The following is a 55,443-nucleotide window of genomic DNA, read 5'->3' as shown; positions in this document are numbered from 1 at the left end:
CGGCTCTACAGCTCGGGCGATGTCGAGTTCGTCTCGATGGACGATTATCTCCGCGCGCTGATCGCCGAGCTCGAGCAGACCTTGTCGACGCCGGGCTCGCCGCGCACGCTCAAGCTGAATGCCGAGCCGATCAAGCTCAAGACCGACCGTGCGGTGTCGCTCGGGGTAATCGTCAACGAGCTCGTCACCAACGCGTGCAAATACGCCTATGCCCCGACGACCCCGGGCGAAGTGCGGATCGAGCTGACGCGCGTGTCGGACGGGAAGTTCCACTTGTGCGTCGAGGATGACGGCGTCGGGATGCCCGCGGACGGGCGGATCCAGGGCACCGGGCTCGGCACCAAGCTGGTCCGCGCGATGGCGAGCAGCCTCCAGGCGAAGATCGAGTTCGATCCCGCCCATGCCGGGGTCAAGACGACGCTGAGCGTGCCGTATTGAACTCGGTCAGAGCGTAAGCGCCGCCCACATTCCCGCGGCACTCGCCGCCGCGGCGCCGATCGCCACTGCCGCATAGCGCCAGCCGCCGCCGACGCGGACGACCTGGATCTCGCGCAGCGGCGGGGCAGGGGGGGCGCCGCCCGGGGCGGGATAGCGAAGCTCGATGTTGCGGATCAGCTCGGGGAGCCGCGCGAGCGTGCGCAGGTCTGTGATGATCCGGTCGGCGACCGCAGCCTCGGGCCCGAGCTCGGTGCGGATCCATTCGCCGACGAAGGGCCCCGAGGTCTCCCACAGGTTGATCTCGGGATCGAGCCCGCGCGCGACGCCCTCGACCATCACCATCGTCTTCTGCAGCAGCAGCAGATGCGGTTGCGTCTGCATGTCGAAGTCGCGCGTGATGTTGAACAGGCCGTCGAGCATCGCGCCGACGCTCATGTCCTTGACCGGCTGGCCGCGCATCGGCTCGCCGACCGCACGCAGCGCCGTGGCGAACTCGGCGACATTGTGGTGCGAGGGGACATAGCCTGCCTCGAAATGGATCTCGGCGACGCGCTTGTAGTTGCCGGTGATCAATCCGTAGAGGATTTCCGCCAGCCAGACGCGCGCGCGGCGGTCGATCCGGCCCATGATGCCGAAGTCGATCGCGGCGATGCGGCCATCGGGGAGCGCGAAGAGATTCCCCTGGTGCATGTCGGCATGGAAGAAGCCCTCGGCGATCGCCTGGCGCAGGAACGCGCGGATCAGCTTGCCGGCGAGCGCGGTGGTGTCGTGCCCCGCGGCGAGCAGCGCGGTGCGATCGGAGAGCTTGATCCCGTCGAGCCATTCGAGCGTCAGCACCTTGCCGGTGGTGCGCTGCCAGTCGATCGCGGGCACGTAGAAGTCGGGCTCGGCGGTCATGCCCTCGGCAAGCTCGGAGGCCGAGGCGGCTTCGCGGCGGAAATCGAGCTCGCGCGCGGTCCAGCGCTTGAAATGCTCGATGATCAGGCGGGGGCGCAGGCGCGCAGCCTCGCCGCCCATGCCCTCGACCTGGGCGGCGGCCCATTCATAGGTCTCGATCGCGCGGGCGAACTCGGCCTCGATGCCGGGGCGCAGCACCTTGACCGCGACTTGGCGGCCATCGGTGGTGACGGCGCGGTGGACCTGGGCGATCGATGCGGCGCCGACCGGGGCTTCTTCGATGCTGGCGAAGAAGGTCTCGAGCGGGCGGCCGTAGCTGGATTCGATGCGCTGGCGGATCACCGCGAAGGGCAAAGCCGGCAGCGCGTCCTGGAGGCGGAGCAGGTCGTTCGCGGCTTCCTCGCCGACCAGGTCGGGGCGGGTGGCGAGCGTCTGGCCGAGCTTGATCGCGGCCGGGCCGATCGCCTGGAAGGCGTCGGCATAGCGGGGGGTGGCCGGAATGCTCGCTCCCAAGCGTAGGATGCGAGCAAAACGGCGTACCGGCCGGGGCGTGTTGGCGTCGCGCTCGATCCCGCGCAGCGCGCCGTGACGCGCGAGGATGCGGCCCCATTTGAACAGGCGCCAGAGGTGGACGGCAGGGGCGGTCACTATGGTTAGATCTTCCAACCGCTATGGATCGCGACCAGACCACCGAGTAGCGGCTCGACCTTGGTCTGGGTGAAGCCGGCGTCGCGGATCATCGCCTCGAATTCGGGCATCGGCGGGAAGCGGCGGATCGATTCGATCAGGTAGCGATACGAATCCGCGTCGCCCGCGAGCAGCTTGCCGAGCCTGGGCACCATATGATGCGAATAGGCGTCATAGACCTGGCCGAAGCCCGGCCATTGCGTCGTCGAGAATTCGAGCACGTAGAAGCGCCCGCCGCGCTTCAATACGCGGTGCGCCTCGCGGAGCGCCTTGGGAATGTCGGTGACGTTGCGGATGCCGAACGCGATCGTATAGGCGTCGAAGAACCTGTCGGGCCATTGCAGCGTCTCGGCATTGGCCTCGCTCCACACCAGGCCGTCGATCCCGCGCTCCGCCGCGCGCTCGACGCCGACCGCCAGCATCTCGGGATTGATGTCGGCGACGGTGATCTGCGCGCCCGAGGGCGCCATGCGGAAGGCGATGTCGCCGGTGCCGCCGGCCATGTCGAGGATGTGCTCGCCGGCGCGGGGCTTCACGCGGCGGACGAACAGGTCCTTCCAAAGCCGGTGCAGCCCGCCCGACATCGCGTCGTTCATCAGGTCGTATTTGGAGGCGACGTTGGAGAAGACCGCGCGGACGCGCTGGGTCTTTTCCTCGGGGGCGACGTCTTCGTAGCCGAAGGAGACGGTGTCGGGCATGGGTGCGCTCTAGCGGGGGCAAAGGAGCGCGGCTAGGGGGCAAGCATGCCAGAGCTTCCCGAAGTCGAGACGACGGTCCGTGGCCTTGCCCCCGTGCTGCAAGGCGCGCGGATCGAGCGGGTGACGCTGCGCCGCGGCGACCTGCGCCGGCCCTTCCCGCAGGACCTGGGCCAGCGCCTCACCGGCGCGACGGTCACCGGGCTGGCACGGCGCGCCAAATACGGACTGATCGACACCGATCGCGGCGACACGATGGTCTTCCATCTCGGCATGTCGGGGCGCTGGCGGATCGATCCCGACGAACTGGGCAAGCACGACCATGTCGTGCTCGAGACCGCCAAGCACCGGCTGGCGCTCAACGATGCGCGGCGATTCGGCTCGATCGACCTGATGCCGACTGCCGAACTCGACGACTGGCCCGCGTTCAAGGCGCTGGGGCCCGAGCCGCTGGGCCCCGATTTCACCGCGGCGCACCTGGCCGCGGCGTTCAAGGATCGCATCGCCCCGATCAAGGCGCTGCTGCTCGACCAGCGCGTGGTGGCGGGGCTGGGCAATATCTATGTGTGCGAGTCGCTGTACCTCGCGCGAATCGCCCCTACGCGGGCGGCGGGGACGATCACCAGGGCAAGGCTCGCCAAGCTGGTCGATGCGGTGCGCGAGGTGCTCGAAGCGGCGATTCGCGCGGGCGGCTCGACTCTCCGGGACTATGCCCGGCCCGACGGCGAGCTCGGCTATTTCGCCAAGGAGTGGCGCGTCTATGGCCGCGAAGGCGAGCCGTGCGGCTGTGGCGGGCTGGTCGAGCGGCGCGTCGATTCGGGGCGTTCGACCTTCTGGTGTCCGCGATGTCAGAAATGATTGACCCGAATCGCCTCAGACGGTAAGGGGCTCGCCTTTCCCGGCGTGGGCCTTGTCCGCGCCTTTCCAATTTGAGCAGGAACGATACGGCATGGCGAATACGCCGCAAGCGAAGAAGCGTATCCGGCGGAACGACCGCCGCGCGGAGATCAACGGTACGCGCGTCAGCCGTATCCGCACCTTCATCAAGAAGGTCGAGTCGGCGCTCGATTCGGGCGACAAGGCCGCGGCGACCGCCGCGCTCGCCGCTGCGCAGCCCGAGCTCGCGCGCGGCGTCGCCAAGGGCGTGCTCCACAAGAATACTGCCGGCCGCAAGTTCTCGCGCCTCAACAAGCGCGTCCAAGCGCTCGCATAACCGTAACATTTCGGTAACGATGACCCCGCCGGAGCTGCTCCGGCGGGGTTTTTCGCGTGTGCGGCAAAGGCTTGGCAGCTGCTTTCTGATGAAACGGGCTAAGTCGCGGAAATCCTGCGATTCGCATGCTTCAATTTTATGAAGATTGAGACAAGTATCTGATTCTACATGATTAAATGCGCAATGTGACGCAAATCCGTGGGTTCGGACGAGTCAACAAAACTATTTCATTTTCTTTGCACGGCAGGGCCTTGCTCGACTCAGTTTTCGGTTCCTAAAACAGACTTCCCCGGCGCGTTTCGATGCCGGGGCATGTGAAGTCCGCCGCGCCTGCCTGGGGGCAATGACCGGCCGTGGCGGGCCTTGTGATCGAAACGAGTTTTACCGCGGGAAACCATGTTTTCCGTCGAGGAGGGGTGCGTCGTTGTGACTCAAGTGCAGGCACTGGAGCGAGCTGATATGGCGGCAGTGAACAAGGCGTGGAGCCATGTCCGCGGCAACCTGCGGCGCTCGGCGGGCCAGCGCCTGTTCGATCAATGGCTCAAGCCCGTGGTGCTGGTCGACGGTTCGACCAGCGAAGCCGTCCGCCTGGGCCTGCCCTCTGCCTTCATGACCCAGTGGGTCAAGAATCACTATTCGGAGCGGCTGCTGCTCGAATTCCGCGCCGTGCTGCCCGAGGTGCTCAGCGTCACGATCGAGACGATGGCCGACGAGCCCGCGCGCGTGCTCAAGGCCGAGCCCGAAGCCGCCCCCGCGCCGCTGCCGCAGGGCGAGCGCCCGGCGTTCGACCCGCGCTTCACCTTCGAGCGATTCGTCGTCGATTCGGCGAACCGCGTCGCCTTCAACGCCGCCAAGGCGGTCGCGCAGCCGGGGGTGCCGCAGTTCAGTCCGCTCTATCTCCATGCCGGCACCGGCCAGGGCAAGACGCACCTGATGCACGCGCTCGGCCAGGCCTTCCTCGAAGCCAATCCCGAGGCGACGGCGATCTACGTGACTGCCGAGCGCTTCATGTTCGAGTTCGTCCAGGCGCTGCGCAACCGCGATACGCACGCGTTCAAGACCCGGCTGCGCTCGGTCGACCTGCTGATGATCGACGATCTCCAGTTCATCGGCGGCAAGGACGCGACCCAGGAAGAATTCTTCCACACGGTCAACGAGTTCATGTCGTCGGGCAAGCGACTGGTGATCGCCGCCGATCGCGCGCCGCAGGCGCTCGAAGGCTTCGAGCCGCGGCTTGCCGGCCGGCTCGGCTCGGGGCTGGTCGCCGACATCAAGCCGGCCGAGCTCGAGCTGCGCCGCGCGATCGTCGCCCGCAAGCTCGAGGACATGCCCGCAGTCGATATGCCCGCCGAGGTGATCGACCTGCTCGCGGCGCGAATCACGTCGAACGTTCGCGAACTCGAAGGCGCGCTCAACCGGCTGGTCGCCTATGCCAATCTCTCGAACGAGACGATCACGATCGACTTCGCGGTCGCCACGCTCGGCGAAGTGCTGCGCAGCGCGCAGCGGCGGATCACGATCGACGAGATCCAGCGCGCAGTATCGAGCCATTTCGAAGTCAAGCAGATCGACCTGATCTCCGAGCGCCGCGCCGTGGCGATCGCCCGCCCGCGCCAGATCGCGATGTACCTCGCCAAGCGGCTCACTACGCGCTCGCTGCCCGAGATCGGGCGCAAGTTCGGCAATCGCGACCATTCGACCGTGATCCACGCGGTGCGGCGGATCGAGGATCTGCGCGGCAAGGATGTCGAGATCGACGGCGCAGTCCGTACGCTGATGCGCGCGCTCGAAGGCTGAGCGACCGGTTACCCACCCCAGGGTGGGAAGGGGTGGAGGAGACGAGAGCGGGGCAACGCTATTTGGTCACGCCTCCACCCCGCTTGTCCGTCAAAATTTCCCTCTCCCCTCAAGGGGAGAGGGGATAAGGGTCACGGCACGATCCGGAAGAAATAGCTGTAGCTTCGTTGCGTGCCGCCGACGTTCACGCGCTCGATCGTGACGTCGTAGATGGTGTTGGCCTGGAGCCCGCTCACTGCGAACTGGACATTGTTGGGCAGGCCGTAGCCCTGGTTGTCGCAGGTGACCCGCGACACCGTCAGCGTCGCGCCGCCGCGGGCGCGCACCGTGATCGCGGCGTTCGAGAAGTCGACATTGGTGTTGCCCCATTTGTTGGTCTTGTTCGAAATCACCCCGAAGGAGAGCAGCGCGCTCGCGTCGAACAGCCGCGCGGGATAGTCCTCGAACGGATAGGCTACGAAATCGGGGAGCGGGCCGGCCGGGCCGGCGGGGCCGGCAGTGTCGAACACCTTGATCGCGGCGGCGTCGGCGCGGCTGCTGGTCTGGTAGCGCCCGGCGACGCGGCCATAGGCGACCGAGCCGAGAAACGGATCGAGCAGCCAGCGGCGATGCCCGACATTTTCGGCGACGATGTTCTGCACCTCGGTGAGCCAGCCCGCGATGATCTGCTCGTCGGTGTAGAAGCCCAGGCCCGCGCCGGTGCCGCCATAGAGGTTGCTCGATGCCGAGGCATCGGCGCCGGCCTGGGTGAAGCAGCGCCAGCTTGCCGGTGGGGTGTGGCTCAATTGGGCGTTGGCGGCCTGCATCAGCGCCGATTGCTGCGCGGCGGGCTCGTCGGCGGCCGAATAGGCGACCGCGGGCAAGCGATGGAGCGCGCGCACCGCGTTGAGGATCTGCAGCACCTGGCTGGTCACCGCGGGCTTGAGCAGGCCGGGCTGGCACGCGGTGATGTCGGGCGGGGTGGTGTAGAGCGAGGCGGCCGCGGTGAAGAAGTCGCCCGGGACCGGCGCGGGCGTCGGGAAGGGCACCGGCGTCGTGATGGGCGAGGGCGTTGGCCCCGAGTCGATCGGCGGTGGTACGACCGTGCCGCCTCCGTCGCTGCCGCTACCGCCGCACGCGGCAAGCGCGAGGAGGGGAATCATCAGCAGCGTCAGCTGTGTACGCATCGCGGTGCCCTCACGCAGGCGCGCGGGATCGCGCTTCCTGGGCGCTAGGGTAACGCGGCGCGGGCGGTTGCGTTTCCGCCAAGCGTGGTTAGCAGCCGGTACCGGCCTTGCGCGCGGCCCAGCCGATCGCACCGTCGACGAGCTTGAGATGTGCCGGGTCGGACCAAGCCGCGTCCTGATGGCCGAGCGCCGAATAGAAGATTCGCGCCTTGCCCTCGCAGCGCCACCAGACCAGCGCGTGCCGGTCGCCCATCCGATGCTTGGGCTCGAGCCGCATGCCGGTCTCGTCGAGCCGGGCGAGGACATGCGCGTCGGCCGCGGGGGGCGTGCTGTATGCGTAATATTCCTCGGTCCAGCGCCAGCGGACGGGCAAGTGGCGCGTCGCGGGATGGCTGCGGTCGAGCACTATGATGTCCGCGGTCTGGAAATGGTCGGCGCCGCCCGGATGGCCGGCATAGCGGCTATAGCCGAGCATGTGCTGGTACCAATCCGGATGGCTGTTGTCGCCGGCGCCGTGGAGGCCGACAAAGCCGTGGCCCGCGGCGATCCAGGCCTGGAAGGCGGCGCGCTGCTCCGGGGTGAACAGGTCGCCGGTCGCGCTGGCGAAGACCACCAGATCGAATTTGGCGAGCAAAGCGGGGTTGAACACCGCCGCATTCTCGGTGGCATAGGCGCTCCAGCCGCGCGCGCGGACCAGCTTCTCGATCGCAGTGGCGGCGGCGGGAATCGAATCGTGGCGGAAGCTGTTGGTCTTGCTGAAGATCAGCACCGCGGGGCGCCTGAGCACAGGGAAGCTGGGCGCAACGGTGTCGAAAGTCGGGGTGGGAAGGTTGGGGTTCGGCGTGGTTTGCGAGGCCGAAAGCAATGCGGCCAACGCGACGATCGATTTGAACATAGTCCTCTCCCATTCCGTCATCCCGGCTTTCGCAGGGATGACGATTGGGGAAAGATGACCGCGTTCAGGTCAGACTTGCAACCCCACGGCCTGCTGCGCTGCCTTGAGCGTCGGCGCGGCGAGCGCGGCGGCGCGCTCCGCTCCCTTGGCGAGCTGCGCGCCGACTGCGGCGCGATCGTCGAGCAGCTGGGTCAGCCGGTCGCGGACGGGTGCCAGCACTGACACCGCCAGGTCCGCGAGCGCCGGCTTGAACGCGCCGAAGCCCTTGCCGGCATATTCCTCGACCACCGATTGTGGCTCGCGCTCGGCAAGCGCGGCGTAGATCGTCACGAGGTTCTTCGCCTCGGGCCGTTCGGCAAGGCCGTCGACGCTGTCGGGGAGGAGGTCGGCATCCGACTTGGACTTCTTGATCTTGGCGGCGATCGTGTCGTCATCGTCGATCAGGTTGATCCGGCTCATGTCCGAGGGATCCGACTTGGACATCTTGGCGCTGCCGTCGCGCAGCGACATGATCCGCGGGGCGGCCTTGGAGATCAGCGGCTCGGGCAGCGGGAAGAGATCGACTTCGAAATCGGTGTTGAACTTGGCCGCGATGTCGCGCGCCAGCTCGAGATGCTGCTTCTGGTCCTCGCCGACGGGGACGTGCGTCGCCTTGTAGACGAGCACGTCGGCCGCCTGGAGCACGGGGTAGGTGAACAGCCCGACGCTGGCGCCTTCGCGGTTCTTGCCGGCCTTGTCCTTCCACTGGGTCATGCGGTTGAGCCAGCCCATCCGCGCGGTGCCCTGGAGGATCCAGCACAATTCGGCATGCGCGGGCACGCGCGACTGGTTGAACAGGATCGCGCGGTCGTCGATCCCGGCCGCCATCAAGGTCGCGGCCATTTCGATCGTCGAATTGGCGAGTTCCTGGGGGCTGACATTGCCGGTCAGCGCGTGGAGGTCCGCTAGGAAGAACAGGCATTCACCCTGTTCCTGCATCGCGACCCACTGCCGGATCGCGCCCAGATAATTGCCGAGGTGCAGATTGCCGGTGGTCTGGATGCCGGAAACGACGCGCATGTTCACTCCTTGGGTGCCGCCTGGGATTTGCGGCGGATCAGGGCCTTCAAGTCGCTCACGCGGTAGGCGCCGGTGACGAAGCAGGCGACGACATAGAGCGCGCCGCCCGCGCCGACCAGCGCCGACAGCGCCGCGAAGCGCATCCAGAGGTTGCCGGTGAGATAGGGATCGAGCAGCCGCTCGCCCGCGAACAGCGCGCCGCCCATCAATAGTGCCGCGAGCGCCAAGCGGGGCAGGCGGCGCTTTAGCTGGCTGTCGGCGGCGAAATGGCCGCGCTTGCGAAGCGTGTGGTAGAGCATCACGACATTGACGGTCGAGGCGATCGCGGTGGCGAGCGGCGGGCCGACATGCTTGAGCGTGGGGATCAGCGCGAGGTTGAGGATCAGGTTCACCCCGACCGAGATCGTCGCGAAGCGCACCGGCGTCCGCGTGTCCTCGCGGGCGTAGAAGCCGGGGGTGAGCACCTTGATCAGCACATAGGAAGGCAGACCGATCGAAAAGGCCGACAGGGCCCAGGCGCAGCGCACCGTGTCCTCGGCGCTGAACTGGCCGTGCTGGAAGAGGCCGCGGACGATCGGCTCGGCGGCGATCAGGAAGGCGACCGTCGCGGGAAGGGTGAGGAACAGCGCGAGTTCGATCCCTCGGTTCTGCGTTTCCATCGCCTCGGCATCGCGCCCGGCGCCGAGCAGCCGCGAGACGGTGGGGAGCAGGATCGTGCCCAGCCCGATGCCGATCAGCCCGAGCGGCAGCTGGTTCAGCCGGTCCGCGTAATAGATGTACGAGATCGAGCCCTCGGCGAGCAGCGCGCCGGCCAGTGCGGTCGAGACGATCAGGTTGATCTGGACCGCGCCGGCGCCGAGCGCGGCGGGGAGGATCAGCTTCATCAGTCGCTTGATCTCGGGATCGAGCCGCGGGCGGCGCAGCTTGAGCGAGACGCCGGCGCTACGGCAGGCGAGCCACAGCCAGCCGAGCTGGAGTAGCCCGCCGACGGGAATCGCGATCGCCTGGGCGCGGGCGGTGTCGTACGGATCGCCGTGGAAGAACAGCAGCGCCGACACCATTGCGATGTTGAGCAGGATCGGCGCGGCGGCGTTGACCCAGAATTTGTCGAGCGAATTGAGGATCCCGCCGAGCAGCGAGGCGAGGCTGATCAGCAGCAGATAGGGGATGGTGATCCGGCTCAATTCGACTGCGAAGGCGAACTGGTCGGCGGTTGGGTGCTGCTTGGAGAAGCCACCGGCGAGGCCCCAGGTCAGCGGCCAGGCGGCGGCGAGCATGACGACCGTCATCGCCGCGAGGAAGACGAACAGCACCGCCAGTGCACGCTCGGCGAACGCTAGCGCGGGGCTGAGGTCGCCGTCGTTCTCGCCGACTTTGCGGTTGAACATCGGAATGAACGCGGCGCTGAACGCACCCTCGGCGAAGAAGGCGCGGAACATGTTGGGGAGGCGGAACGCGACGAGGAAGGCGTCCGAGGCGAAGCTCGCGCCGACGAAGGTCGCCTGGAGCGAATCGCGGACCAGCGCGAGGACACGGCTGGCGAGGGTCAGCCCGCCGATCGAGCCGAGGCTGCGCGCGAGTTTCATGACCGGGCGACAGACATAGAACCCGTTCGCACTGAGCTTGTCGAAGTGCCGTTCTTCCTCACCGTCGAGCGAAAGAAAGACGGGGTTTCGACAAGCTCAGCCCGAACGGGGAGGGGAAGCAACATTATCCCGTGCTCCCCCACCCGGGTCTCAGGCGTTGCCTGCGATCTCGCCCTGCGCGATGTCGCCGGCCTGGGCGCGCTGCTGCAAATAGATGCCGGTGAAGTCGATCGGCTCGAGCATCAGCGGCGGGAAGCCGCCGTCGCGGACGCAATCGGCGATCACGCGGCGCGCGAAGGGGAACAGGATGCGCGGCGCTTCGCCGAGCAGGAACGGCTCCATCTGGTCCTGCGGCACGTTGCGGATCGCGAACAGCCCCGCATAAGAAAGATCGACGACGAACGCGGTCTGGTCCTCGGCCTGCGCCTTGACGTCGATCTTGAGCACGACTTCGTAGACGTCCTCGCCGACCTGGCCCGAGCCGATGTTGAACTGGACGTCGATCGCCGGCGCGGTCTGCGACTGATAGACCTGCGGTGCATTCGGATTCTCGAACGACAGGTCCTTCACATATTGCGACAGCACCCCCGCGACCGGCGCGGTATCAGCGCCATTGGCAGCGGGCTCGCCGAATTCGGCGACGGTGTCGTTCTCGGCCATCGAAGATTCCTCTTTTCTCGGAAAGTTTCGCGTGTGTGACGCGTTTGTTCAGCCAGCGCGCCTAGCAGGGGCGCGAAAGGACTTCAATCGGGCGGCGTTTTCGCGGGGCGTTTGTATCCCGCGGCGCGAAGGCCTATGTAACTCGGTGACGAGGCTCGGAGGCTCAGTGTTTTACGTTATCCTGTTCGCGATGATCGCCGGTTTTCTGGCACTCAGGCTCTACTCGGTGCTCGGCAAGCGCACCGGGCATGAGCAGGCGCTGCCCAAGCCCGCCGAGGAGCGCGTGGGCGCGCAGGCGATGCCGCGCACGATCGACATGACGCCGGAAGTGCGCGAGAGCGCCAACCGCCCGATCGAAGCCGGTGCCGAGAGCGGGCTGCGCGCCGTTATCTCTGCCGATTCGAGCTTCGACGTCGCGCAGTTCGTCGAAGGGTCCAAGTCCGCCTACCGCATGATCCTCGAGGCCTTCTGGAAGGGCGACGAGGAAACGCTGGCGTGGCTGGTCGAGGACGAGGTTCGCGGCGGGTTCGCCGAGGCGATCGCCGAGCGCAAGGCCGCGGGGCACGTCCTTGATAATCGGCTGGTCGCGATCGAGCGTGCGATGATCATCGACGCCTCGGTGGAGGGCAAGGTCGCCCGGATCACCGTCCGGTTCGACGCCGATATCGCCGCGGTCACGCGCGACCAGGACGGCAATGTCGTCGCCGGCTCGCTCAGCGACGCGGTCGAGACGCACGACATCTGGACCTTCGCGCGCAATCTGCGCAGCGACGATCCGAACTGGAAGCTGGTCGAAACCGACGAAGCATAAGGGACTGCATATGCGTCTGTGGGGGACAGTCGCGCTTGCGGCTCTGTTGAGCGCCTGTTCGGGCGGAATCGTGCCGCCCGAAGCGGGCGTGAGCCGCGCACCGGCACCTTCGCCTGCACCGGCGCCGCGCGACACGCCGCGCTCAAGCCTTCCCGAAACCCCGGTCCATCTGCCCGCACGCCAGCCGACCGCGGCCACGCCGCTCGCGGCGATGCCCGCCTTGCCGGTGCCCGCGAGCGCAACCACCGCGCGTACGACCGGCGTCGTCGCCGGGCCTGCGCTCAATACGCTTCCGATCGGCCAGGAGGGCGCCGAGCGCGCGCTGGCCGCGTACAAGCTGAGCTGCACGTCGCTCCAGCGCCGCACCGACAGCACCGGCCTGACTCAGGGCGCCGATTGGGCCGAGTCGTGCCGGGCCGCCTCGAGCTGGCCGACCCGGGATGCGCGCGGCTTCTTCGTCCGCCATTTCGACACGGTGCAGATCGGCGACGGCAAGGCGTTCGCCACCGGCTATTACGAGCCCGAGATCCACGGCTGCCGCGAGCGCCGCTCGGGGTGCGAAGTTCCGATCTACGGTGTGCCGACCGACCTGATCGACGTCGATCTCGGGCTGTTCTCGGACGACCTCAAGGGCAAGAAGATCCGAGGCCGCGTCGAGGGCAAGAATTTCGTTCCCTATTTCGACCGCACCGCGATCGAGCAGGGCCGGCTGGATGGCCGCGCGCCGGTGATCGCCTATGCGAACGATCCGGTGGAGATATTCTTTCTTCAGGTGCAGGGGTCGGGCCGGCTGCGGTTGCCCGACGGCGGGGTGATGCGGATCGGCTATGCCGGGCAGAACGGCCGCGACTATACCGGCATCGGCAAGCTGATGAAGGATCGCGGGCTGCTCGGCCCGGGCCAGACCTCGATGCAGGGCATCATGGCCTATCTGCGCCAGAACCCCGAAGAAGGCCGCGCGATCATGCGCGAGAACAAGAGCTTCGTGTTCTTCAAGGAACTGACCGGTGCGGGGCCGCTCGGCGCGATGGGGTTGCCGGTGGCGGGCTGGACCAGCGCCGCGGTCGATCCCAAGTTCGTGCCGCTCGGCGCACCGGCGTTCCTGTCGATGGACCGCACCGATGCCACCGGGCTGTGGGTCGCGCAGGATACCGGCGGCGCGATCAAGGGCGCCAACCGCTTCGACACCTTCTGGGGCGCAGGGGACGACGCACGGGCGATCGCGGGCGGCATGTCGGCGCGTGGGGTCGCGTGGCTGCTGCTCCCCAAGGCCGTGGTGATGCGGCTGACGGCGGCACCGGTCACGCCGTGAAGCGAACGCTGGCGACCGAGGAAGCGGCGCTTTGGAAACGCGTGATCGAGACGGTTACCCCGCTCAAGAAGGCAAAGGCGGCACCCGTACAAACTCCCCTCCCTGCAAGGGAGGGGCCGGGGGTGGGTGCGAGCGGCAAAGCCGCGAGCCCTCCGCCCGCGGCGCGCGCCTCGCTCGAAGCTAAAGCTTCTCGCACCCACCCCCGACCCCTCCCTGCAAGCACGGAGGGGAGTGCCAATACCCTCGACGGCTCTTGGGACCGCAAGCTCTCGCGCGGCCTCGTCTCGCCCGAATCCAGTATAGACCTGCACGGCCACAGCCTGAGCGCCGCCTATGACCGGCTCGACCACGGGCTCGACCAGGCGATCCGCCGCGGCGATCGCGTGCTGCTGCTGATCACCGGCAAGCCGCCGCGCCCCGAATCGGAGCGTCCGCATGCGCGCGGAGCGATCCGGGCGGCGGTGGGCGACTGGCTGGCGTCGTCGCGCCATGCCGATCGCATCGCCGCGGTCCGCACCGCGCACCCGCGCCACGGGGGCAGCGGCGCTCTTTATATTATACTCCGCCGCCCTCGCGAAACGCCGCCACGAAAATCTTAACCTCTGTCTGGCAGATTTCCGTCCGAGAGCGATTGACGGGGGTTGGACGGCCAAAGTGGAAGGATTTTCGCTAAAGAGCCGAGCCATCGCCTTCGCGATGTGCGCCGGGGCGGTGGCGTTCATCCTCGCTTGTGCCGCCGCGTCCGAAAGCTCGCTCACCGTCGAATCCGCCGGCCGCGCGCTGATCGCCGCGATCATCTGCGGCGTGATGTGCTGGGCCTCGGCCGAGCGCAGCATCGCCTCGACCGCCGGCGCGATCGATTCGGCGATCGAGCGACTCGCCCGCGCCGCCAATGGCGACCTCCAGAGCGAGATCCCCCAGGAAGTGCGCGAGTGCGTGCCCCCGCTGGCGCGCGCGATGGACGGGCTGTTCCACCAGCTCCATGACAATCTCGAGAGCGTCCAGCGGCTTGCGATGTTCGATCCGGTCACGGGTCTCGCCAACCGCACCAATTTCCGCCGCACCGCCGAGCGGATGCTCTCCGATCTGCCGCCCGGCGCCGATGCGGTGCTCTATTTCATCGATCTCGACCGCTTCAAGGCAGTCAACGACACGATGGGCCATGCCACGGGCGACGTGCTGCTCGGGATGGTCGCCAATCGGCTGCGCGCGGTCGCCGACCGATTCGCAGCCGAGGGCGAGGTCCGCGCGCCGCTGATAGGCCGCCTGGCGGGCGACGAATTCACGATGTTCTTCCCCGAGCTGCGCAGCCTGCGTGACGCCGACCGGATCGGCCGCGGGGTGCTGTACGCGCTGTCCGAGCCGTTCGACCTCGCCGATCAGGAGATATCGATCGGTGCCTCGATCGGCGTGGCGATGCGCCCCGAGCACGGGACGACGCTGCACGACCTGATGCGCGCCGCCGATGCCGCGATGTACCACGCCAAGGCGCTGGGCCGCGGCCGCGCCGAGCATTTCAGCGAATTCCTTGCCGCGCAGATCGCCGAGCGTGCGCAACTCGAAAGCGACCTGCGCACCGCCGTCGACAAGGACCAGTTCGCCCTGGTCTTCCAGCCGCAGGTGAGCGCCGCTGACGGCCGCATCGTTGGCGCCGAGGCGCTGCTGCGCTGGCGGCATCCCGATGGGCTCAAGCTGCCCGGCGCGTTCATCCAACGCGCCGAGGAGACCGGGCTGATCGTCGAGATCGGCGATTGGGTGGTGAGCAGCGTCGCCGAGACGATCTCGCGCTGGGGCCGGATGGGGATCCAGCAGCGGCTCGCGGTCAACATCAGCCAGCGCCAGATCGACCATGCCGAGTTCTTCCGGCGCCTCCGCGCCGCGATGCACGCGGCGCGCGCGCCGGCGAGCCTGCTCGAACTCGAGATCACCGAGACGCTGGCAATGCATTGCTCGAGCGAAGTGCTCGATGCGATCTCGGCGCTGCGCGCCGACGGCGCGAGCGTGGCGATCGACGATTTCGGCACCGGCTATTCGAACCTCGCGCGGCTGCGCCAATTGCCGATCGACCGCGTCAAGCTCGACCGCAGCCTGATCGAGCATGTCGTCGAGCAGCCAGAGGCGCGGACGATCGCCCAGGCGGTGATCGGGCTGGTCCACGGCCTTGGCTGCGAAGCCGTGGCCGAGGGGATCGAAAGCGACGCGCAGGCCGCGGTGCTCCGCGTGATCGGCTGCGACGTGCTCCAGGGCTATGCCGTGGCGACGCCGATGGCCGAGGACGAGTTCCTCGCCTGGGCCCGCGACGTGGAGCCGCGGCGGATCGCGGGGTAGGACCTAGCCCTCTTACTTCCCGTTCGTTTCGAGCGAAGTCGAGAAACCGCATCAGGCGTTGAACAAGCGTTTCTCGACTTCGCTCGAAACGAACGGAGGAGGGGGGACCTTATCGCCACACCCGCCGCAGCACTTCCTCGTACACATCGGTCAGTCCCGCCAGGTCCGCCAGCGCCACCGCCTCGTCGAGCTTGTGCATCGTCGCATTGATCAGTCCGAACTCGACTGTCGGACACAGCTTGACCAGATAGCGCGCGTCCGAGGTGCCGCCGCTGGTCGAAAGCTCGGGCGTCACGCCCAGCTTCCCCTCGATCGCGCCCGCGACCAACGAGGATAGCGCGCCCGGTTCGGTGAGGAACGCCTCGCCATAGACCGTGCCCCTGACCACCGCGCCCGGCGCGTGGCGTTGCACGATTGCATCGATCCGCGCGATCAGCGCCGCGCCCTGCTGCTCGTCGTTGAAGCGGATCGACAGGCGCGCGCGGGCGCTCCCGGGGATGACGTTGGTCGCCGGATTGCCGGTGAAGAGGTCGGTGACTTCGATATTCGAGGCCTGGAACCAGGCGTTGCCGCTATCGAGCGCGATGGCGTCGATCTCGGCGAGCGCGGCGACCAGCCTGGGGATGGGATTGTCGGCGAGGTGGGGGTAGGCGACATGGCCCTGCTTGCCCGGCACATCGATCCAGATCACCGTCGATCCGCGCCGGCCGATCTTGATCGTGTCGCCTAGCCGGTGTGCCGACGTGGGCTCGCCGACCAGGCACAGGTCGGGCTTTACCCCGCGTTCGGCCATCCGCTCGATCAGCCGGGGCGTGCCATAGGTCGCCGGGCCTTCCTCGTCGCCGGTGATGATCAGGCTGAGCCGACCATCGCCAGGCACCCGCGCCGCCGCCGCGACGAAGGCGGCGATCGCGCCCTTCATGTCGACTGCGCCGCGTCCATAGAGCAGGTCGCCGCGAACCTCGGGGGCGAAGGCGCCGCTCATCCAGCCTTCGCCGGGCGGCACGACATCGAGATGCCCGGCAAAGGCGAAGTGCTGGCCACCGGTGCCGCGCGTGGCGAGGAGGTTCTCGACCGGTCCGTCGGGCTCCTCGCCTTCGACGAAGCGCTCGACCGCGAAGCCGAGCGGGACCAGCGCGGCCTCGAGCACGTCGAACACGGCGCCGCGCGCGGGGGTTACGCTTTCGGCGGCGATCAGCGCCTTGGTGAGTTCGACGACGTCGGGCAAAAGGCTCTCCACAGGTTACGGAGGCGGCATTGCCCAAGCTCGATCTAGATACAATCCCGCAGACCAATGCCACCGGCTATCCCGCGCCGCATTCGAACGCGGTGCAGGGCCGCTGGTATCGCCGGCTGGGCCCCGCGAGCGGGATCACCGATTTCGGATTCAGCCATGTCACGCTGGTGCCCGGCGCCTGGTCGTCGCAGCGGCATTGGCACGAGGGCGAGGACGAGTTCGTGGTGATGCTCGCCGGCGAGGCGGTGCTGGTCGATGACAGCGGCGAGACGGTGATGCGCGCGGGCGACGTTGCGGCCTTCCCCAAGAACGACGGCAACGGCCATGTCCTGCAGAACCGCAGCGACGCCGATTGCGTGTTCATCGCGGTCGGGCGGCCGAGCGACACCGACTGCCATTATCCCGATATCGACATGCATCTGTTCGCCGGGCAGGGCTTTCGGCGCAGGGACGGCGGCGACCTGTAATTTCCCCTACCGTGCGGTTCAGCGAAGCTTCACGAACATGCGCGTATGGAGCGACCATGCGTTGGGCGCTCCTCTTGTCCGTGGCCGTTTTTGGCGTCGCCGATATGGTGGCGTTCTCTGGCGCGCACCTGACCGGGCTGGGCACTTTCGCGCTCGAGCAGGTCGATGCGCTGCGGACCAAGGCCGACGAGATGTCGCGCGAGCCGGTCTGACCGCTCAGTCGCCCGCGGGCATCTCGAACTGCTCGATCACCCAATCCTCTTCCTGCGCCCCAGCGATCCAGTCCTGCATGAACGGATGCTGGAGCACGGCGAGCATATAGCTCTGCGCGAAGCGCGGCACCGGCAGCGAATAGGTCACGATCCGCGTCACCACCGGCGCGAACATGATATCCACCGCGCCGAATTCGCCGAACAGGAATTCGCCCTCGCCGCCGAAGCGCGCGCGCGCCTGCGCCCATAGTTCCATGATCCGGCCGAGCTCCTGCATCACGTCGGCGTCGGGTGTCTTGGGCGGATAGACTTGGCGGATGTTCATCCCGTGCTTGCGGCGCAGCGCGGCGAACCCCGAATGCATCTCGGCTGCCATCGATCGCGCCATCGCGCGTGCCGCCGGGTCCGACGGCCAGAACTTCGTGCCGCCGGTCTTGTCGTTGAGATATTCGACGATCGCCAGGCTGTCCCACACCACCGCGTCGCCGTCCCACAGGATCGGCACCTTGCCCGAGGAGGGCGCGAACTCGTCGCCCTGGCGGCGCTTGTCCCACTCGGCGTCGTAGAGCGGCACCACGACTTCCTCGAAGGGCAATCCCGATTGCTTGCACGCGAGCCAGCCGCGCAGCGACCAGGAGCTATAGGCCTTGTTGCCGATGATGAGCTTGAGCATGGCGCGCGGGATAGCGGGCGCGCCGGCTCGGGGCAATGCGCGTCTCAGGCGGCTTCGAGCGTCGCGACGAAGCTGCGCATCTCGCGCATCAGCGCCTGGGTTTTGTCGACCAGGTCGCTGGTGACGGCGCCCAGCTCCTCGGTGACGCCCGCGGCAGTGTTGGCGGCATGTTCGGCGACTGCGGCGCTGCCGTGCAGGCTCGACGTGAGCGAGGCGGCGGAGCCCGCATATTGCTGGATCGAGTGGATGACGTCGCCCTGGCGCTCCATCGCCTGCTCGACTGCGCCGGCGACTTCGCCGATCCGCCCGAAGCTCTCGCGCATGTCGCCGACGATGCTCGCGGTCGAATCGACGGCCTCGGTGATCTGCTCGAGCCGGCGGCGGATGTCCTTGGTCGCCGCGGCGGTCTGGGCGGCGAGCGCCTTCACTTCCTGCGCGACGATCGCGAAGCCGCGTCCCGCCTCGCCGGCGCGCACGGCCTCGATCGAGGCGTTGAGCGCGAGCAGGTTGGTCCGCGCCGCGACTTCACTGATCAGGTCGGCGATCCCGCCCGCGCTGCTGGCATAACCCACCAGCGTCGCGAAGCGGTCGTCGGCGGCGCGCGACAGCGCGTGGAGGCGCACCGTGGTGGCTTCCTGCGCGGCGATGCTGGTCTCGACCGCGTCGCGCGAGCGCCCCAGATTCTCCGATTCCTCGAGCAGCACCGCGGCGCCGATATCGGCCTCGCCGACATGGCTCACCACGCCGCGGACCTGATCCTGCGACACCCGCGTACTCTGGACCAGCGATTGCGCTGACTGGCGCGTCTGGTCCGCCGCGGCGGCGAGATCGGTGATGTTGCGCATGAACACGTTCTCGAATTGCCCGGCGATGCGAAGCACTTCCTCGTCGCGCGCACGGCGGCTCTCGGCCTCGAAGCGCGTGCGCGCCTCGGCAGCGGCTGCCTGGCGCTTGTATTCCTCGCGCTGCGCCTCGGCGCGGAGCAGGTCGCGCTCGTGCTCGGCGGCGGCGCGCGCCTGGCCGAGCTCATACTGGCTGGTAACGAGTTCGGACTGTTCGAGCACGAAGCGGCCGAGCATCAGCACGAACACCGCAAGGAAGATCGCCATCCCGAGCGGCAGGCCCCAGGAGATCGCGAAGGAGACGTTGACGAGGTTCGCGGTGAACAGGAACGCAACGCTGGCCGGGGGCAGCGCGGCATAGCGCAGCGCACCGATCGCAGTTACGCCCGCGATCACCGCGACGATGATGATCAGCTCATGATCGCTTGCGCCGAGCCCCATTGCGCCGAGGAACGTCATCCAGCCGAGCGCCGCGAGCCCGCCTTGAACCAGCGACATGTGAATCGCCCGTCGCGAACTTTCGACTTGCCAGCCGCGCTTCTGCTGGCGGAAATAGCGGATCAGGAACCCGCCCAGGATGCAGAGGTGCAGCGCGAATGCAGCGACGCGCACGGGCAGATATTCGGGGCGGTGGAACAACACCATCAGTCCGACCGTGGTAATCACTGACATCACGAAGGTGAAGGCGAAGCCGTTCGATACCGACATGATCTGGGTGCGTACCAGTTCCTCGGGCAGCGCGACCCAGCGGCCATAGATAGCCGTAGTCAGGCGCGAGAGGAGGGGGCGCGGCGCATGCGTCATTCGATCCATTTTAGCGCGCATCTGCACGCCTATACGGATTTTCACGCAGGTTTAGGTACTTGCCCTGAGGACAGGGCAGGGAGCGTCAGCCGATCGCTTCTAGGACTGCGGCGCGCAGCTCGGGCAATCCCATGCCCTTTTCGCTCGACGTCGCGATGATGTCGGGATGCGCCGCCGGGCGTTTGCGCGCCTCGGTCTCGGTGCGCGTGCGGACCTCGGCAAGGTCGGTCGCCTTGATCTTGTCGGTCTTGGTAAGGACGATGCGATAGCTCACCGCCGCCGCGTCGAGCATATCGAGGATCTCGTTGTCGACGTCCTTGATGCCGTGGCGCGAATCGATCAGCACCAGCGCGCGCTTGAGCACGTCGCGCCCGCGCAGGAAGTCGTTGACCAGGTAGCGCCATTGGCGCTGCATGTCCTTGGGCGCCTTGGCGAAGCCATAGCCCGGCATGTCGACGAGGCGGAACTTGAGCGGCTCGCCGATGTCGAAGAAGTTGAGTTCCTGGGTGCGCCCCGGCGTGTTCGACGTGCGCGCCAGCCCGTTGCGGTTGGCCAGCGCATTGAGCAGCGACGACTTGCCGACGTTCGATCGCCCGGCGAACGCCACTTCGGGCACCACCGGATTGGGCAGATGCTCGAGCTTCGGCGCCGATTTGAGGAACGCAATCGGGCCGGCAAAAATCTTCCGCGCGGATTCGATCTGATCGTCGGTGAAAGCGGGGTCGGTCATTTGACCTTCACGTCCTTCTTCACCGGCTCCTTGAGCGCCGGGTGCTGGCGATAGAGCAGCCATTGCTGCGCCATCGTCAGCACGTTCGACGTGATCCAGTAGACCTGCAGGCCGACGGCGAACGGCGCCATCAGGAACATCAGCATCCACGGCATGATGCTGAAGATCTGCTTCTGCATGTCGTCCATCGGCGCCGGGTTGAGCTTGAACTGGAAATACATCGATACGCCCAGCAGGATCGGGAACACGCCGATTGCCAGGAACGAGGGCGGGGTGAAGTTCAGCAGCCCGAACAGGTTGAGCACCAGCAGCGGATCGGGCGCCGACAGATCGTGGATCCAGCCGACGAACGGCTGGTGGCGCATTTCGATCGTCAGCAGCAGCACCTTGTAGAGCGCGAACATGATCGGGATCTGCAGCAGGATCGGCAGGCAGCCCGCGAGCGGGTTCACCTTCTCCTCCTTGTACAGCTTCATGATCTCCTGCTGCTGGCGTTGCTTGTCGTCCTTGTAGCGCTCCTGCAGCGCCTTCATCTTGGGCTGCACCGCGCGCATCGCCGCCATCGAGGCGAACTGGCGCTGGGCGATCGGGAACAGCAGGCCGCGGATCGTCAGCGTCAGCAGGATGATCGCGACGCCGAAATTGCCGACCATGCGGAACAGCCAGTCGAGATAGTAGAAGATCGGCTGTTCGATCAGGCCGAACCAGCCCCAGTCGATCGCGCGGTCGAACTGCACGATGCCGAGCTTGTCCTGATACTCCTCGAGCAGCTTCACTTCCTTCGCGCCGGCGAAGAAATGGCTCGAATAGGTGATCTTCTTGCCCGGATCGACATTGAGTGCAGCGGCGACCTGATAGTCGGCCTGATAGCCCTTGGCGGGGGTCGGGCGCTGCTGGACCTGCACGGGGACGCGCTGGTCGGGGATCACGGCGGTCAGCCAATAATGGTCGGTATAGCCCGCCCAGCCGCCGGTGGTGGAGAAGCTCTGCTGCGCCTCGTCGACCTTCTTGTAATCGATATAGTCGGCCTTGCCGCCATAGATCGCGATCGGGCCGACATGCGCGGCCCATTGGTCGACATCGGTCGACTTCTGCGCGCGCGTGACCAGCGCATAGGGCGTGACCGAAACCGGCGCGGTGCCGAGATTGGCGACCGTCTGGCGGACGCTGAACATATAGTCCTCGTCCACCGCGAGTTCGATGCGGAACACCTGGCCGGTCGGGCTCTGCGCGCTCAGCGTCACCGGGGTTGACGGCGTCAGCTTGTTGCCGCTCGCCTGCCATACCGTGTCGGCACCCGGCGCCTGGACGCCCGCGCCTTGCCAGCCGAACTGCGCGAAATAGGCGCCCTTAGCGCCGCTCGGCGACAGCAGCCGGATCGGCGGCGAATTCTTGGCGACGGTTTCGTCATACTTCACGAGCACGAGATCGTCGATCCGCGCGCCCTTGAGGTTGATCGATCCGCGCAGCTTGGGGGTCTCGATAACCACGCGCGGCGTCTCGGAAAGCACCACCGTGCGGTCGCGCATCGCCTGGGGCGAGTCGGAGGCGGGGTCGGCGCCCGGGTTGGCCACCGGCTTGGTCTTGCCGCCCTCGATCTTGACCGGGGCGGGGGGCTGCTGCGGGAAGATCCAGTGCGCGATCTGCGGCCAGCCGAACAGGATCAGCGCGGCCAGCACTGCGAAGATCACGAAATTCTTTTGGTCGTCTTTTTTCACCGGTGGTTCCCTGAGAGATCCGTCATGGCACGGGATCGTATCCGTGCCCGCCCCATGGATGGCAGCGCAGGATGCGCCGCAAGGCAAGCCAGCTGCCCTTGAGCGCTCCATAGCGGCCAAGCGCCTCGATTGCATAGGCCGAACAGCTCGGCGCATAGCGGCAACTGGGCGGCAGGATGCGCGACGGCCCGAGCTGCCAGAAGCGCGCGATCAGGATGAGGATGCGGGCGATCATCGCGCGAGCTTCGCGCACGCCTTGGCCAGCTCGGCCTTGAGATCGGCATAGTCGCGCTCGATCCCGCCATTGCGGCCGATCAGCACATGGTCGGCGCCGGGCACGCCCGATTCGGGCAGCACTTCGCGGGCAAGCGTCCGGAAGCGGCGCTTCATGCGATTGCGCACAACTGCGTTGCCGACTTTCTTGGATACGGTAATGCCGACCCGAATCGTCGGATCGGCATCGTCACGTGCGCGCACCAGCAGGACGAAGCCGGGCATAGGCGCCCGCTTCCCCGCATTGGCGGCGAGATAGTGCTTGCGCTCGGTGAGCCGCGCGAGCGGTACGGCGGTTAGGCCGACAGCTTCTTGCGGCCGCGCGCGCGGCGGGCACGGATCACGTTGCGGCCGCCGACGGTCGCCATCCGGCTGCGGAAGCCGTGCCGGCGCGCACGCACCAGGTTGCTCGGCTGAAAGGTCCGCTTCATCGCTCATCCTCGAGTATCTAGAACGTAAAAGGGCCGCCACTGGGGCGGCCGTGTGTCGGGTGCCCATACTGAGACGAGTCGTCCAAGTCAATGTTGCTCTGCCGGAAAACCGAGCAGTTCGGCCTCGGCCTTGGCGACTTCGGCCTCCTTGGCACGTTGCTGGCGGCGGCGATAGCTCATCCGGCGCAGCGCGATGTCGCTATAGCGCCCGAAGCGCGGCCAGCGCCGCTTGAGCCGGACGAAGCGCTTCCGCGCCCAGTTCGAATTCTGGAGGATCAGTGTCAGCCCCGCGGCGAAGGTGACGATCCCGCCGGGGCCTGGGATCGGCCCGACCAGCGGCGTCACTATCAGCAGCAGCACCAGTCCCGTGACGAGCAGGCTGATGCGGACCACCGGACTCTTGCGCGAACGCGACATGCCCCGCGATGTGGGTTGTGTGTGTTGTTCATGCAAGACAGGCACGCTTCACTCCGTTTTGGCAGGGACATGTTCCACAACGGAGAAAAGCGGCTATGGTCTCCCTCGGGTCGGGATGGGGGTCGCATGATTGCGAGCGTTTCGACCGTTGCGTATCTCGGGCTGGAGGCGCGTGGCGTCGAGGTGCAGTGCAACCTCGTCGCGGGGCTGCCGAGCTTCGTCGTGGTCGGCCTGCCCGACAAGGCGGTCGCCGAGAGCCGCGAGCGCGTCCGTGCCGCCATCTCGGCGATCGGGCTCGCGCTCCCGCCCAAGCGGATCATCCTCAATCTCTCGCCCGCCGACCTGCCCAAGGAAGGCTCGCATTTCGACTTGCCCATCGCGCTGGCGCTGCTCGCCGCGATGGGGGTGGCCGACGCCGAGACGCTGTCGGGCTATGTCGTGGTCGGCGAGCTCGGGCTCGACGGGCGTATCGCCGCCTCGCCCGGCGTGCTGCTCGCCGCGCTCCACGCCTCGGCGGAAGGGAAGGGGCTGGTCTGCCCCGTCGCGCAGGGCCCCGAGGCGGCTTGGGCCGGATCGATCGAAGTCGTCGCCGCGCCCGACCTGATCGGGCTGCTCAACCATTTCAAGGGCAACCAGCTCCTTCCTGCCGCGCCTGCGGGCGAGATGGACACGCCGGGCTATGGTCCCGACCTCGCCCAGGTGAAGGGGCAGGAGACCGCCAAGCGCGCGCTCGAGATCGCCGCAGCGGGCGGCCACAATCTGCTGATGGTCGGTCCGCCCGGTGCCGGCAAGTCGCTGCTCGCTTCGTGCCTGCCCGGCATATTGCCACCGCTCGACGCCGCCGAGGCGCTCGAAGTCTCGATGGTCGCCTCGGTGGCGGGCACGCTCAACGGCGGCAAGCTCACCCGCACCCGCCCGTTCCGCAGCCCGCACCACAGCGCGTCGATGGCGGCGCTCACCGGCGGCGGGCTCAAGGTCAAGCCAGGCGAAGTCAGCCTCGCGCACTTGGGCGTGCTGTTCCTCGACGAGCTTCCCGAATTCCAGCGCGCGGTGCTCGATTCGCTGCGCCAGCCGCTCGAGGCGGGCATGGTCAGCGTCGCCCGAGCCAACGCCCACGTCACCTTCCCGGCGCGCGTCCAGCTGATCGCGGCGATGAACCCGTGCCGCTGCGGCCATCTCGGCGACCCCGCGCTCGCCTGCGCCCGTGCGCCCCGATGCGCCGCCGATTACCAGGCCAAGGTCTCGGGGCCTTTGCTGGACCGCATCGACCTGCATGTCGAAGTCCAGCCGGTCAGCGCCGCCGATCTGATCCTGCCGCCCCCCGCCGAGGGCTCAAGCGAAGTCGGCGCCCGCGTCGCCGCCGCCCGCGCGATCCAGGCGGCCCGCTACCGCGACGTCCCCGCACGCACCAATGCCGAGGCGGAAGGCGAAATCCTCGCTGCCTTCGCCACTCCCGACGAGCCCGGTCGCAAGCTCCTTGCCCAGGCCGCCGAAGCGATGCGCCTCTCCGCCCGCGGCTATACCCGCGTCCTCAAGGTAGCGCGCTCGGTGGGGGATCTCGACGGTTCGGAGCAGGTCAAGCGGATCCATATAGCCGAGGCTTTGAGCTACAGGCGGCGGCCCCCCATAAATTAGAGCGAGCGCAGCGGACCGGCAGCTGTTGCGACCATATGCGATCTTGCAAGGGGCGAGGAAGATGCGCTGACCGCCGGCACGCGCATACGATATGCTGGCTTGCATGCCAGGCGCGCGCGCACCAATCAGGCCCGATGCGTATCGCCCTTTACGAACCCGAAATCGCCGGGAATGTCGGCGCAGTTCTGCGGCTCGGCGCCTGCCTCGGGGCGGCGGTGGACCTGATCGAGCCTATGGGGTTCGCCTGGGACGATCGCCGGGTTCGCCGCACGGCGATGGACTATATCGATCATGTCGAGATCGCCCGGCATGCCGGCTTCGACGCGTTCAAGGCCAGTATCGGCTCGCGGCGGCTGGTGCTGTTCACTACCAAGGGCAGCGGGTCCGCCTATGATTTCGTCTTCCAGCCCGGCGACGTGCTGTTCTTCGGAAAGGAAAGCGCGGGCGTTCCGGCGACGATCGCCCAGGCCTGCGACGCCCGCGTGCGCATTCCGATGCGGCCGCAGGTGCGATCGATGAACCTTGCGACATCAGCGGCGCTCGCGCTCGGCGAAGCGCTGCGCCAGACCGCGACGTTGCCGGGTTGAGGGGGATCGCGTTCGGCCTCCCCTCCCTGAAAGGGAGGGGCAGGGGGTGGGTTTAGCTTCGGGCGAGGCTCGATGCCTCGCACGGGGCTGTTTTGCCCAGCTGTTCGATGAGTGTCTTTTGAGCGCGCAGACGCGCGCACCCATCCCCAGCCCCTCCCTGCAAGCAGGGAGGGGCGTTGAAGCGGAAGCCTGCGGCACCCGGGCGACGGTCGGTAGAATCCGAATGCGCATTTTCGCCCGTCCGAAGCCTGCCCCCCGAAATCCTTCCTAAAATACCCCTGTAGCTCGCGCGATCGATCCGTGGGCGTCGTCAGGAGTAATGACTTGAGCCTCTATTCCGCTCTCTATGCCGGCGTGTCCGGCCTCAGCGCCCAAGCGAGCGCAATGGCGACCGTCGCCGACAACATCACCAACATCAACACCGTCGGCTACAAGGGCGTCGAAGCCCAGTTCCGCACCATGGTCACCGACGGCCGTGCCAAGAGCAACTATTCGGCGGGCGGCGTTTCCGCAGCGCCGGTCTCGACGATTTCCAAGCAGGGCCTGCTTCAGGCTTCGGGCAGCAGCACCGATCTCGCGATCGACGGCGGCGGCTTCTTCGTGACGCGCGCCACGTCGGATTCGTCCGGCGACGTCGCCTATACCCGCGCCGGCGCATTCCGCCCGGACGAAGAAGGCTTCCTGCGCAATCCGGCTGGCCTCTATCTCTATGGCTGGCGCCTGGGCGCCACCGGCGAATACACCAACACCGGCAGCGTCGAAGCGCTCGAGCCGGTGCGCGTCAGCGACCTGATCGGCACCGCATCGCCGACCACGCGCATCCAGGCACGCATGAACCTGCAGTCGTCGACCGCCAACTATGCCGGCGCGTACACCGCCGGTGACATGGCGGCCGGCACCGTGACGCCGCAGTTCACCCGCTCTTTCGACGTGTCGGACTCGCAGGGCGGCACGCACCGCGTGACGATGGGCTTCATCAAGACCGGTGCGAATACTTGGCAGAGCGAAGTCTATTCGAACCCGGCCAGCGACGTGACCGCCACCGGCGGTGTGCTCGCCAGCGGCACGATCAAGTTCAACCCGGATGGCAGCCTCGACCGCGCCGGCTCGAGCGCCGCGCTGTTCACCCCGCTCAACGTCACCTGGACCAACAATGCCGGCTCGGTTCCGATCACGCTGGCAATCGGCAGCGACGACGGCATCGACGGCATCACCCAGTTCGGCACCGAGAGCTCGCTGATCTCGTCGAACGTCGATGGCGGCATGCTCGGCAACCTCTCGTCGGTCGAAATCGACAAGCAGGGCGTCGTCAACGCAATCTTCTCGGACGGTTCGACCCGCGCGGTGTTCCAGCTGCCAATTGCGACCTTCCAGAACCCGGACGGCCTCACCCGCCTGTCGGGCAATGCCTATACGATCAGCCGCGCCTCGGGCGGCATGACGCTCAACGCGCCGGGCCAGCTCGGCGCGGGGTCGATCTCGGCCAACTCGCTCGAAGCCTCGACCGTCGACCTGGCGGGCGAGTTCACCAACATGATCCGCTTCCAGCGGGCATACAGCGCCTCGTCGAAGATCATCACCACGGTCGACGACATGCTGCGCGAAGTGAGCGACCTGAAGCGTTAATCCTCCAAATCCCGAGACCTTAGGCGATGTCGCTCAACAACATCCTCGGATCGGCGGTTTCCGGCCTGGCAGCAGCCCAGGCCGGACTCAAGTCGGTGTCGAACAACATCGCCAATGTCGGCGTGTCGGGGTATGCGCGCGAGCGCGTCAACCTCAGCACCGGCGTGGTCTCGGGCCAGGTCAGCGGCGTCAAGGTGGGCGAGCCCAGCCGCGTCGCCGACCGCTTCCTCGAAGCCAATGTCTACCGCCGCGCGGGCGACTATGGCCGCGCGGACGTCACGGCGGGCTATCTCGACCGGCTCCAGTCGCTGCTCGGCCAGCCCGGCGCGGCCTCTGGCCTGCCGGCGCGGCTCGACGCGATCACCTCGTCGGCGGTCGCGATGACCGGCTCGCAGAGCTCGGCGCAGACTGTCGCGGTGTTCACGGCCGACGTGCAGGACGCGATCGATTCGATGCAGCAGCTGACGAGCGACGTCGACGGGCTGCGCGGCGACGTCGAATCCGAGGTCGGCTATTCGGTCGACAAGATCAACAGCCTGCTCAAGCGCATCCACGATCTCAACACCACCGTCGCCTCGGCGACCGGGCAGGGCCGCAATGTCGGCGGCGCCGCCGACCAGCGGATGACCGCGATCGAGGAACTGAGCAGCCTCATCTCGGTCAACGTGCGCGACCAGCCCGACGGTCGCGTCTCGATCGAGACTGCCAATGGCGCGACGCTGCTCGACAAGAAGCTGCGTCAACTCAATTATCCCAATGCGGGGCTGGGCACGTCGCAGCCCGTCTATCCTACGATCGAGATCCGCTTCGCCGAAGACAGCGGCGCGATGGGTGCGGCGACCGGCGAGAAGCTCGATTCGGCTGCGGTCGGCGGCAAGCTCGGCGGGTTGCTCGACCTGCGCGACCGCGCGCTGCCCGCATTCAGCGAGCAGATGGGCGTGCTGTTCTCGGGCCTGTCCGAGGCGCTGAACGCGGTCTCCAACGCGGGCAGCACCGTGCCGCCGCCCGCGAGCCTCGACGGGCGCCAGACCGGCCTGGTCGGCGGCGATCGGCTGGGCTTCACCGGTGCCGCGACCTTCGCAGTGACCAAGGCCGACGGCACGTTGGTCGCCAAGACGAGCGTGAACTTCGACACGATGCCTGCTGGCGCGACGGTCAACGACATGGTCGCCGCGATCAATGCGGGGCTGGGCGGTGCGGGCACCGCGACCTTCACCGACGGCAAGCTCAGCATCAAGGCCAATGGCGCCGGCAACGGCGTGGTGGTCGCGCAGAACGAAACCAATCCGAGCGCGCGCGGCGGCGTCGGCGTCTCGCAATATTTCGGGCTCAACGATTTCGTCCGCAGCGATTCGAGCACGCTGGTCCCCTCGGGTCTCGCCGCCGGCGACCCCCACGGATTCGCTGCGGGCGAAACCACCCAGATCGTGCTGCGCGACGCCACCGGGCGCGCGCTGACCAACTATACGCTGACGCCAGCGGCGGGCGGGACGGTCGGCGATCTCGTCACCCAGCTCAATGCGAGCCCGCTCGGCGATTTCGGCGCGTTCAGCCTCGACGATCGCGGCCGGATGCGTTTCGAGCCGACCGCCTCGCTTTCGGGTGCGACGCTCTCGATCCCGTCGGATTCGACCGACCGCTTCGGCACCGGCCGCGGCTTTTCGGCACTGCTTGGCCTCACCGGCACGTCGAGCGGGCTCGGCAATGCGCAGGTCCGCCCTGACGTGCTCGCCAGCCCGGCCAAGCTGCCGCTCGCGCGCTTCCAGGACAATGCGGCCGTCGGCGCCAAGGCGCTTGGTGCCGGCGACACCCGCGGCGCGACCGACTTCGTCAACAAGCTCGCCGGGTCGCTCGATCTCGGCAAGGACGGCACGACGACGATCGAGCGCTTCTCGAGCCTGCTGCTCGGCCGTACCGGGCTCGAGGCGAGCCAGGCGAAGGGCAACCTGCTCGACGCTTCGGCGCGCCGCGACGACGCGGTCAACCGCCGCGACAGCTTCTCGGGCGTCAATATCGACGAGGAACTCGCGCAGATGGTGGTGCTGCAGAACAGCTATTCCGCCGCCGCGCGCGTGATCTCCACCGCGTCGGAAATGTACGACACCCTGCTCAACATGGTCTGATCGGAACCAGAATGACTCGCGTAGCCACCATCCCGCTCCAGCGCACCATGTCCAGCGCGATCCAGCGCTCGCAGGAAGCGCTGGCGATCACCCAGCAGCGCCTCGCCACCGGCAAGAAGGCGTCGGACTTCGCGTCGCTCGGCACCGAGACGGTGCGCAACCTCTCGGCGCACAGCCTGCTTGCGCGCCAGGACGCGCAATCGACCGTCGCCAAGCGCGTCGGCACCACGCTGTCGCTCTATCAGGGCCATCTCGAGGGCGTCGACAAGGCTGTCGGCGATCTCAAGACCGACATCCTCAATGCGATCGGCACCGGCGATGCCGCCGGTCTTCAGGAAGCGATCGAGACCGCGTTCAGCCAGTATCGCACGTCGCTCAATGCCAGCGAGGGCGGCGGGCCGCTGTTCGCCGGATCGCAGACGGGCAGCAATCCGTTCACGCCAGACACGCTCGCGCAGGTCGCCTCGACCACCGCGGCCGACGCGTTCAAGGACGACGGCATCCGCTCGAGCGCCCGCGTCGCCGACGGTGTCGACGTGACCTATGGCATCACCGCCAGCGCCGTGGGCAAGGATCTGTACGCGGCGTTCCAGACGCTGGCCCAGGCCGGGACGATCGGCGCCAAGCCGACCGACGCGCAGATGGACGCGCTCAAGAAGGCCGTGGGGGAACTCGGCGTCGGGATCGACAGCCTGCGGGCCGTCAATGCCGACAATGGCCGCAAGCAGAACCAGGTCGAGACGCTGACCACCCGCGGTGAGCAGCGCTCGCTGCTGCTCGAGGCCGTGATCGAGACCAACGAGGATGCCGATCTCGGCCAGGTCGCGCTCGACCTCGCCCAGCAGAAGACGATGCTCCAGGCGAGCTACTCGGTGTTCTCGCAGCTGAGCGACCTCAGCCTGGTCAACTATATCCGCTGACGCTGCCGCGTCCGGACAGAAAGAAGGGGCCCGTCGCGATGTGCGACGGGCCCCTTTTTCGTTGGTAGGCCGCCTCAGGAGGCCGCGTCGAGCAGGTCGCCGGTGGCGCCTGCGGGGCTCGCCTGCGGGATTGAGGTCATCGCGGCGCCGATCGCGGCGGGATCGATGCTGCCGACTTTCCGCGTCAGCACGTCGAACGCCGAGGCGCTGGCCAGGCCCTTGAACGCGGGCGTGTAGCGCGCGCGCAGCGCCGCGAGCTGGTCCTCGCGACCGAGCATCGCATAGGCGACTGCCTGGCGGAGCACGGCGGTCTGGGCGGGTTCACTGAAGCCGGCCTTGGGCGCGGGCAGGGCGTTGGCGGTGACGAAGTTGCCCCAGTCCTTGCTCTGCCAGCGCATCTCGGCGCGGATCGCCGGCGCATCGGACAGCCCGTCGAGCGCGGCGGCGGCGGCATCGGTCTTGCCGAGCCGATAGAGCGCGACGGCCTCGACGCGCTTGCGGTCCTGTCGCATCGCATCCGAATAGCTCGGCTGCTCGGTGGTGCGGATCGCGTCGAGCGCACGGTCGGGCCGGCCGGCAAGGATGTGGAGCATCGCCACCTTGACCGAGAGCGGGCCCTGCGCGACGTCCTGCGCGCGCTTGGTGAGCTGGTACTGGAGCAGCTCGGCGGCGCGGGCATAGAGCGACGCGTCCTGGAGCCGGCCGGCGAGGCGCAACACCAGCGCGTCCCCCTCGGCGCCGGCCGGGGCGAGCTCGCGATAGTCCCAATAGAGGCCCGCGGCCTCGGGCAGCGGCACGCCGCTGTCGGGCGCGAGCGCCGCGGCGAGCTGCGCCTGGAGCTCGGCGAGCATCGGCGGGACCTTGCTGCCGAGCTTGAAGTAGCGGATCAGCGCGGCGCCGGCACGGAGCTGGCCGCGCAGGTCGTGCGCCTCGTTGGCGAGGCGGAGCTGGATCTCGAGCACGCGCTGCTCGATCGCGCCACCGCGCCAGCCGAAGCGCAGCGCGTCGAGCTGCTTGGCGGCTTCGGTTGGGGAAAGGCTGTGCGTGGCGAGCCCGGCCTCGATCGTGCCGAGCCGCGCCTGTGCCTTGATCTCGTCGCCGCCGCTCAATGCGGCGCGATCGAGGCGGAGCTTGCCGCCCTGCGGATCGCCGGTGGCGACCATCGCGCGGCCGCGCAGCACATTGGCCTGCGGATCCTGATCGTTGAACAGCTTGAGCCAGGCGAGCGCGGGCTGGGGCTGGCCCGCGTCGATCGCGGCGCCGGCTGCGGCGAGCACGAACGGTGCACGATCGTGCGGGGAGCGGCCGTTGATCGCCGGGAGCGCGCAATTGACCTGGCGGATCGCCGACTGCGCGTCGCCGGCATGCGCGAGCGCGCGCATCCGCCACGCGCAGGCCTCGGGATTGGCGGCGAGTTCCTGGAACGAGAGCGCCTCGACGGCTTCCGCATCGCGCTGGACCAAGGTGAGCGCGACGCCGCGGGCGAGAAGGAAGGGCGCGACGAGGCCGAGATCGCGGTCGCTCGACTGCATCACGTCGAGCACGCCGAGCGCATCGGCGCCGCGCCCTTCGCCGATCAGCCCGAGCGCATAGGTCCAGCGGTTGCGCTGGCGGGTCTCGGGGCGCGAGCCGGCGAGCAATGCCCAGCCGGCCTCGCCGGTGGCGCCGTGCCATCCGGTGGCGTTGGTGATCATCGGCATCTGCGCGAGCTCGGCCGCGAAAGGGGCGAGCGACGCGCCGGCGATGCTGGCGGCGCCGGTCTCGGGCCTTTCGGGCGTGACGGCCGGCGCGCCGGCGGCAGGCGCGGGGCCGTGCTCGGCAGCATAAGGCGCGGCGTGCGGGGTGACCGTGGCGGCACCGGCGAGCAGGGCGATGAGCGCGCTGCGCATCAGCCTAGCCCCAGCGGGCGGATCACCGCGACCAGCGCGCCGCCCGCGGCGCAGGCGAGCAGGAACAAGGCGACGGGAAGCAGCGGCAGGCCCTTGCCGGCCGCCGATGCCGCGCCGCCGGCGGTCGCGAGCGCGGTGCCCGTGGCGACCGTCTCGGCGCTGCCGTCGATCGTGGTCGCGTTGCCGCTACGGCGGTCGGCTGCGGTGGGATCCGCGACGACGCGCATCCGGCCCGGGCGTTGATCGTGACTCACTGACAGCACCTTTAACTGATTTCATCCTATTATAGAGGCATGGACGGTGACATGACCGCCCGGCCGAGGAGTTTTGACGTGCGTAATTTGCTTGCTGCGCTGGCGCTGGCCACAGCGCTCGTGCCCGTTCCGGGCAGCGGCGGCGCGCATGCGTCCGGCGGCGGCGGTGGCGCCGGCGCGGGCGGGCTCAACCTCGTGCCGATGGACGAAGTCATCGTCCCGATCATCGAGGCCGACCGCGTTGCGGGCAACATGCGCTTCAAGCTGGTGCTCGAGGCGCACGATGCCGAGACCGCCGCCAAGGCCACCGCCGAAATGCCCGAGCTGCGCGAGACCACGGTCGCCGCGGCGCTGGAGTTCGCGCGGCTCAACGCCTCGGGACTGCGCGCGATCGACGCCGAGCGGCTCGATCACGACATGAATGCCGCGATCAAGGCCGCCGATCCCGGCATCTCGCGCGTGCTGATCGTCGAGGTCGCCGCCGCGCACAATTGACGCGCGCGGTTGACGAAGTTGACTCGGTGGCGGGTTTCCTGCCCGTGCCAACCATTGGGTTGGCTGCTGGAAATCCGCATATTCCACCTTTGCTGGCGATAATGCAGGCGGCTGCTTGACGCTTGACTCGAAACGCCTGCCGCTACGCGGCCGCGTGGCCCCACAGGCAAGGCGTTGCTTGGGATCGAGGTGAAACCGCATGGCGGAACACCAGCAGAACAAATCCCACATTGCCAGCGATTTGCCGAGACTCATGCGCGGGTGCGCTGGCCCGCACCGCGCATCAGGGGTCCGGATCAGCGGATGTCGAGTCTTGGGTGGTTAGCGGATCGTCGGCTTTCTGGAGCCTGAGGCGGGATAGCTGCCTGGCTCCAGATGACGGCAACGGTCGTTAGTGCTCCTCGAGCAGTTTGCTTAAACGATCAAGCTGCCGCTCTAGCGTCGAACGCCGCTGTCGCGCCCACGCTTCCAGCGGGACAAGCCCGTCCGGCACGAGCCTTGCCACACGCACGCGACCGAGCTTTTCGGTCGCGACCACTCCGCACTGTTCCAACACCCGCAGATGTTGCGAAACGGCGGTGAGGGTTATCCCGAGCGGTTCCGACAAGCTCGACACGGACAGCGGGCCCGTAGTCAGGTGATCGACTATTGCGCGCCGTGTTGGATCGCCGAGTGCGTGGAATAGCCCATCAACTCCTGCGCTCATGCCTGGCTTTCGATCGCCTTGCGAAGATTGTCGAACTGAATGCGCCAACCCTCCTCGCGTATCACGGGACCGTCAGATCCCGCAAAAAATGCTACCTGATTCGTACAGATAAGGTCGGTCCCCAATTCTGTCGGTACAAGTTCGAACGTCGTCAACGAGACCGAGATCGCTCGACCGCCGAGTGTCATCGTACTGGTCGAAACAATACGTTCATCGGGCACAACATCTTGATACGCACCATTATTAGCGAGGATCGCGCCGGGGAAGGGCGTACCCTCGCCAAAACGGTAGTGCAAATTGTCGGCGCCACCAGGGCGACAGTCGCTGTCGAACTGGATCACCTCATGCGTGTCGCTCTCGGCGTACCAGCCCCGCTTGATGGCGGGATCAGACAGTGCAGCGAACACCGTTGATGGTTTGGCTTTGAAGCTACGCTCAAGGACGAACGTGGCGTGCGTTACAGCAGGATCGTTCAAAATCTCTCTCCCAAAACACTGAAGTTACCACTTCTGTATGCGATAAGAAGCTGGATTAGTCAAGTCTATGCTTCAGTATCGCCGGCCGCGTTGAGTTGGATTTTGGGCCAGGAGGCGGCGGATCGTTTTAATAGGAGGGGACGGTGCCCGGATCGATTGCACCTCGCAGACGGCGGGCGCTCTCGACTGCCCAACTAAGTCAGTATTAGCGGGAACGGGTTCGCTAGCTGCAGGCCTCTCAGGCGCTGCTTCGACAAGTGGCTTGAACACCTTCGCGCAACCGCGTTATGGTAGCGCTAACTTGACCGGGGCGCGATGGCAGCCCCGGCGTAATCTGGGAGAGCAGCTGTGCAAAGGACGATCCTTCTGGCAGGCGTGTTGTCGTTTCGGGCGACGGCCGGCACGGCACTCGCGGCGGCGATGTGCATTGCCATTCCCGGCGCCTATGCGCAAAACGACAAGATGACGCCGATCGCGGTGCCGGCGCAGCCCGATGCGATCCCGTTGGACACCGGGCCCTTGCCGGGCGCGACGGCGCAGGAGGCGTGGCATCGTCAATATGGCAGCGTCTTCGCGCGCAACGTTACCGTCGCCACGCTTACGCCTTTCCTGCCGGACCCCAAGCGCGCGACCGGCGCCGCCGTGGTGGTCGCGCCAGGCGGCGGTTTCAGGACCCTGTCGATGGAGAACGAGGGCTGGGATGTCGCGCGGGCGTTGGCGGCGAAGGGCGTAGCCGCCTTCGTGCTCAAATACCGGCTCAATCCGACCCCTGCCGACATGCCCGGGTTCGAGCGTTCGATGCAGGAGATGTTCTCGGGTGCGGCGCGTCCACCGCGCATGGAGCCGCAGGAAGCCATGAAGAACCTCGCGCCGCAGATCGCGGACGCGCGTGCCGCCTTTGCGCTGATCCGCCGCCGGGCCGCGGAATGGCATGTCGATCGCGATCGCATCGGCATGGTCGGCTTTTCGGCGGGGGGCATGCTCACGCTTGCCACTGCGCTGGCGGGCGAAGACGCCAAGCCCGCGTTTATCGGCGACATCTATGGCCCGCTCGGCGCAGTGACCGTACCGGCCGACGCGCCGCCCCTGTTCGCCGCGCTCGCCGCGGACGACCCCTTCTTCGCGAAGGGTGGGATCGGGCTGATCGACAATTGGCGCGCGGCGGGGCGGCCGGCCGAATTCCACTTGTTCGAGCAAGGCGGGCACGGCTTCGGCATGTACCAGAAGGAAACGACCAGCACCGGCTGGTTCGACGCCTTCGTCCGCTGGATCGGCATGCACGGCATGCTGAAGCCCGCAAAGTAGGATGGGCCGCGTCCTCCGTGCAGGCATCGTGAAAAGAGGGGATCGAAGTGGGCGTTAGGCGAGCAATGCTGGCGGCGGTGGCGCTGGCCGTACTGGCCTCGACGAGCTCGGCCAGCGGGCAGACCGCACCGGGAGCCGGCTCGGGTGCGCCGGGGGCCAATCCGATCGTGCGGGACAAGTTCACTGCCGACCCGGCACCCCTCGTGGTGGGCGATCGGCTGTATCTCTATGTCGGGCACGACGAAGCGCAGCGCGACGAGATGTTCAACATGCGCGAGTGGCTGGTCTATTCGACGACCGACATGAAGCGCTGGACCGATCACGGCGCGATCATGAAGGTCGCCGACTTCAAATGGGCCGCGAAAGACGCGTGGGCGTCGCAGGTCATCGAGAAGAACGGCAAGTTCTGGTTCTACGCAGCGGTCGAGCACGACAAGACGCACCCCGGCAAGGCGATCGCCGTCGCGGTCTCCGACACGCCTACCGGCCCGTTCGTCGATGCGAAGGGCTCGGCGCTGATCACCAACGAAATGACGCCCAAGGGCACGCACAGCTGGGAGGATATCGACCCCACGGTGTTCACCGACCGGGACGGAACGACCTGGATCGCCTGGGGCAACCGCCAATGCTACATCGCCAAGCTCAAGCCCAACATGATCGAGATCGATGGCCCGATCACCGAGATCACGCCGCCGCATTTCGAGGAAGGTCCCTGGCTGCACCGGCGCGGCGCGCTATATTACCTGACCTATGCGTCGCTGGACCGGTCGACCCATCGCGACGAGAAAATATCGTACGCCACGGCGCCTTCGATCCGCGGCCCGTGGACCTATCGCGGCGAGCTGACGGGATCGGGCAAGTACAGCTTCACGATCCATCCCGGCATCGCCGAGTTCAAGGGAAACTGGTATCTCTTCCTGCACAATGCGGCGCTCGCGATCGGCGACCTGAGCGGGGCGATCGGCCGCCGCGCGGTCACGGTCGAGCACCTTACGTACAACAAGGACGGGACGATGAAGCCGGTCGTCCAGACCGAGGCCGGGGTGTCCGCCGCGCGACCGCGATCGAACGACGCGAACTGAGCAGCGGAAGGCTGTGAAAAAGGAAGGCCGCGGATCGCTCCGCGGCCTTTCGACTTTCGAGGCGGTCCAGGCTCAGCGCCCCTGGCGCTTCGCCGCTGCCGGCTGTGGCGGCGCCACCGCCGCCATCCGCGCCGATTTCCGCGCCAGCGCCATGCTCAGGTTCGCGGCGCCCTTGGGAGTCATCGCGGCCATGATCATCGCGGTCGAGCGTTCGCGCATGCGCTGGGCGACCTTCATCTGCACTTCCATGTCGAGCTGCTCGAAGACCACCGCGGCGGCCTTGGGCTTCATCGCCTGGTAGATGCGGGCGAGCTCGTCGAACTGCGCGCCGGCTTCCTCGGCCGGGCCGGCGCCGGCGGCACCCGGCGCGGCGGCGGCCTCGGCCTGCTTCTGGCGTGCGGCGAGGTCGGCTTCGAGCCGGGTCTGGGCGGCCTTGGTCGCCTGCTCGCGCAGGTCGAGGCCGCGCTTGCGGCGCGCGGCGGCAGCGTCGCGCTCGGCGAGGTCCTGCTCGATCGAGCTGCCGAGCCGGGTCTTGGACGCGCTGCTCTGCGCCGCGTCGGTCGCGATCGTCGCGGCGTTGGCGACGACGGCGAGCGCCGAGATCGCGGCAGTCAGCAGGAGGAGGGAAGGGCGGGCCATCAGGCGAGCTCGCGCTCGGCTTCGGATTCCTCGTGCGAGGCATCGGACGAGCGCACGGCATTGGCAAGGCTGACGACGTTGACGACGCGCTCGCAGGCGGCGTCGGCGATGCCGATCATGTCCGACAGCTCGTCGCGAAGGCCACGGGCCTGCTCGACGACACGGGCGTTCTGGGCGCAATCGGTGACCAAAGTGGCCTTCATTTCCGAAAGCACGGCGCGCGCGCCGGTGGTCGCCTTTTCGAGCGCGGCGACGGTTTCGGTGAGGGCGCCGTCCTTGACGGTACGCAGGCTGCGCATCATCCGGACGCTCTGCACGAGCACGGCCATGCAGAAGATCATCGTCAGCACATTGGCGAGAATCGCGAAGCTCATGCGTTCATCTTTCCCTTGGAGGAGACATCGTTGACCAGGCGCACGGCGACCTTGCCGCGGCGCTGGCCGATCTGGGCCTGGGCGAGCGTGACGCCGCCCGAGGCGAGGTCGAGCGGATCGTCCGGGCTCTTGTGGAGCGCGATGGTCTGGCCGACCTGGAGCGCCTTCAGCTCGGCGATCGCCATCGGCTTCTCGCCGAGGACGACGTTCACATCGACATTGGTCTTGCGGATCTCGGACGCCATGTGCGCCTCCCAGACGCCGTCGCGGCCGCTCTTCTCGCCCATGAAGCGCTGGAGCAGCTTGTGGCGGACGGGCTCGAGCGTCGCATAGGGGAAGACCAACGTGAACTTGCCGCCGCGGCCGTCCATGTCGACGCGGAAGGTGGCGATCGCGCAGATGTTCGACGTGCCCGCGATCGCGGCGAAGCGCGGATTGCTCTCGATGCGCTCGAGATCGATGTTGATCGGCTCGATCGGCTCGAACGCAGTGGCGAAGTCGGTGAGCGCGAGCTCGAGCATCCGCGAGACCAGGTTGGTCTCGATCGTGGTGAAGGCGCGGCCGTCGATCATCACCGGGGCGCCGCCGCCGCGGCCGCCGAGCAGCGCGTCGACCACCGAATAGATCAGGCTCGATTCGACGGTGACGAGGCCGAAGCTCTCCCACTCCTGGACCTTGAACACCCCGACCATCGCCGGGAGCATCACGCGGTTCATGAACTCGCCGAAGCGGATCGAGGTCACTTCCTCGAGGCTGACGTCGACGCCGTCCGAGGTGAGGTTGCGCATCGAGCTGGCAAAGGTGCGGACCACGCGGTCGCAGACCACTTCGAGCATCGGCAGACGCTCGTGGCTGATGACCTTGGATTCGATGACCGCGCGCAGGCCCTTCTTCTTCTCGACCGGGCCGCCGAGATCGCCGAACAGCGCGTCGATGTCCGACTGGTCGAAGCGCACGTCGCCATCGGCGCCCATCGCGGCGACCGGCGGCTCGGGGAGGTCGAAATCGTCGAGATCGATCATTGCTGCACGAGATCCTGGATGAGGATGTCCTTGACGCTGCCCGCGCCGGTCACTTCGGTGGCGCGCACCAGCATCTCTTCCTTGATGCGGAACACCGCGGCCGAGCCGGCGAGATCCTCGGGGCGCAGCTCGCGCAGGAAGGGCTGGTAGGCGTCGAGGATCAGCGGGAGCTTTTCCTTGAGGCTCTCGGTGGTCGCCTTGGCGCCGGGGACGATCATGAAGTGAATCTTGAGGTAGCGTGCGGCGCCGTCGGGCGAGCGCAGGTTCACTACCATCGGAGGCACGTCGACGAATGCTTCCTTGGATGCGCCTTCGCCGCCGCCGTCACCGCCTTCGGCTTCAGCCTCGGCCGCAGGCGCTTCGCCATGGCCGCCTTCGGCCGCGGTCTCGGCCTTGGCCGACCCGCCCGAGAGCATCACCGCAGCGCCGCCGCCGCCACCGAGCAGCAGCACGCCGGCAGCCGCTCCTATAATAATGAGCTTCTTCTTCGACTTGGGCGCGGCGGGCTTTGCGCCCTCTGCACCTTCCTCGACGATCTCGGGTGACGACATTTCCCTGGCACCTTTCGAAATCAACGCTCCGGCAACCGCGCCGGCTGATTTGCCTCTATTATAGGATGGTCACCCGGCAATTTCTGCCTAGCGACAAATTTCTGAAGGATGGTCCCTTGGACGTCTCGTCTTATGTATTGCTGAGCCAGGAACAGGCGCTGCGGCGCCGGCTCGATGTTGCGGCGAACAACCTCGCCAACATGAATACGGTAGGCTTCAAGCGCGAGGCGCCGGTGTTCCGCGAGTTCGTAAAGCAGGGCGAGACGACGGTCACGCCCGACGCGAAGAAGACGTCGTTCGTGCTCGATTACGGCGCGGTGCACGACGCTTCGTCGGGCGGCTTCCAGGTCACCGAGAACCCGCTCGACGTGATGATCGAGGGGCCGGGCTATCTGAGCGTCGAGGCGCCGGGCGGCGGCACCGCGTATACGCGCGCCGGTTATATCAAGATCGCGCAAAGCGGCGAGCTCGTCACGGCGGGCGGCCAGAAGATCCTGGGCGAGGGCGGCCAGCCGATCACGGTGCCGCCCGAGAGCGCCGGGCGCCTAAGCATTTCTCCGGATGGCAGCGTGATGGGCGTCGATGGCCCGCTCGGCCGGATCGCCGTTACCGTGTTCGACGAAAAGAACATGGATCCGCGCGGCGACGGGATGTTCAACGGCACCGGCGGGCGCGAGCTCACCGCCGCCGAGACCAGCCTCAAGACCGGCGGGGTCGAGGGATCGAACGTCAACGCGATCACCGAGACCACCGACATGGTCGAGATCCTGCGGGCCTACCAGACCAGCATGAACCTCAACGAAAGCATGTCCGACCTTCGCAAGAAGGCGATCGACCGGCTCGGCCGCGTCGGCTGATTTAGAAAGGATAGACTAAATGCGTTCGCTCTCCATCGCCTCGACCGGCATGCTCGCGCAGCAGACCAATGTCGATGTCATCTCGAACAACATCGCCAACATGAACACGACCGGGTTCAAGCGCCAGCGCGCCGCGTTCCAGGACCTGCTCTACGAGAATATCGAGCGTCCCGGCGGCGCGACCGGCCCCGACACCAAGGCGCCCTCGGGCATCCAGATCGGCTCGGGCGTCAAGACCGGCGGCGTCTATCGCATCCAGCAGCAGGGCGCGCTCCAGCAGACCGACAATCGCTACGACGTGGCGATCACCGGGCGCGGATACTTCCAGATCACGCTGCCCTCGGGCGACACTGCCTATACCCGCGACGGCAATTTCGGCATCTCGGACCAGGGAGAGCTGGTGACGCAGGACGGATTCCCGGTGCAGCCGGGGATCACCATTCCTGCGAACACTACCGACGTGACGATCTCCAAGACCGGCGAGGTCCAGGTGATCACCGCGGGGGATCCGCAGCCGCAGACCGTCGGCCAGCTTGAGCTCGCGACCTTCATGAACGATGCCGGCCTCGAAGCGAAGGGCGACAACCTCTTCCTCGAGACCGCAGCGTCGGGCCAGGCGACCGTCGCCGCGCCGGGCGAGCCGGGCTTCGGCACGCTGAGCCAGGGGTTCGTCGAAGCGTCGAATGTCAACGCCGTCGCCGAAATCACCGCGCTGATCACGGCGCAGCGGGCATATGAAATGAACAGCCGGGTGGTGAAGACCGCCGATGAGATGCTGTCCACCACGAGCCAGATGCGCTGATGGGCGTGCTGCTCGCATTGGCGCTGCTCGGCGCCGGCCCGACGACGGTCGAGGACGTGCAGGTGGCCGTCCTCGCCCGCGCGGTCGAGAAGGGCACGCGGCTCGAAGCCGGCGACTTCGACAGCGAGGCGCGGTCCCCCGCTGCGGCGCGTGGTGCGCTCTCGGCCCAGGACGCCTCCGGCATGGAAGCCGCACGCAACTTGACCGCAGGCAATATCGTCCGCCGTTCGGACGTGATGAAGCCCCAGCTCGTGAAGCGCGGCGAGCCGGTGACGATCCGCATCGTCTCGGGCGCGCTTTCGATCACCGCGGCGGGCCGCGCGCTCAATGGCGGCGGGCAGGGCGAGATGGTGCGGGTGGTGACGAACAGCACCAACCGCACGCTCGACGCAATCATCGACGGCTCGGGCAGCGTCCGCGTCTCGGCACCGTAACCATCGTCTTACTCGCGCCCGGGCGGCTTGCCCCGCCGGCGCATCAGGGGAGTATTAACATGCGCAAGATCATTATTCTCGCGGCGCTTGGCGCCACCTTGTCGGGCTGCGGCGCGGCTGGCCGGCTGTCGCAGATCGGCAAGGCGCCCAAGCTCTCGGGCATCGATCCGATCGAATCGCCCGAAGTCGAATCGTCGCTGGCGATGCCTTCGGACCGCAGCGGAGCACGGCCGACGCACGCCGTGGCGCAGGCCCCGGCCCCCGCGCAGACCGCGTCGCTGTTCCGCACCGGCGCCGGCGCTTTCTTCCGCGACCAGCGCGCAGGCAAGACCGGCGACATCCTGACGATCAAGATCAACATCCAGGACAAGGCCGATATCGGCAACAACACGTCGCGTACCCGCGGCGGCAGCGAGAATGGCGGCGTCGGCGGGCTGCTCGGCATTGCGCCGGTCGCCAAGCTGCTCGGCGGCAACGCCAATGCCGCACTCGAGACCAATTCGGGCTCGAAATATGCCGGCGGCGGCACCACTGCGCGTTCCGAGACGATCAACATGACGATGGCCGCCATCGTCACCCAGGTGCTGCCCAACGGCAATCTGATGATCCGCGGCAAGCAGGAAGTGCGGGTGAACTTCGAGATGCGCGAGCTGATCGTCACCGGCATCATCCGCCCCGAGGACATCTCGCGCGACAATTCGATCAGCCACTCGCAGATCGCCGAGGCACGCGTGATCTATGGCGGCAAGGGCCAGCTCACCGACGCGCAGCAGGCGCGCTGGGGCCAGCAGATCTACGACGCGCTGTTCCCGTTCTGATGGGAGCGGCTTGGGGGTAGGGGGAGGGGGCCCGTCCGAGATATCGGGCGGGCCCTTTGCTGTGGATTCCTCTCCCTGAAAGGGAGGGGCAAGGGGTGGGTTTAGAAAAGGTCGGGCGCGATGCCCGGCCTTTTCTTCATTCCTTGCAGCTCGTTGGGCTCGCTTCGCTCGCACCCACCCCCAACCCCTCCCTTTCAGGGAGGGGAGTCTGTGCTGGACGCCTAATCTCGCCGCGGCCAGCGGCTGGAGACGTGGACGGGGTGCCAGCCGAGCAGGTCGCGCTGCGCGGCGAGATCGTGGAGCTCGAGATGGCCGCGCGACCAGCCGATCTCGCCGAGCTTGCGCATCTGCTGGATCACGCGGTTGATGTGCACCGAGGTCAGTCCGAGAAGGTCGGCGAGCACTTCCTGGGTGGCTGGCATCGCGAAGCTGCCGTCGGTGGCGAGGCCGGCGAGCGCGAGGCGGTCGTAGAGCTCGAGGAACAGGTCGAGCGTGCGTTCGTGCGCGTTCATCCGCCCGAGCCGGGTGATCTGGCGCAGGTAATGCGCCTCGTCGAGCGCGAGGCTCATGCGATAGGCGTGGTCGAGCGTCGGCGAGACCATCGGGTCCGGCGCCGGGCAGATGCGCGCGCGGGTGAGGGTGATGACGGTCGACGAGGCGACCGGAGCCTCCTGATGGCAATGGCCGATCAGGTCGCCGGGCAGGAGGAAGTCGAGGATCTGGCGCCTGCCGTCGGCGAGCACGCGTACCTGCATGGCCCAGCCTTCGAGCAGCAGCGTGGCGCCGGAGATACGTTCGCGCTCGGAAAGGATCTCCTCGTGCGGTGCCAGGCAGCGCGACCGGGTGCTCGCGGCCTCGATCGCGGCGATCGCCGCGGCGTCGAGATCGCCGAGCGCGCGCAGGCGGCGCAGCGCGGCGTCTGCCGGGCCCAGGCGAGTCGATATGCCGGCGATCATTGCGGCGTCTCGCTCGACGCGCGGCGCTGTCCGCCGGCAAGTGGCAATACCCGTCGTGCGCCGGAGGGATCGTATCCGACAATGGAGATGTGCCGATTCCTGGAAGGGATGGCGTTGGATCGCGCAGGGATTGCAGTATTCATCAAGCGCATTCTGCCGGAATTGGGAAGTCGAGATCGGAAGGGCGCGCGATACTGGCGCCAAAACCCGTGTTGATCCCGGCATTTGCCAATACTGCAATCGCGGTTTCGAGAGATTTACGTAAGACTACGTATCATGCCGGGAGGTGGCGGGGGTTTCCGGGGGTGTCGATAACCCTCGATAGGGGAGAGGATAGCGAAGCTTGCGAGCTTGCTCGCTAGCGTAGCTTGAAGCGGGGTAGAGCGGCGCGAAGCGCCGCGCGGATGCTGCGCAGCCGCACCCCCTCACCCAGCTTCGACTAAGCCTCTGCTTCGCAGAGACTAAGTCTGCGCAACCCTCTCCCCCTTGCAGGGGCGAGGGAAGACAAGATGCCGCTCGCACCGCCGCCACACCTGGCTCCCGGTTAACCGATTGCGAACCATTTAAATTTGCGGATCAATTTTGGTCCTCCCCGAAATCTTCCCAAAATGATCCTGCAGGGCGCGAAGGCGCCAGGTCGCGGATCGGCGCTTCCGATCCGGGCTGCAGAAGCGGCTCTAGTCCAAGAAGGAAAGTATCATGGGTTTCTCTGTCAACACCAACACCGGCGCGATGGCGGCTCTTCAGAGCCTCTCCGAGACCAACAAGGGTATGGCGCAGGTTCAGAGCCGCATCAACACCGGCCTGAACGTGTCGTCGACCAAGGATGACTCGGCTTCGTTCACGATCGCTCAGGGCCTTCGCGGCGACATGGGCGGCCTCAAGGCCGTTTCCTCGTCGCTGAGCCGCGCCAAGAGCGTGACCGACGTCGCAGTTGCGGGTGCGGAGCAGATCTCGGACGTCGTCAACCAGATGAAGGCGAAGGCCTATCAGTCTGCTGACGCCGGCATCGACTCGGCTACGCGCACCGCGCTGAACAACGACTTCGTGGCTCTGCGCGATCAGATCACCACGATCGTCAACTCGTCGGACTTCAACGGCACCAACCTGCTGAAGGCTTCGGGCGGCAACGTCACGGCGCTTCAGTCGCTGAAGGATTCGGACACCTCGTCGGCAACGACCTGGAACCCGGACTCGCTCAGCGTTGCTAACCAGGGTCTCGACCTTGGTGGTTCGGTTGTGACTGTTTCGGCCAGCGGCAACATCAGCAGCCAGGCTTCGGCCCAGGCGATGATCGACACGCTGAGCACGACCCAGGACAACCTGAAGACCAGCCTGAGCACGCTCGGCGCTGCCTCGCGCAAGATCGACGCACAGTCGACCTTCACGGGCAAGCTGTCGGACGTGATCGAGGGCGGCATCGGCAACCTCGTCGACGCCGATCTCGCCAAGGAGTCTGCGCGTCTGCAGGCCCTGCAGGTCAAGCAGCAGCTCGGTGTGCAGGCTCTCTCGATCGCCAACCAGGCGCCGCAGAGCATCACGTCGCTGTTCCGTTAAGGTCAAGCTTTTCCCTGGAAGCTTACCTGACGACAGAGGGAGGCCGGGACGGAAACGTCCCGGCCTCTTTTTTTGTGCGTTTCGCGCGCGCGACGATTGCGCCTGGCGCAATGAATCCACGCATTTCCGCCGTCGCGATGGTTGACCCATCTATAATGATGGCAAGGAGATGCTGCGTTGTTCCCACGTATCCGAGAGATCACCGACGCCTTTGGCGGCAAGCTGCGCGTGAGCGTCGAGGAGCATCCCTCGGGCGCGCTCGTCGTGCTCGAGCGGCCGGACGTGAGCGGACGACCGCGCATCCTGCTCGACGGCTACGGGACCGACGTGCTGGCCGGATACATCATGTCGGCGCGCCTCGCGGTGTCGCACGGGCTGCCCGACGAGCATGTCGACGGCATGTTCCGTACGCGCTTCGTGCTGGCGATCGAGCCGTGCGCCGCGATCGAGCTCAGCCAGGGCGGCGACGCCAGGCTCGAGATTCCCGCGCCGTTCTGGGACCGGCTCTATGCCGAATTGTGCCTGGTCACCGCGCATGCCCGCGAACTGGCGCGCCGCGCCGAGGCGCGCGTCCATTGAGCGCGTCACGCCGGCGTAATTGACACCGGTAGATGTACGTATCGGGGCATCCCCGGACTAACCGCCCCGACAGTTGCGGGGCATTGGGCGGCCACAGGGTCGATAGTAAGAGGGTCTTTCGAATGGCGTATCGCGATCTCGGCAGCAGCACCCCCGGCAACGCGTTCACCGTGACGCTGACGCTCAATGTCGAGGATGCCCGTGCGCTGTGGAACGCGGCGGCCGAGAAGGCGCTCCAGGCGCCCGGCATGACGCTGGCCGACGTGCTCGACACGATCGGGCCGCGCGAGGATCCCTCGATCGCCGACTGCATCGCGATGCTCACCGCGCCCGCCGCGATCCCGGGCTGCGGGCTCGACGATTTCCAGGTTTCGCCGCTGCATTCGGCGGAGCTGATCCAGCTTCCCTTTCCCGCGATGATGCCGGCTGCCAACGGCTGAGCGGCACACGCTTTCCTTTTCTCGAGCTTTGCGCGGGGGCGCAACAAACAAGGGCCAGACTGGTGGAAGCCAGCCTGGCCCTTGTCGTTTGCGATCGCGAGGGAAGCGGTCGAAAAAGGGGAAGAGACGAATGGGTCGTAGAGGGGATCGGAACGCCCACCCGTCTCTCTGATTACATTATAGCAAGCGCGGGTGCCGGGGGCGGCTCCGAGGGCGGAAAAATTGCCGCTAAGGGTTTGTACTTATAAGATTTTATAGAGATCGACACCGTTCGGCCTGAGCGTGTCGAAGGCCGGCTCTCCGCGAGCCATACGCGGTGTATGGCCGTCCTCCGACGAGCTCCAGGCGAGCGGGCAAGCCATCGGCCAGCCAAAAAGAAAGGCGCCGGAGCGGCGTGCTCCGGCGCCTTTTCAGGCAGGAATGGGGGTGGGCTCAGCCGATGCGGAGCAGCTCGCTCGATGCGACCTTGAGGCCGTTGATCGTCATCTGGACCGAGCCGTTGTTGAGCTCGACATCGGTGACCTTGCCGAAGGCGTGCGCAGTCGCGGCGACCTTGGTGCCCGAGGCATCCTTGCCCTCGAGCTTGAGCGTGTAGAGGCCCGGATCGACCTTCTTGCCCGCGCTGGTCGTGCCGTCCCAGGTGAACGCGCCGGCGGCACCGGTGGCGTCGATCGGCAGCGTGTCGATCACCTTGCCCTTGGCGTCGGTGATGGTTGCAGTCATCGACGCGACGTTGCGATCCGCCGACCAGGTCCACTGCGCCGGGGTCGTGGCGCTTAGGCCCGACACTTCCGAGCTGGTCTCGACCTGCGCGCCGATCATCGCCGAGGCCTGCATCAGGTTCTGCGTGCCGAACGCCGAGAGCATTTCCTTGAGCGTCTTGGTCTGCTCGATCGACTGCTCGACCTGCGAATATTGGACGAGCTGCTGGGTGTATTGCGCGGTGTCCATCGGATCGAGCGGATCCTGGTTCTGCATCTGCGTGGTGAGCAGCTTCAGGAACATGTCGAAATCGGCGTTGATCTTGGTCGATGCCGCGGCGCTCTTGGCGTCGGAAATCGCAGTGGCGGAATTGACGGTGGTCATGGGTTTTCCTCAGGCGAGAAGGTCGACCTGCCCGTCGCTGCGGACCGGGCGGTAGATGGGTTCGGCGACGAGGGCGTCGTCATCGGAAGCGGCGAACGGGCCGCGGTTCTGCGAATGTTGGTGCTGGGCCTGCTGGCCGTTGCCGTCGCTGCCGCCGCGATTTTCGAAGCGGAAGCTCTGCGCGTCGGTGCGGACGCCGGCCTGGTCGAGCGTGCGGGCGAGATCGCCGGCATCCTGGCGCAGCAGGTCCATCGCCTGCGCGCTGTCGGTGCGGACGGTGGCCTGGAGCGCGCCCTTGTCGTCGAAGGCGAGCGTCACTTCGATCCGGCCGAGCTCGATCGGATTGAGGCGGATGCGCAGCGTTTCCTCGCCGAGCTCGACCTTCTTGGCGATCTCGACGCCGAGCGACTGGCCGAGATGGCGATGCGCGTCGATGACATGCTCGGCATGCGGCGCGGGTGCGGGTGCCGCCGGGGCGGCGGCGCGCGTGGCGTCGACCGACGCGCTGTGGTGCGCGGCAGGTGCGGCTACCGGTGCGGGGGCGTCGGCTTTGCCGAGCGTGCCGGGGACGAATTCGGGCTGGGGCTGGCCGTCGGCATTGGCGTCGGCTCCCGGTTTGCCGCCTTGCGCGGCGACCGCATCGGCGAAGTCGGTGGTGCCGGCGCCGGTAGCGGCCTGCGGCGCGCCTTCGAACGCAGCAGGTGCGGCGCCGGTCTTCTTGACCGTGGTACCGGGCGTCTGCGGTGCGGCGGCGTCGCGCGCGACGGGCTGCGGCTGGGCGGCGACGGCCTGCGGCACGACTGCGGCGGCAGGCACCGGCGCGGGGGCAGGGGCAGGCTTGGCCTCGGGCTGGGCGGGTTCGGCCTCGGCGGTCGCGGCGCGGACGCGCTTCTGCGGCTTGGCCGCGCCGGCTTCCAAGGCGGGCGTCTCGGGCTGAGCCTCGACCTCGGCGACGGCGGTCTCGACCGGGGTCTTGGCGGGCGCCTGGACGGGCGGGGCGACCACGGGCTGAGTTGCCACGGGCTCGGGCGCGACTGCGGCCGGCGCGCGCGGCGCCATTTCTGGCTTTGCCGCTTCGGGCTGCGCGTCCTCGGGCTGGGTAATTTCGGGCTGCGCAACCATCGGCTGGGCGAGCGGCGCGGCAAGGTCGGCACCTGGCGCCTGGCCGGCAACCGGCGGCGGCTCGGCCGCCGGCAGCTTGGCGGCAGTGGCCATCAGCTGCGACAGAGAGGTCGGCTGCTGGAGCCCGGGCAACGGCGGCGTGGCCGGCATGGGCTGGGAGTCGAGCTGCGCATTGGCGAGCAGGGTCTGCGACAGCTTGGCGTCGAAATGCGCGGGCATCGTGGTCGATCCGGTCAGGCCGGTGATCGCCGGCGCGCTGCCGTCGATCGCGACGCCGAGCGCATCGATGAAGCCGAGGCCGCCGGCCGCGAGAGCCGACGCAGGCTGGGTGCCCGCGCCTAGCGGAAAGCCGAAGGGGTTGATCTGCATCCGGTCGCCTCTTGCCCGGCCTCGAAGGGCCGCTTGCTTCATTATAGGAGAGTTACGGAACGAACGGGTTTCAGCCGATCGTGCCGAGCGCACGAATGCGAGCGCGGGCATGGATCTCGTTCTGCGAGAGCACCACCGTCGCGGGGCGGACGCGCTCGATGATCGAGCGGACGAACGGGCGGATCGCCGGGCTGCACAGCAGGCAGGGGATCTCGCCGTCCTGCGCCAGCTGGTCGTAGGTCTGGCGCACCGACTGGATGAACTTCTGCAATGCCGAGGGGGCCATCGCCAGCTGGCGATCGTCGCCCTGGCCGAGGATCGATTCGGCGAACGCCTGGTCCCATTCGGGCGACAAGGTGACCACCGGGATCGCCTCGCCGCGGACCTGCGATGCGCTGATCTGGCGCGCCAGGCGGCCGCGGACATGCTCGGTCATCTGGGTCAGGTTCGCGGTCAGCGGCGCGGCCTCGGCGATGCCTTCCATGATCGTCGGGATGTCGCGGATCGAGATGCCTTCGCTGAGCAGGTTCTGCAGGATGCGCTGGACGCTCGAGATCGAGACCTTGGAGGGGACGATATCGGAGACGAGCTTCTCGGCGTCCTTGTGGACTTCGGTCAGCAGCTTCTGCGTTTCGGTGTAGGAGAGCAGGTCCGAGATGTTGTCCTTGACCAGCTCGGTCAAATGGGTGGTGATGATCGTGCCGCAATCGACCACGGTCAGCCCGCGGAAGCCGGCCTCGTCGCGCAGCTCGCGATCGATCCACAGTGCAGGCAGGCCGAACACCGGCTCGGTGGTGACGTCGCCGGGCAGGCCGACCGGGCCGCCGCCCGGATTGATCAGCAGCAGCTTCTCGAGCTTGATCTCGCCGCGCGCCGCCTCGGTCTCCTTGATCGTGATGACATACTCGTTGGGCTTGAGGCCCATATTGTCGATGATGCGGACCGAGGGGAGGACGAAGCCGAAATCGGTGGCCATCTGGCGGCGGAGCGCGCGGACCTGATCGTCGAGGCGCGGCTCGCGCTGCTCGTCGTTGATCATCGGGAGCAGCGCATAGCCGATCTCGATGCGGACGGCGTCGAGCGCGAGCGTCTGCGAGATGGGCTGCTCGACGACCTGTGCCTGCGCCTGCTCCTGCGCCTCGAGGGCGAGTTCCATCGCGGCCCGGGCCTGGGCATTCTTGCTCATCTTCCATGCGGCATAGCCGGCGGCGCCCGAGAACATCGCGAAGGGGATGAAGGGCAGCCCCGGCATCAGCGCAAGCGCGCCCATCAGGAACGACACCATGCCGAACGCCTTGGGGTAGCGGCCGAGCTGCTCGCCGAGCGTGCTGCCGGTCTTGCCCTTGATGCCGCCCTTCGAGACGAGCAGGCCCGCGGCGATCGAGATGATCAGCGCCGGGATCTGGCTGACCAGGCCTTCGCCCACGGTGAGCACGGTATAGGTGTGGAACGCCTCGCCGATCGGCACGCCGTGCGAGACGACGCCGACGGTAAGGCCGACGATGATGTTGACCGCGGTGATCAGCAAGGCGGCGACCGCGTCGCCCTTCACGAACTTCGAGGCACCGTCCATCGCGCCGTAGAAGCCGCTTTCGGCCTCGACTTCGGCGCGGCGTGCCTTAGCCTGGTTCTCGTCGATCATGCCCGCCGAGAGATCGGCGTCGATCGCCATCTGCTTGCCGGGCATCGAGTCCAGGCTGAAGCGCGCGGCGACTTCGGCGATGCGGCCGGCGCCCTTGGTGATGACGACGAAGTTGATGACGATCAGGATCATGAAGATGGTGAGGCCGATGATGACCTCACCGCCCATCAGGAACTCGCCGAATGCCCCGATCACGCCGCCCGCGGCGCCGTGGCCCTCATGGCCGTGGGTGAGGATCAGCCGGGTCGAGGCGAGGTTGAGGCCGAGGCGGAACATCGTCGCGATCAGCAGGATCGTCGGGAAGGCGCTGAGCTCCAGCGGCTTCTCGATGAACAATGCGGTCATCAGGATCATCACTGCGATCGTGATCGACAGCGCCAGGCCCAGATCGAGCAACCAGCCCGGCATCGGCAGGATCAGCATGCCGATGATCGCGACCACGGCACCCGCGAGCGCGAGATCGCGGTTCATGCCGAGGCGGTTGAGGATGTTGATGGCAGCGGGGGGCATCTATCGGTCCCTGTAACCTGATGACGGCGCCTCCCTGTCTTTCGGGAGGTGTTTGGTAAATCTCGGGAAATTACGGCGCCGGAGCGACCGCGATGCCCGCCTCGATGAAGGTGCGCAGCTTGTTGCGCATCGTGCGGACCGAGATGCCGAGGATGCTCGACGCCGACGTGCGGTTGCCATGGCAGCGCTCCAGCGTGTGGAGGATCAGCTCGCGCTCGACTTCCTCGACGGTGCGGCCGACCAGGCTCTCGATCTGCAGGCTGCCCGGCTCCGACAGCTCGAGATCGAGCAGGCGGGTGCCGTCCGAGCGGACGAGGTCGTGCGGCTCGATCGCCGCGTCCTGGCCGAGCAGGACGGCGCGGTGGATGAAGTCCTCGAGCTCTCGGATGTTGCCCGGCCACGAATAGCGCGAGAGCAGCACCAAAGCGGCGTCGCTGAACGGGCGCACCGCGACGCCTTCGCCGATCGCGAACTGCGCGGCGAAATGCTGGGCGAGCTGGGCGATGTCGGCGCCGCGCGCGCGGAGCGGCGGCACTTCGACGCGGACCAGGCCCAGGCGGACGAGCAGGTCGGCGCGGAAGGCGCCAGCGGCGACGGCGCCGTCGAGGTCCATGCTGGTCGAGGCGATCAGCCGCGCCTGGAACGGCACGATCTCGTCGCCGCCGAGGCGCTGGAAGCACTGCTCCTGGAGCGCGGCGAACAGCCGGGCCTGGGTGGCGGGGGCGAGGGCGCCGACTTCGCGCAGGAAGATCGTGCCGCCGGCCGCCTTTTCGAGCCGGCCGATGCGGCGCGCGACGGCGCCCGGGAACGCGCCGGCCTCATGGCCGAACAGCTCCGATTCGAGCACGTCGGCGGCGACGCCGGCACATTCGACGACATGGAGCGGATTGGCGCGGCCCGACGCCTCGTGGATCACGCGGGCCATGACTTCCTTGCCGGTGCCCTTCTCGCCGGTGACGAGCACGGGCGCGGCGGTGGGCGCCACCGCGGTGGCAAGCGACATCGCGCGGGCGAGCACCGGATGGTCGCCGATGCGGACAGTCGCCTTGCGCTCGATCACCGAGGCGATCGCCGCAGCGATCAGCTCGCGCTGCGGGGGCAGGGGGACATAATCCTTGGCGCCGGCACGGATCGCGGCGACGGCGCGCTCGGCCGAGGCCTGGATGCCACAGGCGAGCACGGGGATGGTGAAGCGCTCGGCGCGCAGGCTGACGATGAAGCCGGCAATGTCGGCCTCGACATCGACCATCACCATGTCGCCGCCGCCTTCGCGGAGCAGGTCGAGCGCCTGGGCGGGCGCATCGGCCATCGCGACATCGGCGCCGGCATCGCGGGCGAGCTCGGCGGCGCGGCGGAACTCGCCGCCGGGCGCGCCGACCAGGATCATGCGGACAGTATCGGGCATCAACGGTCCTGACGGATGATTTCGGTGAGCGTCACGCCGAGCGCGTTGTCGATCAGCACGACTTCGCCGCGGGCGATCAGGCGATCGTTGACGAAGATATCGACCGGCTCGCCGACGCGGCGATCGAGCTCGACCACGGTGCCCGAGGTCAGGTGCAGCAGCTCGCCGACCGGCATCCGGGCGCGGCCGAGAACGGCCTGAACCTTGACCGGGACGTCGTGGACCGCCTCGAGCCCTTCCGAGCCCATCGGGGCGGACTCGGTGCCGGGGAACGGCTCGAAATCCTCGAACACGGGGCCGCTCGCCTCATTGGTCTCGGCCGGGATGATGTCATGGGGTTCGATAGTCATCTGTCGGTCCTTTGAATTAGGCTGCGTTCATCCAGGCGCGGATCACCGAGGCCGCCTCGGGCGGGCTCCCGTGGATCGCATCGCCGATGCGCTTGAGGGCGGAGAGCTTGATGCGGCCGTCGACCTGGGCGAGCGCGATCTCCTGATCGAGCAGCGGCTGTTCGGCACTGCCCATCGCTTCGAGCTGCTGCAGCGCTTCGGCGTCGCCGTCGGCGGCGCGCTCGGCGAGCGCGAGCATCTCGGGCGACTGGGCGGAGAGCGGGATCTCGCCGGCCGGCCCGGCGAGTGCGGCGACTTCGGTCTGCGGCATGATCTTGGGCTTGAGCATCTTGAGCGCGATCAGGCCGACCACGCCGATGATGATGATCTGCAGCAGGCCCCAGATCCGGTCCATCGGCAGGCTGGAGAGAAGGCCGGTGTCCTTGTCGGCGAGGCTGTCGTCATTGGCGAAGCGCATGCTCTCGACGACGACGCTGTCGCCACGCTCGGCATCCATGCCCACCGCATTCTCGACGAGGCGCTGGATGCGCTGCATCTGCGGCTGGGGTAGGCCCTTCTCGCCGCCGTCGACCATCACCGCGACGGTGAGGCGCGTGACCTTGCCGGGGCCGCGCAGCGTGACCGTCTTGGTCGAGCTGTTGTCGTAGGTGGTGTCTTCCGACGTCTGGTTGCTACGCGACTGGCGGCCGGTGCCGGGGGTGCCTGCGCCGGGAGCGGCAGCGTCGGGGAGCTGGTTGGCGACGGTCGCGGTCTGCGCGCCGGCATCCTGCTCGCTGTTCTGCTCGCCATTCTCGACGCTGACCTGGCGCGAGATCACCTGCTTGTCGGGATCGAAGACATTGGCTTCCTCGCGGGTCTGGTCGCGGTCGATCTGCGCGGAGACTTCGGCGCGGACCTTGCCCTGGCCGACGATCGGGGCGAGCAACGCCTCGATCTCCTCGCGGAGCTTGGCTTCGACGGCGGCTTGGCGCTCGTCGGCATCGGCGCCGCCAGCCGCACCCGCTTCGCCGGCACGGGCCAGCAACGCGCCGGTCTGGTCGACGACCGAGACGGCTTCGGGCGAGAGCTCGGGAACCGAGGAGGAGACGAGGTAGCGGATCGACGCGATCTGCTCGGACGACAGGCGTCCCTTGGTCTTGACGGTGACCGCGGCGGTCGCCTTGCGGCTCTCGGCGGCGAACATCGCGCGTTCGGGCATGACGATGTGGACGCGCGCGGCCGACACGTTCTGGATCGTCTGGATCGACTTGGAGAGCTCGCCCTCGACGGCGCGGGTCTCGTTCATCTTGGCGCGGCTGGAGGAGACGCCGAAGGGCTGCTCCTCGTCGAGCACTTCGTAGCCGATCTTGCCGCCGAGCTTCTCGCCGGCCATCGACATGCGGAGTTCCGCCAGCTTGTCCTGCGGCGCCAGCACCGAGGTGCCGTCGGCCGAGAGCTGGAACTCGACATTCTGCGCCTTGAGCTTCTCGGTGATCGTCGCCGCGGCGGACGGATCGAGATCGGTGTAGAGATAGCCCATCTGCGGATCGGAACCGCGCGTGGCGACGAAGGCGAGCGCGGCGAGCAGCGCGAACGCCACGCCGCCCATCAGCATCAGCCGCTTCGGGCCAAGCTGCCCGGCAAATTTCTTGATCGCTTCCAAAGCCGCCCCGTGATGTGGCCGGGGCGGAAATTGCCCCTGTCCCTTGAATTATAGAGGGGTGGCGGGCGGCAGATTGTGCCGGGTGGGAATTTTTTGCCTAGTGGCGTTTGCGGAGGGGGCGGACATGAAAAATCCTCCCCGAGCTTGCTGGGGGAGGGCGTGGTGGGGGCGCCGCGCAGCGGTGTCGGCGCTGTCGGCTGGTCCCCCTCCCGAGACAAGCTCGGGGAGGAATTTAGTTCGCGCCGGCGGGGCTGGGCAGCAGGGTCTCGAGCTCTTCCATCACCGCGGCGCGGCGGGCGCTTGCGTCGAGGGCGAGGCCGCCTTGTTCCCAGCCGATCAGCGCGTCGCCGACCGCGATGGTGACGTCGCCGATCACGGTGAGGTTGAGCTTCCGGCGGTCGCTGGCCTGGCGCTCGGCGATGCGCGCCTCGATCGCCTCGATCAGATCGGGGTTCACGCGGATCTCGAGCTCGGTGCCGCGGGCGACCTGGCCGAGCGCGCGGCCGATCGCCGCGTCGATCGTTTCGGCAGGGGCCGTCTCGATCGCACGGCCGGCGATCATGTCGGCGGCGGCGAGGGCGATCTCGGCCGCCTCGCCGGTCACGCGCTTCGAGACATCCTCGAAACGCTCGTCGAGCGCCTCGATCCCGGCATGTAGCGCATCGACGGCGCTGAGCAGCGCGACGTCGCGCTCGGCGCGCGCCTGGGCGAGCCCGGCCTCGAAACCCTCGGCGCGGGCCAGCGACACCTGCGCGCCGATATCGGCCTGGAGCAATGCGATCTCGGCCCGCAGTGCGGAGATCTCGAGCAGCATGTCGCCGCTCGGGATCGTCGCGCTCTCGCTTGCCGGCGTCGAGAAGATGCGGTCGAAGGCGAAGCGCTCGACGGTCTGGAAGTGCGCGCCCATCTCAGATGATCATCGCGTCGTCGGACTTGGGATCGACCAGCAGGATTTCGCCGCGGTCGGCCAGGCCCTTGGCGAGGCGGACGAGCGAGGACTGTGCCTCTTCGCAATCGCGCGCGCGCACCGGGCCCATCGCCGCCATGTCCTCGCGCATCAGCTTGGCCGCGCGCTCGGTCATCGCGCCGAAGAACATCTGCTTGAGCTGGTCCGGCGCGCCCTTCAGCGCCAGCGCCATCTCGCGCTTGTCGGCGTTGCGGACGATGACCGCGATCGCCGCCGGCAGCAGGTTCATCAGGTCCTCGAACGTGAACATCAGCGCGCGGATGCGCTCGGCGCTCTCGGGGGCGCTGTTGTCGAGCGCGTTGAGCATCGCTTCCTCGGTCGAGCGGTCGAGCGAGTTGAACAGCTCGGCCATCGCCTCGTGCGGGTCGCGCTTCTGCGAACGCGAGAGGTTGGTCATGAACTCGCTCTTGAGCGTCTGCTCGACCTGGTTGATCACGTCCTTCTGGACGGTTTCCATCCGCAGCATGCGCATGACGACGTCGACCGAGAAATCGCGCGGCAGCTCGGCGATCACGCGCGCGGCGTGATCGGGGCGCAGCTTCGACAGGATGACCGCGACGGTCTGCGGATATTCGTGCTTGAGCGCGCCGGCGAGGACGGACTCGCTGACGTTGGAGAGCTTGTCCCACATGGTGCGACCCGAGGGACCACGAATGTCTTCCATGATCTCCCGAACCTTCTCGTTCGGGAGGATGCCGGCGAGCAGCCGCTCGGTGGTCTCGTAGCTGCCGTGCATCGACGCCATGCTGGCGATCTCGCCGGTGAACTGGACGAGCAGATGCTCGACCACGGCCGAGGGGATGCGGCCCAGCCCGGCGATCGTCGAGGACAGTTCCTTGATCTCTTCGGTGGTAAGCTGTTCCCAGATGGGCGCG

Annotated in this window: 58 protein-coding genes (2 of these 58 cut by a window edge); 25 read left to right on the top strand and 33 right to left on the bottom strand. The window is 67.4% G+C overall.

Features of this window, described 5'->3' with window-relative positions; genetic code table 11:
* A protein-coding gene (locus tag RZN05_RS10710) for a sensor histidine kinase (RefSeq protein ID WP_317226606.1) crosses the window boundary here: on the top strand, positions 1-438 show its 3' end. Its footprint begins 600 nt before the window's first position; the window shows 438 of its 1,038 coding nt (coding positions 601-1,038); its start codon lies off the left edge, out of view; it ends in the stop codon at positions 436-438.
* A 6-nt stretch (positions 439-444) separates the two neighbouring features.
* Here RZN05_RS10710 and ubiB read toward each other — a convergent pair whose 3' ends face one another.
* Both ubiB and RZN05_RS10700 read right to left on the bottom strand, forming a co-directional pair.
* Positions 445-1,983 carry a 2-polyprenylphenol 6-hydroxylase gene (gene ubiB / locus RZN05_RS10705; RefSeq protein ID WP_317226605.1) on the bottom strand — a complete coding sequence of 513 codons (1,539 nt, stop codon included), beginning with the start codon at positions 1,981-1,983 and terminating at the stop codon, positions 445-447.
* 5 nt (positions 1,984-1,988) lie between these two features.
* Positions 1,989-2,720, bottom strand: coding sequence for a class I SAM-dependent methyltransferase (locus tag RZN05_RS10700; protein WP_317226604.1), 732 nt, complete (start codon positions 2,718-2,720; stop codon positions 1,989-1,991).
* A 45-nt stretch (positions 2,721-2,765) separates the two neighbouring features.
* Between RZN05_RS10700 and mutM the strand changes: the two genes are divergently transcribed.
* The 3 genes from mutM (at position 2,766) to dnaA (ending at position 5,727) form a co-directional block, all read left to right on the top strand.
* Positions 2,766-3,575 (top strand): bifunctional DNA-formamidopyrimidine glycosylase/DNA-(apurinic or apyrimidinic site) lyase, encoded by an 810-nt coding sequence (mutM, locus tag RZN05_RS10695; RefSeq protein WP_317226602.1) that lies wholly within the window; start codon positions 2,766-2,768, stop codon positions 3,573-3,575.
* Positions 3,576-3,666: 91 nt separating this feature from the next.
* A complete protein-coding gene (rpsT, locus tag RZN05_RS10690) occupies positions 3,667-3,930 on the top strand; it encodes a 30S ribosomal protein S20 (protein ID WP_317226600.1) in 264 nt (87 codons plus the stop codon).
* Between the two features lie 459 nt (positions 3,931-4,389).
* Positions 4,390-5,727: a chromosomal replication initiator protein DnaA gene (gene dnaA, locus RZN05_RS10685; protein ID WP_317226599.1), complete on the top strand. Its 1,338-nt coding sequence runs from the start codon at positions 4,390-4,392 to the stop codon at positions 5,725-5,727.
* A gap of 131 nt (positions 5,728-5,858) precedes the next feature.
* Here the strand turns inward: dnaA and RZN05_RS10680 are convergent, their stop codons facing one another.
* The 5 genes from RZN05_RS10680 to secB form a co-directional block, all read right to left on the bottom strand.
* A complete protein-coding gene (locus RZN05_RS10680; RefSeq protein ID WP_317226598.1) occupies positions 5,859-6,893 on the bottom strand; it encodes a CAP domain-containing protein in 1,035 nt (344 codons plus the stop codon).
* Positions 6,894-6,981: 88 nt separating this feature from the next.
* Complete coding sequence (locus RZN05_RS10675) at positions 6,982-7,788, bottom strand: ThuA domain-containing protein (protein WP_317226597.1); 807 nt, start codon at positions 7,786-7,788, stop codon at positions 6,982-6,984.
* A 69-nt stretch (positions 7,789-7,857) separates the two neighbouring features.
* Positions 7,858-8,847 carry a tryptophan--tRNA ligase gene (gene trpS, locus RZN05_RS10670; protein WP_317226596.1) on the bottom strand — a complete coding sequence of 330 codons (990 nt, stop codon included), beginning with the start codon at positions 8,845-8,847 and terminating at the stop codon, positions 7,858-7,860.
* 2 nt (positions 8,848-8,849) lie between these two features.
* Entirely contained in the window at positions 8,850-10,433 is a 1,584-nt protein-coding gene (gene murJ, locus RZN05_RS10665) for a murein biosynthesis integral membrane protein MurJ (protein ID WP_317226595.1), read from the bottom strand.
* A 150-nt stretch (positions 10,434-10,583) separates the two neighbouring features.
* Entirely contained in the window at positions 10,584-11,093 is a 510-nt protein-coding gene (gene secB / locus RZN05_RS10660; RefSeq protein WP_317226594.1) for a protein-export chaperone SecB, read from the bottom strand.
* A 166-nt stretch (positions 11,094-11,259) separates the two neighbouring features.
* On the opposite strand from secB, the gene RZN05_RS10655 reads away from it, so the two are divergent.
* The 4 genes from RZN05_RS10655 to RZN05_RS10640 are packed head-to-tail and all read left to right on the top strand — an operon-like array spanning position 11,260 to position 15,544.
* The gene (locus tag RZN05_RS10655) at positions 11,260-11,904 is read left to right on the top strand and encodes a Tim44/TimA family putative adaptor protein (RefSeq protein WP_317226593.1); all 645 of its coding nucleotides are present in this window, start codon (positions 11,260-11,262) and stop codon (positions 11,902-11,904) included.
* A gap of 10 nt (positions 11,905-11,914) precedes the next feature.
* A complete protein-coding gene (gene mltA, locus RZN05_RS10650; RefSeq protein ID WP_317226592.1) occupies positions 11,915-13,216 on the top strand; it encodes a murein transglycosylase A in 1,302 nt (433 codons plus the stop codon).
* The gene (locus RZN05_RS10645) at positions 13,213-13,815 is read left to right on the top strand and encodes a Smr/MutS family protein (RefSeq protein ID WP_317226591.1); all 603 of its coding nucleotides are present in this window, start codon (positions 13,213-13,215) and stop codon (positions 13,813-13,815) included. Before mltA ends, RZN05_RS10645 begins: the two co-directional genes overlap by 4 nt.
* A 55-nt stretch (positions 13,816-13,870) precedes the next feature.
* The gene (locus RZN05_RS10640; RefSeq protein WP_317226590.1) at positions 13,871-15,544 is read left to right on the top strand and encodes a putative bifunctional diguanylate cyclase/phosphodiesterase; all 1,674 of its coding nucleotides are present in this window, start codon (positions 13,871-13,873) and stop codon (positions 15,542-15,544) included.
* Between the two features lie 109 nt (positions 15,545-15,653).
* Here RZN05_RS10640 and dapE read toward each other — a convergent pair whose 3' ends face one another.
* Entirely contained in the window at positions 15,654-16,772 is a 1,119-nt protein-coding gene (gene dapE, locus RZN05_RS10635) for a succinyl-diaminopimelate desuccinylase (RefSeq protein ID WP_317226589.1), read from the bottom strand.
* 29 nt (positions 16,773-16,801) lie between these two features.
* Here dapE and RZN05_RS10630 point away from each other — a divergent pair, with 29 nt between their 5' ends.
* Positions 16,802-17,248 (top strand): cupin domain-containing protein, encoded by a 447-nt coding sequence (locus RZN05_RS10630; protein WP_317226588.1) that lies wholly within the window; start codon positions 16,802-16,804, stop codon positions 17,246-17,248.
* 56 nt (positions 17,249-17,304) lie between these two features.
* Positions 17,305-17,460, top strand: coding sequence for a hypothetical protein (locus RZN05_RS10625; RefSeq protein ID WP_317226587.1), 156 nt, complete (start codon positions 17,305-17,307; stop codon positions 17,458-17,460).
* Between the two features lie 4 nt (positions 17,461-17,464).
* On the opposite strand, the gene RZN05_RS10620 is transcribed toward RZN05_RS10625, so the two are convergent.
* The 8 genes from RZN05_RS10620 to RZN05_RS10585 all read right to left on the bottom strand — a co-directional run bounded on the left by RZN05_RS10620 (position 17,465) and on the right by RZN05_RS10585 (position 23,348).
* The gene (locus RZN05_RS10620) at positions 17,465-18,133 is read right to left on the bottom strand and encodes a glutathione S-transferase family protein (protein ID WP_317226586.1); all 669 of its coding nucleotides are present in this window, start codon (positions 18,131-18,133) and stop codon (positions 17,465-17,467) included.
* 44 nt (positions 18,134-18,177) lie between these two features.
* Positions 18,178-19,788, bottom strand: coding sequence for a methyl-accepting chemotaxis protein (locus RZN05_RS10615; protein WP_317226585.1), 1,611 nt, complete (start codon positions 19,786-19,788; stop codon positions 18,178-18,180).
* 76 nt (positions 19,789-19,864) lie between these two features.
* Positions 19,865-20,509, bottom strand: coding sequence for a ribosome biogenesis GTP-binding protein YihA/YsxC (gene yihA, locus RZN05_RS10610; RefSeq protein WP_317226584.1), 645 nt, complete (start codon positions 20,507-20,509; stop codon positions 19,865-19,867).
* Positions 20,506-22,227 carry a membrane protein insertase YidC gene (gene yidC, locus RZN05_RS10605; RefSeq protein WP_317226583.1) on the bottom strand — a complete coding sequence of 574 codons (1,722 nt, stop codon included), beginning with the start codon at positions 22,225-22,227 and terminating at the stop codon, positions 20,506-20,508. The genes yihA and yidC overlap by 4 nt, the downstream gene beginning before the upstream one ends.
* Positions 22,228-22,249: 22 nt before the next feature.
* Positions 22,250-22,462, bottom strand: coding sequence for a membrane protein insertion efficiency factor YidD (yidD, locus tag RZN05_RS10600; protein WP_317227604.1), 213 nt, complete (start codon positions 22,460-22,462; stop codon positions 22,250-22,252).
* Positions 22,459-22,725, bottom strand: a complete 267-nt coding sequence (rnpA, locus tag RZN05_RS10595) for a ribonuclease P protein component (protein WP_317226582.1) — start codon at positions 22,723-22,725, stop codon at positions 22,459-22,461. The genes yidD and rnpA overlap by 4 nt, the downstream gene beginning before the upstream one ends.
* A gap of 71 nt (positions 22,726-22,796) precedes the next feature.
* A complete protein-coding gene (gene rpmH / locus RZN05_RS10590) occupies positions 22,797-22,931 on the bottom strand; it encodes a 50S ribosomal protein L34 (protein WP_029724273.1) in 135 nt (44 codons plus the stop codon).
* 87 nt (positions 22,932-23,018) lie between these two features.
* On the bottom strand, positions 23,019-23,348 hold the full coding sequence (locus RZN05_RS10585) for a hypothetical protein (protein ID WP_317226581.1): 330 nt from the start codon (positions 23,346-23,348) through the stop codon (positions 23,019-23,021).
* 126 nt (positions 23,349-23,474) lie between these two features.
* On the opposite strand from RZN05_RS10585, the gene RZN05_RS10580 reads away from it, so the two are divergent.
* From RZN05_RS10580 to RZN05_RS10560, 5 genes are all read left to right on the top strand, one after another.
* On the top strand, positions 23,475-24,983 hold the full coding sequence (locus RZN05_RS10580; protein WP_317226580.1) for a YifB family Mg chelatase-like AAA ATPase: 1,509 nt from the start codon (positions 23,475-23,477) through the stop codon (positions 24,981-24,983).
* Between the two features lie 134 nt (positions 24,984-25,117).
* Positions 25,118-25,570, top strand: coding sequence for a tRNA (cytidine(34)-2'-O)-methyltransferase (locus RZN05_RS10575; RefSeq protein ID WP_317226579.1), 453 nt, complete (start codon positions 25,118-25,120; stop codon positions 25,568-25,570).
* Positions 25,571-25,894: 324 nt separating this feature from the next.
* Complete coding sequence (locus RZN05_RS10570) at positions 25,895-27,196, top strand: flagellar hook protein FlgE (RefSeq protein WP_317226578.1); 1,302 nt, start codon at positions 25,895-25,897, stop codon at positions 27,194-27,196.
* A gap of 26 nt (positions 27,197-27,222) precedes the next feature.
* Entirely contained in the window at positions 27,223-29,319 is a 2,097-nt protein-coding gene (locus RZN05_RS10565) for a flagellar hook-associated protein FlgK (RefSeq protein WP_317226577.1), read from the top strand.
* Positions 29,320-29,330: 11 nt separating this feature from the next.
* Positions 29,331-30,239, top strand: a complete 909-nt coding sequence (locus RZN05_RS10560) for a flagellin (protein ID WP_317226576.1) — start codon at positions 29,331-29,333, stop codon at positions 30,237-30,239.
* A 74-nt stretch (positions 30,240-30,313) separates the two neighbouring features.
* Here the strand turns inward: RZN05_RS10560 and RZN05_RS10555 are convergent, their stop codons facing one another.
* Positions 30,314-32,128: a hypothetical protein gene (locus RZN05_RS10555; RefSeq protein WP_317226575.1), complete on the bottom strand. Its 1,815-nt coding sequence runs from the start codon at positions 32,126-32,128 to the stop codon at positions 30,314-30,316.
* Positions 32,128-32,382 carry a hypothetical protein gene (locus RZN05_RS10550; protein WP_317226574.1) on the bottom strand — a complete coding sequence of 85 codons (255 nt, stop codon included), beginning with the start codon at positions 32,380-32,382 and terminating at the stop codon, positions 32,128-32,130. The genes RZN05_RS10555 and RZN05_RS10550 overlap by 1 nt, the downstream gene beginning before the upstream one ends.
* A 78-nt stretch (positions 32,383-32,460) precedes the next feature.
* Here RZN05_RS10550 and RZN05_RS10545 point away from each other — a divergent pair, with 78 nt between their 5' ends.
* Positions 32,461-32,877, top strand: coding sequence for a hypothetical protein (locus tag RZN05_RS10545; protein WP_317226573.1), 417 nt, complete (start codon positions 32,461-32,463; stop codon positions 32,875-32,877).
* A 391-nt stretch (positions 32,878-33,268) separates the two neighbouring features.
* Here the strand turns inward: RZN05_RS10545 and RZN05_RS20665 are convergent, their stop codons facing one another.
* A complete protein-coding gene (locus RZN05_RS20665) occupies positions 33,269-33,583 on the bottom strand; it encodes an ArsR/SmtB family transcription factor (RefSeq protein WP_394804772.1) in 315 nt (104 codons plus the stop codon).
* Positions 33,580-34,059, bottom strand: coding sequence for an SRPBCC domain-containing protein (locus RZN05_RS10540; RefSeq protein WP_317226572.1), 480 nt, complete (start codon positions 34,057-34,059; stop codon positions 33,580-33,582). Before RZN05_RS10540 ends, RZN05_RS20665 begins: the two co-directional genes overlap by 4 nt.
* A gap of 420 nt (positions 34,060-34,479) precedes the next feature.
* Between RZN05_RS10540 and RZN05_RS10535 the strand changes: the two genes are divergently transcribed.
* Entirely contained in the window at positions 34,480-35,364 is an 885-nt protein-coding gene (locus RZN05_RS10535; protein WP_317227603.1) for an alpha/beta hydrolase, read from the top strand.
* A gap of 47 nt (positions 35,365-35,411) precedes the next feature.
* Positions 35,412-36,446: a glycoside hydrolase family 43 protein gene (locus RZN05_RS10530; protein ID WP_317226571.1), complete on the top strand. Its 1,035-nt coding sequence runs from the start codon at positions 35,412-35,414 to the stop codon at positions 36,444-36,446.
* Between the two features lie 72 nt (positions 36,447-36,518).
* On the opposite strand, the gene RZN05_RS10525 is transcribed toward RZN05_RS10530, so the two are convergent.
* The 4 genes from RZN05_RS10525 to RZN05_RS10510 are packed head-to-tail and all read right to left on the bottom strand — an operon-like array spanning position 36,519 to position 39,032.
* Positions 36,519-37,085, bottom strand: a complete 567-nt coding sequence (locus tag RZN05_RS10525) for a magnesium transporter MgtE N-terminal domain-containing protein (RefSeq protein ID WP_317226570.1) — start codon at positions 37,083-37,085, stop codon at positions 36,519-36,521.
* Positions 37,085-37,459, bottom strand: a complete 375-nt coding sequence (locus RZN05_RS10520; protein WP_317226569.1) for a DUF6468 domain-containing protein — start codon at positions 37,457-37,459, stop codon at positions 37,085-37,087. The genes RZN05_RS10525 and RZN05_RS10520 overlap by 1 nt, the downstream gene beginning before the upstream one ends.
* Positions 37,456-38,481: a flagellar motor switch protein FliM gene (gene fliM / locus RZN05_RS10515; RefSeq protein WP_317226568.1), complete on the bottom strand. Its 1,026-nt coding sequence runs from the start codon at positions 38,479-38,481 to the stop codon at positions 37,456-37,458. The genes RZN05_RS10520 and fliM overlap by 4 nt, the downstream gene beginning before the upstream one ends.
* Positions 38,478-39,032, bottom strand: coding sequence for a flagellar basal body-associated FliL family protein (locus RZN05_RS10510; protein WP_317226567.1), 555 nt, complete (start codon positions 39,030-39,032; stop codon positions 38,478-38,480). The genes fliM and RZN05_RS10510 overlap by 4 nt, the downstream gene beginning before the upstream one ends.
* Before the next feature lie 116 nt (positions 39,033-39,148).
* Between RZN05_RS10510 and RZN05_RS10505 the strand changes: the two genes are divergently transcribed.
* From RZN05_RS10505 to flgH, 4 genes are read left to right on the top strand one after another with little or no spacing between them, the layout of a single operon-like run.
* Entirely contained in the window at positions 39,149-39,889 is a 741-nt protein-coding gene (locus RZN05_RS10505; protein WP_317226566.1) for a flagellar hook-basal body complex protein, read from the top strand.
* Positions 39,890-39,908: 19 nt separating this feature from the next.
* Positions 39,909-40,691, top strand: a complete 783-nt coding sequence (gene flgG / locus RZN05_RS10500; protein ID WP_317226565.1) for a flagellar basal-body rod protein FlgG — start codon at positions 39,909-39,911, stop codon at positions 40,689-40,691.
* Complete coding sequence (flgA, locus tag RZN05_RS10495) at positions 40,691-41,125, top strand: flagellar basal body P-ring formation chaperone FlgA (RefSeq protein ID WP_317226564.1); 435 nt, start codon at positions 40,691-40,693, stop codon at positions 41,123-41,125. The genes flgG and flgA overlap by 1 nt, the downstream gene beginning before the upstream one ends.
* Before the next feature lie 59 nt (positions 41,126-41,184).
* Complete coding sequence (flgH, locus tag RZN05_RS10490; protein WP_317226563.1) at positions 41,185-41,943, top strand: flagellar basal body L-ring protein FlgH; 759 nt, start codon at positions 41,185-41,187, stop codon at positions 41,941-41,943.
* A gap of 221 nt (positions 41,944-42,164) precedes the next feature.
* Here the strand turns inward: flgH and RZN05_RS10485 are convergent, their stop codons facing one another.
* Complete coding sequence (locus RZN05_RS10485) at positions 42,165-42,899, bottom strand: Crp/Fnr family transcriptional regulator (RefSeq protein WP_317226562.1); 735 nt, start codon at positions 42,897-42,899, stop codon at positions 42,165-42,167.
* Positions 42,900-43,598: 699 nt separating this feature from the next.
* On the opposite strand from RZN05_RS10485, the gene RZN05_RS10480 reads away from it, so the two are divergent.
* The 3 genes from RZN05_RS10480 to RZN05_RS10470 all read left to right on the top strand — a co-directional run bounded on the left by RZN05_RS10480 (position 43,599) and on the right by RZN05_RS10470 (position 45,475).
* Positions 43,599-44,456 carry a flagellin gene (locus tag RZN05_RS10480; protein WP_317226561.1) on the top strand — a complete coding sequence of 286 codons (858 nt, stop codon included), beginning with the start codon at positions 43,599-43,601 and terminating at the stop codon, positions 44,454-44,456.
* Positions 44,457-44,633: 177 nt separating this feature from the next.
* Positions 44,634-45,035 carry a hypothetical protein gene (locus RZN05_RS10475; RefSeq protein WP_317226560.1) on the top strand — a complete coding sequence of 134 codons (402 nt, stop codon included), beginning with the start codon at positions 44,634-44,636 and terminating at the stop codon, positions 45,033-45,035.
* A gap of 122 nt (positions 45,036-45,157) precedes the next feature.
* On the top strand, positions 45,158-45,475 hold the full coding sequence (locus RZN05_RS10470) for a hypothetical protein (RefSeq protein ID WP_317226559.1): 318 nt from the start codon (positions 45,158-45,160) through the stop codon (positions 45,473-45,475).
* Between the two features lie 432 nt (positions 45,476-45,907).
* Here RZN05_RS10470 and RZN05_RS10465 read toward each other — a convergent pair whose 3' ends face one another.
* From RZN05_RS10465 to RZN05_RS10430, 8 genes are all read right to left on the bottom strand, one after another.
* Entirely contained in the window at positions 45,908-46,561 is a 654-nt protein-coding gene (locus RZN05_RS10465) for a flagellar hook assembly protein FlgD (RefSeq protein ID WP_317226558.1), read from the bottom strand.
* 9 nt (positions 46,562-46,570) lie between these two features.
* Positions 46,571-48,052, bottom strand: a complete 1,482-nt coding sequence (locus RZN05_RS10460; RefSeq protein WP_317226557.1) for a flagellar hook-length control protein FliK — start codon at positions 48,050-48,052, stop codon at positions 46,571-46,573.
* Between the two features lie 70 nt (positions 48,053-48,122).
* Entirely contained in the window at positions 48,123-50,204 is a 2,082-nt protein-coding gene (gene flhA / locus RZN05_RS10455) for a flagellar biosynthesis protein FlhA (RefSeq protein WP_317226556.1), read from the bottom strand.
* 70 nt (positions 50,205-50,274) lie between these two features.
* Entirely contained in the window at positions 50,275-51,609 is a 1,335-nt protein-coding gene (locus RZN05_RS10450; RefSeq protein WP_317226555.1) for a sigma-54-dependent transcriptional regulator, read from the bottom strand.
* Positions 51,609-51,959 carry a flagellar motor switch protein FliN gene (fliN, locus tag RZN05_RS10445; protein ID WP_317226554.1) on the bottom strand — a complete coding sequence of 117 codons (351 nt, stop codon included), beginning with the start codon at positions 51,957-51,959 and terminating at the stop codon, positions 51,609-51,611. The genes RZN05_RS10450 and fliN overlap by 1 nt, the downstream gene beginning before the upstream one ends.
* Positions 51,960-51,975: 16 nt before the next feature.
* Complete coding sequence (gene fliF / locus RZN05_RS10440) at positions 51,976-53,601, bottom strand: flagellar basal-body MS-ring/collar protein FliF (protein WP_394804799.1); 1,626 nt, start codon at positions 53,599-53,601, stop codon at positions 51,976-51,978.
* 232 nt (positions 53,602-53,833) lie between these two features.
* On the bottom strand, positions 53,834-54,508 hold the full coding sequence (locus tag RZN05_RS10435; protein ID WP_317226553.1) for a FliH/SctL family protein: 675 nt from the start codon (positions 54,506-54,508) through the stop codon (positions 53,834-53,836).
* A gap of 1 nt (position 54,509) precedes the next feature.
* A protein-coding gene (locus RZN05_RS10430) for a flagellar motor switch protein FliG (RefSeq protein ID WP_317226552.1) crosses the window boundary here: on the bottom strand, positions 54,510-55,443 show its 3' portion. The gene runs 101 nt beyond the window's last position; the window shows 934 of its 1,035 coding nt (coding positions 102-1,035); the start codon falls outside the window, past its right edge — the gene reads right to left on this strand; its stop codon occupies positions 54,510-54,512.

The sequence above is a fragment of the Sphingomonas sp. HF-S4 genome, from assembly GCF_032911445.1.
GTDB classification, from domain to species: Bacteria; Pseudomonadota; Alphaproteobacteria; order Sphingomonadales; family Sphingomonadaceae; genus Sphingomonas; species Sphingomonas agrestis.
The sequence above is the reverse complement of the archived record's forward strand: the minus strand, read 5'-3'. Positions and strand labels throughout refer to the sequence as shown.

Bases quoted from the DNA above. Each gene is read 5' to 3' on its own strand.
- RZN05_RS20665 (WP_394804772.1), bottom strand. From the start codon at position 33,583: ATGAGCGCAGGAGTTGATGGGCTATTCCACGCACTCGGCGATCCAACA.
- rpmH (WP_029724273.1), bottom strand. From the start codon at position 22,931: ATGAAGCGGACCTTTCAGCCGAGCAACCTGGTGCGTGCGCGCCGGCAC.
- RZN05_RS10675 (WP_317226597.1), bottom strand. From the start codon at position 7,788: ATGTTCAAATCGATCGTCGCGTTGGCCGCATTGCTTTCGGCCTCGCAA.
- secB (WP_317226594.1), bottom strand. From the start codon at position 11,093: ATGGCCGAGAACGACACCGTCGCCGAATTCGGCGAGCCCGCTGCCAAT.
- murJ (WP_317226595.1), bottom strand. From the start codon at position 10,433: ATGAAACTCGCGCGCAGCCTCGGCTCGATCGGCGGGCTGACCCTCGCC.
- RZN05_RS10525 (WP_317226570.1), bottom strand. From the start codon at position 37,085: ATGGCCCGCCCTTCCCTCCTCCTGCTGACTGCCGCGATCTCGGCGCTC.
- dnaA (WP_317226599.1), top strand. From the start codon at position 4,390: ATGGCGGCAGTGAACAAGGCGTGGAGCCATGTCCGCGGCAACCTGCGG.
- RZN05_RS10620 (WP_317226586.1), bottom strand. From the start codon at position 18,133: ATGCTCAAGCTCATCATCGGCAACAAGGCCTATAGCTCCTGGTCGCTG.
- mutM (WP_317226602.1), top strand. From the start codon at position 2,766: ATGCCAGAGCTTCCCGAAGTCGAGACGACGGTCCGTGGCCTTGCCCCC.
- RZN05_RS10485 (WP_317226562.1), bottom strand. From the start codon at position 42,899: ATGATCGCCGGCATATCGACTCGCCTGGGCCCGGCAGACGCCGCGCTG.
- RZN05_RS10700 (WP_317226604.1), bottom strand. From the start codon at position 2,720: ATGCCCGACACCGTCTCCTTCGGCTACGAAGACGTCGCCCCCGAGGAA.
- RZN05_RS10450 (WP_317226555.1), bottom strand. From the start codon at position 51,609: ATGCCCGATACTGTCCGCATGATCCTGGTCGGCGCGCCCGGCGGCGAG.
- RZN05_RS10470 (WP_317226559.1), top strand. From the start codon at position 45,158: ATGGCGTATCGCGATCTCGGCAGCAGCACCCCCGGCAACGCGTTCACC.
- flgG (WP_317226565.1), top strand. From the start codon at position 39,909: ATGCGTTCGCTCTCCATCGCCTCGACCGGCATGCTCGCGCAGCAGACC.
- mltA (WP_317226592.1), top strand. From the start codon at position 11,915: ATGCGTCTGTGGGGGACAGTCGCGCTTGCGGCTCTGTTGAGCGCCTGT.
- flgH (WP_317226563.1), top strand. From the start codon at position 41,185: ATGCGCAAGATCATTATTCTCGCGGCGCTTGGCGCCACCTTGTCGGGC.
- RZN05_RS10680 (WP_317226598.1), bottom strand. From the start codon at position 6,893: ATGCGTACACAGCTGACGCTGCTGATGATTCCCCTCCTCGCGCTTGCC.
- RZN05_RS10565 (WP_317226577.1), top strand. From the start codon at position 27,223: ATGTCGCTCAACAACATCCTCGGATCGGCGGTTTCCGGCCTGGCAGCA.
- RZN05_RS10575 (WP_317226579.1), top strand. From the start codon at position 25,118: ATGCGTATCGCCCTTTACGAACCCGAAATCGCCGGGAATGTCGGCGCA.
- RZN05_RS10625 (WP_317226587.1), top strand. From the start codon at position 17,305: ATGCGTTGGGCGCTCCTCTTGTCCGTGGCCGTTTTTGGCGTCGCCGAT.
- trpS (WP_317226596.1), bottom strand. From the start codon at position 8,847: ATGCGCGTCGTTTCCGGCATCCAGACCACCGGCAATCTGCACCTCGGC.
- RZN05_RS10480 (WP_317226561.1), top strand. From the start codon at position 43,599: ATGGGTTTCTCTGTCAACACCAACACCGGCGCGATGGCGGCTCTTCAG.
- RZN05_RS10510 (WP_317226567.1), bottom strand. From the start codon at position 39,032: ATGTCGTCACCCGAGATCGTCGAGGAAGGTGCAGAGGGCGCAAAGCCC.
- fliN (WP_317226554.1), bottom strand. From the start codon at position 51,959: ATGACTATCGAACCCCATGACATCATCCCGGCCGAGACCAATGAGGCG.
- RZN05_RS10520 (WP_317226569.1), bottom strand. From the start codon at position 37,459: ATGAGCTTCGCGATTCTCGCCAATGTGCTGACGATGATCTTCTGCATG.
- RZN05_RS10535 (WP_317227603.1), top strand. From the start codon at position 34,480: ATGTGCATTGCCATTCCCGGCGCCTATGCGCAAAACGACAAGATGACG.
- RZN05_RS10465 (WP_317226558.1), bottom strand. From the start codon at position 46,561: ATGACCACCGTCAATTCCGCCACTGCGATTTCCGACGCCAAGAGCGCC.
- RZN05_RS10560 (WP_317226576.1), top strand. From the start codon at position 29,331: ATGACTCGCGTAGCCACCATCCCGCTCCAGCGCACCATGTCCAGCGCG.
- RZN05_RS10580 (WP_317226580.1), top strand. From the start codon at position 23,475: ATGATTGCGAGCGTTTCGACCGTTGCGTATCTCGGGCTGGAGGCGCGT.
- RZN05_RS10435 (WP_317226553.1), bottom strand. From the start codon at position 54,508: ATGGGCGCGCACTTCCAGACCGTCGAGCGCTTCGCCTTCGACCGCATC.
- RZN05_RS10615 (WP_317226585.1), bottom strand. From the start codon at position 19,788: ATGGATCGAATGACGCATGCGCCGCGCCCCCTCCTCTCGCGCCTGACT.
- rpsT (WP_317226600.1), top strand. From the start codon at position 3,667: ATGGCGAATACGCCGCAAGCGAAGAAGCGTATCCGGCGGAACGACCGC.
- fliM (WP_317226568.1), bottom strand. From the start codon at position 38,481: ATGATCGATCTCGACGATTTCGACCTCCCCGAGCCGCCGGTCGCCGCG.
- rnpA (WP_317226582.1), bottom strand. From the start codon at position 22,725: ATGCCCGGCTTCGTCCTGCTGGTGCGCGCACGTGACGATGCCGATCCG.
- flhA (WP_317226556.1), bottom strand. From the start codon at position 50,204: ATGCCCCCCGCTGCCATCAACATCCTCAACCGCCTCGGCATGAACCGC.
- yihA (WP_317226584.1), bottom strand. From the start codon at position 20,509: ATGACCGACCCCGCTTTCACCGACGATCAGATCGAATCCGCGCGGAAG.
- RZN05_RS10555 (WP_317226575.1), bottom strand. From the start codon at position 32,128: ATGCGCAGCGCGCTCATCGCCCTGCTCGCCGGTGCCGCCACGGTCACC.
- RZN05_RS10460 (WP_317226557.1), bottom strand. From the start codon at position 48,052: ATGCAGATCAACCCCTTCGGCTTTCCGCTAGGCGCGGGCACCCAGCCT.
- flgA (WP_317226564.1), top strand. From the start codon at position 40,691: ATGGGCGTGCTGCTCGCATTGGCGCTGCTCGGCGCCGGCCCGACGACG.
- RZN05_RS10585 (WP_317226581.1), bottom strand. From the start codon at position 23,348: ATGTCGCGTTCGCGCAAGAGTCCGGTGGTCCGCATCAGCCTGCTCGTC.
- yidD (WP_317227604.1), bottom strand. From the start codon at position 22,462: ATGATCGCCCGCATCCTCATCCTGATCGCGCGCTTCTGGCAGCTCGGG.